At 73.7% G+C, this 51004-nt stretch carries 38 protein-coding genes; 31 read left to right on the top strand and 7 right to left on the bottom strand.

Annotated features, from left to right (window positions below):
* Window positions 1–49: 49 nt before the first annotated feature.
* Complete coding sequence (locus ACFUK0_RS20905; RefSeq protein WP_380252302.1) at window positions 50–1477, bottom strand: MFS transporter; 1428 nt, start codon at window positions 1475–1477, stop codon at window positions 50–52.
* A 217-nt stretch (window positions 1478–1694) separates the two neighbouring features.
* On the opposite strand from ACFUK0_RS20905, the gene ACFUK0_RS20900 reads away from it, so the two are divergent.
* The 10 genes from ACFUK0_RS20900 (at window position 1695) to ACFUK0_RS20855 (ending at window position 16320) form a co-directional block, all read left to right on the top strand.
* The gene (locus tag ACFUK0_RS20900; RefSeq protein WP_380252300.1) at window positions 1695–2273 is read left to right on the top strand and encodes a TetR/AcrR family transcriptional regulator; all 579 of its coding nucleotides are present in this window, start codon (window positions 1695–1697) and stop codon (window positions 2271–2273) included.
* A gap of 331 nt (window positions 2274–2604) precedes the next feature.
* The gene (locus ACFUK0_RS20895; RefSeq protein WP_380252298.1) at window positions 2605–3015 is read left to right on the top strand and encodes a hypothetical protein; all 411 of its coding nucleotides are present in this window, start codon (window positions 2605–2607) and stop codon (window positions 3013–3015) included.
* A complete protein-coding gene (gene pstC / locus ACFUK0_RS20890) occupies window positions 3012–4016 on the top strand; it encodes a phosphate ABC transporter permease subunit PstC (protein ID WP_380252296.1) in 1005 nt (334 codons plus the stop codon). The genes ACFUK0_RS20895 and pstC overlap by 4 nt, the downstream gene beginning before the upstream one ends.
* Window positions 4013–7000 (top strand): phosphate ABC transporter permease PstA, encoded by a 2988-nt coding sequence (gene pstA / locus ACFUK0_RS20885; RefSeq protein ID WP_380252294.1) that lies wholly within the window; start codon window positions 4013–4015, stop codon window positions 6998–7000. Before pstC ends, pstA begins: the two co-directional genes overlap by 4 nt.
* On the top strand, window positions 6997–9831 hold the full coding sequence (locus tag ACFUK0_RS20880) for a hypothetical protein (protein ID WP_380252293.1): 2835 nt from the start codon (window positions 6997–6999) through the stop codon (window positions 9829–9831). The genes pstA and ACFUK0_RS20880 overlap by 4 nt, the downstream gene beginning before the upstream one ends.
* Window positions 9832–10016: 185 nt before the next feature.
* Window positions 10017–11018 carry a hypothetical protein gene (locus tag ACFUK0_RS20875; RefSeq protein ID WP_380252292.1) on the top strand — a complete coding sequence of 334 codons (1002 nt, stop codon included), beginning with the start codon at window positions 10017–10019 and terminating at the stop codon, window positions 11016–11018.
* A gap of 53 nt (window positions 11019–11071) precedes the next feature.
* Window positions 11072–12673, top strand: a complete 1602-nt coding sequence (locus ACFUK0_RS20870) for an Ig-like domain repeat protein (RefSeq protein WP_380252291.1) — start codon at window positions 11072–11074, stop codon at window positions 12671–12673.
* 131 nt (window positions 12674–12804) lie between these two features.
* Window positions 12805–14514 (top strand): hypothetical protein, encoded by a 1710-nt coding sequence (locus tag ACFUK0_RS20865; RefSeq protein ID WP_380252290.1) that lies wholly within the window; start codon window positions 12805–12807, stop codon window positions 14512–14514.
* Window positions 14511–15455: a sortase gene (locus ACFUK0_RS20860; RefSeq protein WP_380252289.1), complete on the top strand. Its 945-nt coding sequence runs from the start codon at window positions 14511–14513 to the stop codon at window positions 15453–15455. The genes ACFUK0_RS20865 and ACFUK0_RS20860 overlap by 4 nt, the downstream gene beginning before the upstream one ends.
* A 79-nt stretch (window positions 15456–15534) precedes the next feature.
* Window positions 15535–16320 (top strand): phosphate ABC transporter ATP-binding protein, encoded by a 786-nt coding sequence (locus ACFUK0_RS20855; RefSeq protein WP_380252304.1) that lies wholly within the window; start codon window positions 15535–15537, stop codon window positions 16318–16320.
* 88 nt (window positions 16321–16408) lie between these two features.
* Here the strand turns inward: ACFUK0_RS20855 and ACFUK0_RS20850 are convergent, their stop codons facing one another.
* Window positions 16409–18070: a glycoside hydrolase family 13 protein gene (locus tag ACFUK0_RS20850; protein WP_380252288.1), complete on the bottom strand. Its 1662-nt coding sequence runs from the start codon at window positions 18068–18070 to the stop codon at window positions 16409–16411.
* A gap of 370 nt (window positions 18071–18440) precedes the next feature.
* Here ACFUK0_RS20850 and ACFUK0_RS20845 point away from each other — a divergent pair, with 370 nt between their 5' ends.
* From ACFUK0_RS20845 to ACFUK0_RS20755, 19 genes are all read left to right on the top strand, one after another.
* Window positions 18441–19655 carry a sedoheptulose 7-phosphate cyclase gene (locus ACFUK0_RS20845; protein WP_380252287.1) on the top strand — a complete coding sequence of 405 codons (1215 nt, stop codon included), beginning with the start codon at window positions 18441–18443 and terminating at the stop codon, window positions 19653–19655.
* 58 nt (window positions 19656–19713) lie between these two features.
* Window positions 19714–20121: a cupin domain-containing protein gene (locus ACFUK0_RS20840; protein WP_380252286.1), complete on the top strand. Its 408-nt coding sequence runs from the start codon at window positions 19714–19716 to the stop codon at window positions 20119–20121.
* A complete protein-coding gene (locus tag ACFUK0_RS20835) occupies window positions 20118–21419 on the top strand; it encodes an aspartate aminotransferase family protein (protein WP_380252285.1) in 1302 nt (433 codons plus the stop codon). The genes ACFUK0_RS20840 and ACFUK0_RS20835 overlap by 4 nt, the downstream gene beginning before the upstream one ends.
* Window positions 21416–22432, top strand: a complete 1017-nt coding sequence (locus ACFUK0_RS20830) for an ATP-binding cassette domain-containing protein (protein WP_380252284.1) — start codon at window positions 21416–21418, stop codon at window positions 22430–22432. Before ACFUK0_RS20835 ends, ACFUK0_RS20830 begins: the two co-directional genes overlap by 4 nt.
* Window positions 22429–23271, top strand: coding sequence for an ABC transporter permease (locus ACFUK0_RS20825; protein ID WP_380252283.1), 843 nt, complete (start codon window positions 22429–22431; stop codon window positions 23269–23271). The genes ACFUK0_RS20830 and ACFUK0_RS20825 overlap by 4 nt, the downstream gene beginning before the upstream one ends.
* On the top strand, window positions 23268–24074 hold the full coding sequence (locus tag ACFUK0_RS20820; protein WP_380252282.1) for an ABC transporter permease: 807 nt from the start codon (window positions 23268–23270) through the stop codon (window positions 24072–24074). Before ACFUK0_RS20825 ends, ACFUK0_RS20820 begins: the two co-directional genes overlap by 4 nt.
* 2 nt (window positions 24075–24076) lie before the next feature.
* Complete coding sequence (locus tag ACFUK0_RS20815) at window positions 24077–25543, top strand: phosphotransferase (protein ID WP_380252281.1); 1467 nt, start codon at window positions 24077–24079, stop codon at window positions 25541–25543.
* A gap of 5 nt (window positions 25544–25548) precedes the next feature.
* Window positions 25549–27654, top strand: a complete 2106-nt coding sequence (locus ACFUK0_RS20810) for a glycosyltransferase (RefSeq protein ID WP_380252280.1) — start codon at window positions 25549–25551, stop codon at window positions 27652–27654.
* Window positions 27647–28747 carry a sugar phosphate nucleotidyltransferase gene (locus ACFUK0_RS20805; RefSeq protein ID WP_380252278.1) on the top strand — a complete coding sequence of 367 codons (1101 nt, stop codon included), beginning with the start codon at window positions 27647–27649 and terminating at the stop codon, window positions 28745–28747. Before ACFUK0_RS20810 ends, ACFUK0_RS20805 begins: the two co-directional genes overlap by 8 nt.
* A complete protein-coding gene (locus ACFUK0_RS20800) occupies window positions 28740–29768 on the top strand; it encodes an ROK family protein (protein WP_380252276.1) in 1029 nt (342 codons plus the stop codon). Before ACFUK0_RS20805 ends, ACFUK0_RS20800 begins: the two co-directional genes overlap by 8 nt.
* Complete coding sequence (locus ACFUK0_RS20795) at window positions 29765–30652, top strand: SDR family oxidoreductase (RefSeq protein ID WP_380252274.1); 888 nt, start codon at window positions 29765–29767, stop codon at window positions 30650–30652. The genes ACFUK0_RS20800 and ACFUK0_RS20795 overlap by 4 nt, the downstream gene beginning before the upstream one ends.
* The gene (locus ACFUK0_RS20790; RefSeq protein WP_380252272.1) at window positions 30649–31191 is read left to right on the top strand and encodes an NUDIX domain-containing protein; all 543 of its coding nucleotides are present in this window, start codon (window positions 30649–30651) and stop codon (window positions 31189–31191) included. Before ACFUK0_RS20795 ends, ACFUK0_RS20790 begins: the two co-directional genes overlap by 4 nt.
* Before the next feature lie 38 nt (window positions 31192–31229).
* Window positions 31230–33389, top strand: coding sequence for a glycogen/starch synthase (locus ACFUK0_RS20785; RefSeq protein ID WP_380252270.1), 2160 nt, complete (start codon window positions 31230–31232; stop codon window positions 33387–33389).
* Between the two features lie 3 nt (window positions 33390–33392).
* Window positions 33393–34316, top strand: coding sequence for an HAD family hydrolase (locus ACFUK0_RS20780; RefSeq protein ID WP_380252268.1), 924 nt, complete (start codon window positions 33393–33395; stop codon window positions 34314–34316).
* Window positions 34300–36372: a 4-alpha-glucanotransferase gene (gene malQ, locus ACFUK0_RS20775; protein WP_380252266.1), complete on the top strand. Its 2073-nt coding sequence runs from the start codon at window positions 34300–34302 to the stop codon at window positions 36370–36372. Before ACFUK0_RS20780 ends, malQ begins: the two co-directional genes overlap by 17 nt.
* A gap of 267 nt (window positions 36373–36639) precedes the next feature.
* Window positions 36640–37563: an adenosine kinase gene (locus ACFUK0_RS20770; protein ID WP_380252264.1), complete on the top strand. Its 924-nt coding sequence runs from the start codon at window positions 36640–36642 to the stop codon at window positions 37561–37563.
* Window positions 37560–39053 carry a GMC family oxidoreductase gene (locus tag ACFUK0_RS20765; protein WP_380252262.1) on the top strand — a complete coding sequence of 498 codons (1494 nt, stop codon included), beginning with the start codon at window positions 37560–37562 and terminating at the stop codon, window positions 39051–39053. Before ACFUK0_RS20770 ends, ACFUK0_RS20765 begins: the two co-directional genes overlap by 4 nt.
* Window positions 39050–39985 (top strand): aldo/keto reductase family oxidoreductase, encoded by a 936-nt coding sequence (locus ACFUK0_RS20760; protein WP_380252260.1) that lies wholly within the window; start codon window positions 39050–39052, stop codon window positions 39983–39985. The genes ACFUK0_RS20765 and ACFUK0_RS20760 overlap by 4 nt, the downstream gene beginning before the upstream one ends.
* A gap of 128 nt (window positions 39986–40113) precedes the next feature.
* Entirely contained in the window at window positions 40114–42186 is a 2073-nt protein-coding gene (locus ACFUK0_RS20755) for a radical SAM/SPASM domain-containing protein (protein WP_380252258.1), read from the top strand.
* A 75-nt stretch (window positions 42187–42261) separates the two neighbouring features.
* On the opposite strand, the gene fusA is transcribed toward ACFUK0_RS20755, so the two are convergent.
* The 5 genes from fusA to ACFUK0_RS20730 all read right to left on the bottom strand — a co-directional run bounded on the left by fusA (window position 42262) and on the right by ACFUK0_RS20730 (window position 47914).
* Window positions 42262–44325 carry an elongation factor G gene (fusA, locus tag ACFUK0_RS20750; RefSeq protein WP_380252256.1) on the bottom strand — a complete coding sequence of 688 codons (2064 nt, stop codon included), beginning with the start codon at window positions 44323–44325 and terminating at the stop codon, window positions 42262–42264.
* A 406-nt stretch (window positions 44326–44731) separates the two neighbouring features.
* Window positions 44732–45079, bottom strand: a complete 348-nt coding sequence (locus tag ACFUK0_RS20745; RefSeq protein ID WP_380252254.1) for a hypothetical protein — start codon at window positions 45077–45079, stop codon at window positions 44732–44734.
* 249 nt (window positions 45080–45328) lie between these two features.
* Window positions 45329–46012 carry a response regulator transcription factor gene (locus tag ACFUK0_RS20740; protein ID WP_380252252.1) on the bottom strand — a complete coding sequence of 228 codons (684 nt, stop codon included), beginning with the start codon at window positions 46010–46012 and terminating at the stop codon, window positions 45329–45331.
* A gap of 519 nt (window positions 46013–46531) precedes the next feature.
* Window positions 46532–47215, bottom strand: a complete 684-nt coding sequence (locus ACFUK0_RS20735) for an HAD family hydrolase (RefSeq protein WP_380252250.1) — start codon at window positions 47213–47215, stop codon at window positions 46532–46534.
* Between the two features lie 60 nt (window positions 47216–47275).
* Entirely contained in the window at window positions 47276–47914 is a 639-nt protein-coding gene (locus tag ACFUK0_RS20730; RefSeq protein ID WP_380252248.1) for a TetR family transcriptional regulator, read from the bottom strand.
* A 373-nt stretch (window positions 47915–48287) separates the two neighbouring features.
* Between ACFUK0_RS20730 and ACFUK0_RS20725 the strand changes: the two genes are divergently transcribed.
* Complete coding sequence (locus ACFUK0_RS20725) at window positions 48288–49940, top strand: vanadium-dependent haloperoxidase (RefSeq protein ID WP_380252246.1); 1653 nt, start codon at window positions 48288–48290, stop codon at window positions 49938–49940.
* Between the two features lie 56 nt (window positions 49941–49996).
* The gene (locus ACFUK0_RS20720) at window positions 49997–50980 is read left to right on the top strand and encodes an aldo/keto reductase (protein WP_380252244.1); all 984 of its coding nucleotides are present in this window, start codon (window positions 49997–49999) and stop codon (window positions 50978–50980) included.
* Window positions 50981–51004 lie beyond the last annotated feature (24 nt).

The following is a 51004-nucleotide window of genomic DNA, read 5'->3' as shown; positions in this document are numbered from 1 at the left end:
GACAGCCCGGGGGCCGGGCGGTGCGGGCGGGCCGTCAGGTGCCGGGGCGTCAGCCCCGGACGGTCTGCGGCAGGGGTGCCTGCGCGGCGGCCGCGGCCGCCGCCGGGGCGGACCGGCGGGACGGGACGAGGAGGGCGGCGAGGGCGGCCGCCAGGCAGAAGACGGCGAGCATGGCGAAGCCGTGCGTGTAGCCCGAGGCGTAGGGGCGGCCGGAGGGCTGCAGGTGGCCGGTGACCAGGCCGGACATCAGGGCGGCGCCGATCGAGCCGCCGATGGTGCGGATGTTGGCGTTCATCCCGGTGGCCGCGCCGGTCTGAGCCGCGGGCACGCTCTGCACGACGAGGTTGCTCATCGAGGCGAAGGCCAGCCCGATCCCGAGGCCGAAGACGCCCGCCGCCAGGGCGACCTGCCACTGCTGGCCGTGCCAGGCGGCGAGGATCGCACAGGCGGCCGCGCCGAGGAGGGCGCCGGTGACGAGCTGCGCCTTGGCGGAGAACCGGCCGGCCAGCCGTCCGCTGAGGATGCCGGCGACGAACATGGTGACCAGCATCGGCAGCATCAGGAGCCCGGCGCCGGTGACGCTCGCCCCGAAGCCGTAGCCCGCCGAGGCCGGGGTCTGGGCGAAGCCGGGGAGGAACGCCCAGACCGCGTACATGCCGCCGCCGAAGAGCAGCGCGGCGGTGTTGGTCGTCCGGATGGCCGGCAGGCGCATGATCCGCAGGTCGATCAGCGGGTTGCGGGTGCGGGCCTCGACCACGGCCCAGACGGCGAACAGGGCGACGGCCGCCACCAGCAGCAGGATCACCCGGGCGGAGCCCCAACCCCACTGGGAGGACTGGCTGATGGGCAGCAGCAGGGCCACCAGCCAGCCGGAGAGCAGAACGGAGGAGAGCCAGTTGACGCTGCCCTCGGTGCGGCTCGGGGATTCGGGGACGTAGCGGTGGGCGATCAGCGCGGTGACCGCGACGATGATCACCGGGAACCAGAACAGCCAGCGGTAGTCCAGGGCGCCGACGATCGGTCCGGCCAGCACCATGCCCAGGCCGCTGCCGACCGCGATGACGGCGGACAGGTTGCTGATGCCGGCGGGCACCCGGCCGGCGGGGAACTCGTCGCGGATGATGCCGAAGGAGAGCGGGAACAGTGCGCCGGCGATGCCCTGGATGACCCGGGCGATGATCAGCACGGTGATGTTCGGGGCGAGGGCGGCGACGAGGCAGCCGACCAGGAGGGCGACCAGCGCCCCGACGAGGGTGCGCTTCTTGCCGGCCATGTCCCCGACCCGGCCGAGGATCGGCGTGAAGATCGAGGCGGAGAGCAGGTAGGCGGTCATCACCCAGGTGACGGTGGCCTGCGAGGTGTGCATCGCGTGCTGGACGGTGGGCAGGGCGGGCGTGATCAGCGACTGCAGCAGCGCGTAGACGCCCGCGCCGGTCGCGAGGACGCCGAAGGTGAGGCGGTTGGACTGGCGGTTCATCGAACCTTCTCAGGACTCGGGACGGGACGGAGGCGGGTCGGCAGGCGGGCCGGCGGGCGTGGAGCGGGCAGGAGGCCGGTGCCGGGCACGTGAGGAGCTGGGGACGCTGCCGGACGGCGGCAGGGCGAAGAACGAGCCCCGCTGCTAAAGTCGAGGCATGCCTCCAGATTAGCGGAGGCAATCCTCCGGTTCAACCGGTATCCGGAATGAGGTCCCCGTGTCGGAGCAGATCGTCGTCGGCGAGTTCCTCGCCGCCCAGCGCCCGCGCCGCGCCGACGCCGCGCGCAACTTCGACGCGCTGCTCGCCGCCGCCCGCGAGGCCTTCGCCGAGCACGGCGCCGAGGCCTCGTTGGAGGACATCGCCCGCCGCGCCGGGGTCGGCATCGGCACGCTCTACCGGAACTTCCCCACCCGCAGGCACCTCTTCGAGACGGTCTACGCCAACGAGGTCAACGAACTGAACCTGGTGGCCGAGCAGTTGTCCGCCGAACCGCCGTGGGAGGCGCTGGCCGGCTGGCTGCGCCGGTTCGTCGCCTACACCCTGACCAAGCGCGCGATCCGCGAGGCGCTGGAGGGCGAGGAGACGGACGTCTTCCTGGCCTGCCGCCAGTCGATGTTCGAGGCGGGCACACCGCTGCTCGCGCGCGCGCAGGAGTCCGGCGCGGTGCGGCCGGACATGGGCATCGACGACCTGCTGCGCCTGGTCTCCGGCGTCAGCTCGGTCGCGTTCCCGGACGAGCGGCAGCGCGACCGGGTGCTGGGCATCGCCCTGGACGGTATCCGCGCCAAGCGGTGAGCCCTCCCGCCGACGCGGGCTCCCCACCGTTCCCTGCCGCTGCGACCCCGAGGGTGCCCCGCGCCCGCGGGGTCTCCGCGTTTCCGCCAACAGTGCCTTCCCGATGTCCCGCTGACGACTGATCAGCCGACTCAGGCGCACACGAACCGCCGTCCGTTTCTATTGATGGTTCGTCAGAATCACACAGTTCGTGTGGAACCGGTGAAAGCGACCGGCGCCGTTCGTTCAGCCGGTCCGTGTCCGGCGTTCATCCAGTCACACCTGAGAGGTACCGCGGAGCCGACACCGTCCTCTTTCAGCCAGGTCGTGCGGTGGAAGGACGAGTACCGGCATGAAACATCCCAGATTCCTGATCGTCAGCAGACCGCCCCGCCTCGGCCGCCAGGCCGGGGGGACGGTCTGGCGACTGCTCGGTGCCAACAACCGGCACCTCGGGCAGAGCGGGGAGACCTTCCGGGACGCCGTCGCCTGCCGCGCCGCGATCGAGGAGTACCAGCACCGGCTGGACGAGGGCCGGGCCACCATGTGCTCGACCGGGCAGGGCGGACTCTGGCTCTGGAAGCTGGAACTGGACGGCCGCACCGTGGCCGGCTCGGCGCGCGGCTACCGCCGCCAGCGGGAGTGCCAGTACAACCTGGCCCGCTTCCTGGCCAGCGCCCGCGCCGCGTCCGAGCTGACGCGCACGGGCGCCGTGGCGGCCGCCGCGCAGCCGGGGCCGGTGCCCGCCGGCGGTGCCGGGTGAGCACCGACCAGCTGCGGCTCGGCCCCGACCTGCCGCGCACCCCCGCCGCCAACCCCGGCCTGCCGGACCGCGTCTTCCTGGTCTGGGCCCGTTGCAGCGGCGCGTTCGTGCTGGTGGTGATGCTCGGCGTGGGCGGCTACCTGGCGGTCCGCGCCACCGCCGCGCTGAAGGTCGCCGGGCTGTCCTTCCTGACCACCGAGGGCTGGAACCCGGACGGCGGGCACGGCCAGTTCGGCATCAAGGCGGTGCTCGTCGGCACGGTCATCATCGGCGGCATTGCGGTGGTGCTCGCGGTGCCGCTCGCGCTCGGCAGCGCGCTCTACATCAGCGAGTACGCCCCCCGGAAGCTGCGCCGGACGCTGATCGGCATGGTCGACCTGATGGCCGCGGTGCCCAGCGTGGTCTACGGGGTCTGGGGCTTCGTCCTGCTCCAGTACCAGCTGACCGGCGTGGCCCGCTGGCTCTCCACCTACTTCGGCTGGATCCCGGTCTTCCGGGTCAACAACGTGGACGTGGACGACCCGCTGACGCCGCCGCTGGTCTACACCGCGTCGAGCCTGATGGCGGGCACCGTGGTGGCGTTCATGATCACACCGATCATGTGCTCGATCATGCGCGAGGTGTTCGACCAGGCGCCGGCCGGCGAGCGCGAAGGGGCCTACGCCCTGGGCAGCACCCGCTGGGGCATGATCCGCTCGGTGGTGATCCCGTTCGGCCGCGGCGGCATCATCGGCGGCACCATGCTCGGCCTCGGCCGGGCGCTCGGCGAGACCATCTCGGTCTACCTGATCCTCTCGATGACCTTCGAGGTCCAGCCGCACATCCTGCAGACCGGCGGCAGCGCCGTCGCACCGATGATCGCGCTGCGCTACGGGGACTCCACGCCGTTCTCCATCTCCGCGCTGATGGCCGCCGGGCTGGCGCTCTTCCTGCTGACCCTGGTGGTCAACTTCGCCGCGGCCGCCGTCGTCGCCCGCAGCCGCTCGGGAGCCAGCACATGACGACGACCACTCCCCGCACCACCGTGGTGCGGCGCCCGGCCGTGCCGGTGCTCCAGCACCGCCGCCGCCCGGGCGGCCGCCGGGCCTCCGACCACTACGCCTTCTGGGGCAGCCTGGCCGCCGCGGTGGCGCTCTCCGCCCTGGTCTTCCAGCGGCTCGCCCCGTTCAGCGGCGGCATCGGCTTCGTGGTCTGCACCTGGCTCGCCTTCCTCGGCCTGTACGCCCTGCTGGTCTCCCGCGACGAGGGCCGGCTGGCGGTCCGCGACCGGCTCGCCTCGGCCGTGGTGCACAGCATCGCGGTGCTGCTGCTCAGCGTCCTGCTGTGGACCGTCGGCTACGTGTTCATGCACGGCTTCGACGCACTGCGGCACACCAACTTTTACACCCAGGACCTCTCCGAGGCCGGCCCCTCCGACCCGCTCGGCAAGGGCGGCGCGCTGCACGCGCTGATCGGCACGCTCACCCAGATCACCATCTCGCTGGCCATCACCATCCCGCTGGGGGTGAGCTGCGCCGTCTTCCTCAGCGAGGTGCCGGGCCGGTTCAGCCGGCTGGTGCGCACGCTGGTCGAGGCGATGACCGCGCTGCCCTCCATCCTGGCGGGCCTGTTCATCTACGCGCTGGTGCTCGCCCTCGACAAGCCCCGCTCGGGTCTCGCGGCCGGGGTGGCGCTCTCGGTGATGATGCTGCCGATCCTGATCCGGGCGTCCGACGTGGTGCTGCGCCTCGTCCCCGCCTCGCTGAAGGAGGCCTCGTACGCGCTGGGTTCGAGCCGCTGGCGCACGGTCTGGACGGTCACCCTGCCGAGCGCGCGCTCCGGGCTGGCCACGGCGGTGATCCTCGGGGCGGCCCGCGGGATCGGCGAGACCTCGCCGGTGCTGCTCTGCTCCGGCTACACCAAGAACCTCAACCTCAACCCGCTGGACGGGCCGCAGGCCAGCCTGCCGCTGATGGCCTTCACCCTGGTCAAGTTCCCCTCGCAGTTCCAGGTCACCCGCGCGTTCGGCGCGGCGGCGATGCTGCTCGGCCTGGTGCTGCTGCTGTTCCTGGCCGCCCGCACCCTCGGCGGGCGCGGTCCCGGCGAACTGACCGGGCGCCAGCAGCGGCGCCGCGCCCGGCAGTCCGTCGAGGACCTGCGGCGGATGACCTCGATACCCTCACCCCGGAAGGCGCCCGTGCTCACCCGTACCGTCACCCTGCTGGCCGCGCTCGCGGTGTTCAGCACCTCCCTGCTGCTCGGTGCGGCGCCCCCGGCGGCGGCGGCCGACTACCGGCGGATCAGCGGCGCCGGCTCCACCTGGAGCAGCAACGCCGTCGACTCCTGGGTCAGCAACGTCCGCCAGTACGGCATGACGATCGACTTCGACGCGCAGGGCTCCAGCTACGGACGCAACCAGTTCAAGAACGGCGCGACCGACTTCGCGGTCTCCGAGATCCCCTACGGACTCACCGACGGAGGCCAGTTCGACGCTCCGCCGCCGTGGCCGACGGCCTACCTGCCGATCGTCGCGGGCGGCACGGCCTTCATGTACAACCTGAAGATCAACGGCAAGCGGGTCACCAACCTGCGGCTCTCCGGCGACGTGATAGCCAAGATCTTCACCGGGCAGATCACCCGCTGGAACGACCCCGTCGTGCAGGCCGACAACCCCGGGCTCAAGATGCCGGACGTCGCCGTGCGGCCGGTGGTCCGCTCGGACGGCTCCGGCACCACCGCCCAGCTCACCACCTGGATGAGCAAGCGCCAGCAGTCCACCTGGGACGCGTACTGCGTGAAGTCCCCGCGCCGGACGCCCTGCGGGATGACCTCCTTCTACCCGCTGCTCGCCGGCTCCACCTGGCAGGCACTCGGCACCTCGGTGGCGGTGGCCAACGCGGTCGCCACCGACTCCAACGTGGGCGCGATCACCTACGTCGAGTACTCCTACGCGCTGAACAGCGGCTTCCCGGTCGTCAAGATGCTCAACCAGGCGGGCTACTACACCGAGCCCAACGGCCGCAACGTCTCGGTGGCGCTGGAGAAGGCCCAGATCAACGCGGACCTCACCCAGAACCTCGACGCCGTCTACGACAACAGCCTGCCGAACGCGTACCCGCTCTCCAGCTACAGCTACATGGCCGTGCACACCTCCGAGGTCGGCACCTTCACGGCGGAGAAGGGCCGGACGCTGGCCGCGTTCGGCTACTACTTCCTCTGCGAGGGCCAGAAGCAGGCCGACCAGCTCGGCTACTCGCCGCTGACCAGACAACTGGTGCAGTCCGCCTTCGAGCAGTTCGCCAAGGTGCCCGGCAGTGAGGCCCGCGCCTTCGACGCCGCCCAGTGCAGCAACCCGACCTTCGGTGCCGGGAACACCAACCCGTACGCGGCCGGCGCACCGGCGCCGCAGGACTGCGACAAGAAGGGCGGCGCCGCCCAGTGCGGCACCGGCACCGGCGGTGCGCAGACCCCCACCCAGACCAGCGGCGGCACCACCACCGGTGGCACCACCGGCGGTTCGGGCGGCACCACCGGCGCCGCGACGGGCGGCGCGAGCGGCGGTTCGGGTGGCACCGGCAGCAAGAGCTCCACCGGTGGCACCACCACGGGCGGCTCCACCGGTGCCAAGGGCACGGCCGCGGCGGGCGGCACGGCAGCCGCAGCGGCGGCCGCCGGCGGCGGCGGGAGCACCGCGGCCGGCACCACCGGCGGCGCGGCGGGCGCGGACCCGGCGCTCGGCGGCGGCGCCTCGACCGGGGCGGCCGACGGCGGCGACCCGGCCCTGGGCGGCGGCGACGCGGCCGCCACCGGCGGATCGGGCGGATCAGCCGCCTCGGGCGGCGGCGCACAGCAGGTGAGCGCCGACCCGATGGCCATCGCTGCCGACGCGGGCAGCGGCCTGCGGTACTCGCTGATGGCCGTCGCAGGCGTCCTGCTCGGCGCGGTCATCGTGCTGCCGCCGCTGCTGGCCGGTCGCCCGGCACGGGGATCGAGGGGCCGGGAATGAGACGGAACACCAGCCTGCGGCGGGCGCTGCGCACCGCCGGCGTGCTCACCCTCCTGTTGGCCACGGCGGCGGGTGCGGCGATCTCGACCGGCCCCGCCGGCCCGCCCGCCAGGTTCGCCCCGGTGGCCTCCGCGGCCCCGGAGATCCCGGTCGACCCGATGACCGCGCCCGTCCCGATCGATCTTCCGGCGGCGGTCGGCGGGGCAGCCGGCGGCTCGCCCGCGCCCGCGCCCACCGTGGCCGGGCAGGCGAAGGCCGGGTCCGCGACGACGCCCGCTGCCGCTGCCGCTGCCGCCGTCGCGTCCGCGGCGACCGCGGCGACGGCCTCCGCGCCGCTCGCGGCCCGCGCCCTCACCGCGGAGGCCGCCCCCGGGAGCGACCCGGTGCCGGTCACCGTCCGGGGCACCGACGAGTTCGCCGGCCTGGAGGTGACGGTCACCCAGACCAGCCACCTGGTCAACCAGGTGATCGGCGTCAGCTGGACGGGCGGCCGGCCCACCTCGCCGAGCCCGATGTCCTTCGGCCAGAACTACCTGGAGGTCATGCAGTGCTGGGGTGACCAGGCGGCCGGGCCGGACCGCGAGCAGTGCCAGTACGGCGCGTCCAAGGGCGACAGCCGGGGCGGCGCGTACGTCCCGAGCCGGCAGCTCAACTACGGCCGCACGCTGACCGACCCGGCCGAGACGATCCGGCCTGCGGGCGAGAACCAGAACGTCTACGCGCCGTTCCGGCCGGTGGGCGGCGGCCCGGCGGAGACCGACGGCACCAGCCAGTACTACGACTCCCAGTCGACCAACGAGGTGCCCTACGCGCCGACCCGCGCCGACGGCACCGGACAGCTCTACTTCGAGATCCAGACCGGCATGGAGGCCCCCGGGCTCGGCTGCGGCCAGACCCCGGCAGGCCAGCCGGGGCCGTTCACCGAGGGCCGCTCCTGCTGGCTGGTGATCGTGCCGCGCGGGGACCGCGAGGTGGACGGGCAGGCGCCGACGGGCGACTCCGCCAAGCTCCAGTCCTCACCGCTGAGCGCCACCAACTGGGCCAGGCGCCTGGTCGTCCCGCTGCACTTCGAGCCGGTCGGCCTGTCCTGCCCGATCGGCAGCACGGAGCGGCCCACCAGCGGCAGCGAGCTGGCGGCCGAGACCGTCTGGCGCTGGCAGCCGGTGCTCTGCCGGCAGGCGGGCGGCATCTTCAGCTACACCAGGACCACCGACTCGCTGGCCCGCGGCCGGCTGCGCCAGGGCGACCCGGGGCTGGTCTACGTCGGCTTCCCGCTGGCCAAGGACGACCAGGCGCCCGGCCGCACCCCGGTCTACGCGCCGCTCGCCCTCTCCGGACTCGCCATCTCCTTCGTGGTGGAGAGCCAGTCCTACTCGCTGACGCCGGCCGACATCCGGCAGAAGGACGGCCAGCGCATCCGGGAGATGAACCTGACGCCCCGGCTGGTGGCCAAACTGCTCACCCAGAGCTACCGGTACGCCGTCAACCCGGGTGACCCGGACGTCCCCGCGGGCAACCCGCTGGACCTCACCTCCGACCCGGAGTTCCTCGACCTGAACCCGCAGTTCAAGAACCTGTACTTCCCGTCCCGGATCCCGGACCTGCTGCTGCCGACCGGTGACAGCGACGCCGCGACGCTGGTCTGGCTCTGGCTGCAGAAGGACCCGGAGGCCGCCGCCTTCCTGCGGGGCGAGGCCAGCACGAAGTGGCCGGACGTCGTCAACCCGGCGTTCCTGCGCGACCAGCTGACCCTGCCGATGTCCAACTACCCGAAGCCGGACAGCTACTGCCAGGCCTTCCCGGACGATCCGACCGGCCGGCCCGCCTGGTGCAACCTCGACTCGCACCCGTACGCCAACTCCATGCTGGAGGCCGGCCGTTCGGCAGCCCGTGGCGACACCCTGTCGAAGTCGGTCTGGGACGCCACCACCACCCCCGGCTCGCTCAAGAAGGGGGCCGCGCAGGCCCAGGGCCTGCGCGGCGTGCTGGCACTGACCACCACCGCCCAGGCGGCCAGGTACGGCCTGAGCACCGCCCGGCTGCGCAACGGCAAGGGGGAGTTCGTCGCACCCGACAACGCCTCGATGCTCGCCATGGCGACGTCCGGCACGGCCGTCGCCAGCAGCGGCGTGCCGGTGGTGCTGCCCGAGGCCCAGGTCGCCGGCGGCTACCCGCTCACCAGCATCACCTACGCGGCGACGGTGCCGTCCGCGCTCGACCCGGACAGCGGCAACTCGTACGCCTCGCTGCTGCGTTACGCGATGGGCGACGGCCAGTCCCCGGGCGTCGCGGCAGGCCAGCTGGCCGACGGGTACGTGCCGCTGCCCGAGTCGATGCGGACCGCGGCCCTCACCGCCGCCACCGCGATCGAGAGCGGGGCCGGCAAGCCGGAGCCGACCGCCCCGCCGACTCCGGACGCCTCACCGGCGAGTACACCGACCGCCCCCGACCGGTCGGCCGTCCCGCAGCAGACCACGGCGGCCCAGGCCCCGCCGGCCGGTCCTCCGACCCAGTCGAGCCCCGCGGCGACCGCCGGGCCGGCCACGGCCACCCCCAGGGGCGGTTCGGGTACGGGCACCGGGAGCCGGCCGCAGGAGCCGGCCGCACCGGTCGTACCGGCCGACCCGGCCCCCGCCCCCGCCGCGCCGAGCCCGTCGCCCGCGCACACCCCGGTCACGCTGGTCCCCGCCGCGCCGGCCGCCGCGGTGGCCAGGACGGTGAAGACCGACGTCGGCGCCGCCCGGTACCTGCTGTTCGGCGCGCTGATCGCCGGTGTGCTGGCGGGCGCGGCCGGGCTGCTCGTCCCGCGTCTGGTGCGCAGGCGGCCCTGACCGGCCCCGGCCGCCCGACCCCGCAGACCACCTGACCGACAGACCACCTGCCCGACGGACCACCTGACCGACAGACCACTGCGCAGTACCGATTCACCAGACCAGCACCCACGCATGTGCGCCACACGGCCGGAGACCACCTCCGGCCGTGCTCCGAGAGCTGTCCTCACCCAGGGAAGATCACCATGAAGAGTCTCGCCAAGAGCAACCTCGCGAAGTGCGCGACCGTCGCCGCCGGTCTCGGCCTGATGGTGGCCGGCACCGGTACCGCGCAGGCGGACCCGTCCGGCGCGCCGGTCTACCGTCCGCTCGCGGGCGTCGGCTCGGACACCACCCAGGGCGTCATGAACGCGCTGGCCAACGACATCACCGTCGGCGGCCAGAAGGTGGTCGGCTCCTACAACGCGCTCGGCTCGGCCACCATCGCCACCAAGGACTCGGCCGACTGCCAGGCCGTGGCCCGCCCCAACGGCTCCGGCGCCGGCCGCTCCGCCCTGCTCAGCGAGCTCGGCAAGGGCAAGGGCTGCCTGGACTTCGCCCGCTCCTCCAGCCTGAACCTGGCGGCCAGCACCCCCGGCCTGACCTACGTCCCGTTCGCGGTGGACGGCGTCACCTACGCCGTCAGCGCCGGCAGCTCGCTGCCGCTCGACCTCAGCACCGCCGACCTGCACGCGATCTACAGCTGCGACCCCGGCTACGTCGGCACCGCGCCGAACTACTCCGTCCACCCGCTGCTCCCGCAGGCCGGCTCCGGCACCCGCTCGTTCTGGCTCTCCGTGGTCGGCATCACCGAGGCCGACGTGGTCGCGAACAAGTACCCCTGCGTGAGCGACACCAAGGGCGGCAAGAAGATCGAGGAGCACGACGGCCGCGTGCTGGACACCACCTCGCTGGTGCCGTTCTCGATCGCCCAGTACATCGCGCAGAGCTCCAGCACGATCGCCGACATCCGCGGCACCGCCCAGCTCGGCAACATCAACGGCGTGCCGTCCGTGCTGCTGAACACCGGCGCCCCGGCCACCCGCGACGTCTACAACGTCATCCCGACCAGCAAGGTCGCCACCTCCCCGTGGAGCGACGTCTTCGTCGGCGGCACCTCGCAGATCTGCCAGCGCAGCTCGCTGATCAAGCAGTACGGCTTCGGCGTCAACACGAACTGCGGCGACACCTCGCGCACCACCGGCTGACCTCCGTCCCTCCGTCCGGCTCTCTCCCTTTCTCCCTGAAAGCGAGCACCACCGTGAGCATTCGCATCGCGCGCTCCGTAGCACTCGGCGCGGCCACCCTGCTGGCCGCGGGCAGCATCACCATGATCGGCTCGGTCGCCCAGGCCGCCGACGTGAGCCCTGCCATCGGCACCCTGACGCTCAACCCGGCGACCGGCGCCGACGACGAGCTGATCTCCGTGGTCAGCTCGGGCTCCTGCCCCGGCGGCACCAACCTGCAGACGCTGGTCTTCGGCCAGGGCTTCCCGGCCGACGGCTACGGCGTGACGCCCAACCAGGCGCAGAGCGTCTTCCCGCCCGACGCGCAGGGCCGGCTGACCCTGCCGCTCAGCGACACCATGCGCAGCTTCGCGCAGAAGAACGGCTTCTCCACCCTCGCGGGCAAGTACGAGTTCCGGCTGCGCTGCCGCGCCAAGATCGGCACCACGTACTTCGGTGACTTCGTCGGCGCGGTCTGGTTCACCAGCCCGACCAGCTACACCTCCACCGACCCGAACACGCCGGTCGCGGTGGCCACCAGCACCGCGCTGAGCGTCACCCCGAGCGGCTCGGCCACCGTCGGCGGCGACGTCACGCTGACCGCCAACGTGACCCCGGCCGCGTCCGGCACCGTGCAGTTCCTGGACGGCGCCACCCCGATCGGCGCGCCGGTCGCCGTGACGGCCGGCCTGGCCACCGCCACCACCTCGGGCCTCGCCGAGGGTGCGCACAGCCTGTCGGCCGTGTTCACCTCGACGAACGCGGGCTTCCTCGGCTCGACCTCGTCGGCGGTCGCCTACACCGTCAGCCCGCGCGGCGCCGCCGCGACCACCACCGCACTGGCCGTCACCCCGGCCGGCTCGGCCGTCAAGGGCAGCCCGGTGCAGCTCAGCGCGACCGTCACGGCGGGCGCGGCGGGCACGGTGGAGTTCAAGGACAACGGCGCCGGGATCGGCAGCAAGGCGGTCGCCGCCGGCGCCGCCCAGCTGACGATCGCCGACCTGCCCGAGGGCGACCACTCCTTCACCGCCGCCTTCACCCCGGCCGACCCGGCCGCGTTCGCCGCCTCGGCCTCGGCCGCGGTCGCGTTCACCGTCACCCCCGTGGTGACCCCGCCGAACCCGGGCGGCCCGGGCACGCCCGTCCCGCCGTCCCCGGTCGGCGAGACCATCACCACCACGGTCGCCCCGGGCGCCCTGGTGATCAGCGTGGCCGGCGCCGGCGTCACGCTGCCGCCGCTCACCCTGAACAGCAGCAGCACCCTGTTCAGCACGAACGGCCCGATCCAGACCGTCACCGTCACGGACACCCGCGCGGGTGCGCCGGGCTGGTCGGTCAGCGGCCAGGTCGCGCAGTTCGCCTCGGGCGGCAACGCGATCAACGCGCAGAACCTCGGCTGGGCCCCGAACCTGGTCTCCAAGGGCGACGGCCTCAAGGTCACCCTCGGCGGGCAGGTCAGCCCGGCCAACGCGGTCGAGGCGAACGACAACGGTGCGCTCGGCCTGAAGTCCGCCCGGACGCTGGCCGTCGCGACCGGCCTCGGCACCGCCAAGGTCGGCGCCGACCTGACCCTGCTCGCCCCGACCTCGACGCAGGCCGGGACGTACCAGGGCGTGCTGACCCTCACCGCGATCTGACGCCTGTTCTTCACCGGGATCCCGTCAGTCCGTAACCCGGCGGCCGGACCGTCCAGGCCCAATGTACCCAGCCTGGACGGTCCGGCGGCCGTGCCCCAACTCTCCGTCCCGTAACCGAGGATGACTTCGCGATGCACCGATGGCTCCTGGTACCCGCCCTGCTGGCCCTGCTGCTGCTCGGTGGGCCCGCGTTCGCCGACGACCCGCCGGCCGCCCCGGCGCCCGCGGCCCCGGCCGCCGCGCAGACCTTCGGCATCCAGCCTGCGAGCGAGACCGAGCCGGACACCCGCGGCGCCTTCTCGTACGGGGTCACCCCCGGTGCGATCCTCAAGGACCACGTCGCGGTCCTGAACTACAGCGAGCAGCCGCTCACCCTGCGGGTCTACCCCGCTGACGCCTTCAACACCGACACCGGCGGCTACGACGTGCTGCCGCAGGGCACCGCCTCGACCCTGGCGGGCAGTTGGCTGCGGGCGGCCGCCACCGAACTCACCCTGCCCGCGCGCAGCCGCCAGATCGTCCCGTTCACGCTCGCGGTGCCCGCCGACGCCTCGCCGGGTGACCACCCCGCCGGGATCGTCGCCGCGCTGCGCACGCAGAGCAAGGACGCCAAGGGCAACGCCGTGACGGTCGACCAGCGGGTCGGCGCCCGGGTCAACATCCGGGTCTCCGGCGAGCTGAGGGCCGAGCTGAAGGTGGAGGACGCGCACGCGGTCTACCACCCGAGCCTGAGCCCGCTCTCCAGCGGGCACACCACCATCAGCTACGCCGTCCGCAACACCGGCAACGTCCGGCTGGGCGGCAGGCAGGCCGTCCGGGTCGCCAACGTGTTCGGCACCATCGCGACCGGCGACGCGCCCGCCGACCTGCAGGAACTGCTCCCCGGCAACGTCGTGACCTACAAGCTGGACGTGGCCGGCGCGTACCCGACCCTGTGGTCCACCGCCGGGGTCACCATCGACCCGCTGCCGATCGGCTCCGACAAGGACCCGGCGCTCTCCAGCAGCGTCTCCAAGCACCGGTTCGCCAGCATCCCCTGGGCACTGCTGGCCGTCCTGCTGCCGCTCGCCGCGCTCGGCGGCTGGTGGTGGACGGCCCGCCGCCGGCGGGGCCTGCCCGCCGCCCCGGGCCCCGCGGACGCCGCCGTGCCCGGCCCGCTGCCGGTGGCCGCCGGGGCGCTGCTGCTCGCGGTGCTGGTGCTGTGCCAACTCCCCGCGGCGCCGCAGGCGTACGCCGCCGAGCCGGTCGGCACGCTCTCCTTCGACTACCCGGCCGGCCGGGACGACGACGCGCTCGACCTGCTCAGCTCGGGCCAGTGCCCCGATCCGGCGGCCGACTACCTGGCCGTCCGGATCACCGGCGCGGGGTTCCCGGCCGAGGGCGCGCCGCTGACCGGCACGGTGGCCGCCTCCGTGTACCGGACGGCCGCCAACGGCGGGTACGTGCTGCCGCTGAGCAACACGCTGCGGGTGATCGCCACCCGCAGCGGCTCGGGGCAGCTGAACGGTGCCTACACCATCACCGCGAGCTGCCGCGGCAAGATCAACCCGGCGTCCCGGCGGGACTTCACCGGGGTGCTGACCTTCACCACCCCGACGACCTGGCAGGCCGCCGCGGTCGCTCCCGAGGGCCTGATCCACGCCGCCACGGCGGCCGAACCGGCCTTCGACCCCTCGCCGCCCCCCGTCCGGCCGGCGCCGGTCGCCGCACCCCGGCCGGCCGGCCCCCCGTGGTACTCCCTGCTCGCCATCGGCGCCGGCGCCCTGCTGCTGGGCTGGATCGCCCTGCCGTACGCCCGCCGCCGGCGCGCCCGCCGCCCGGCCCCGGAGGCCGCCGCATGACCGTCACCGAGACTCCCCCCGCCCCGGCCGCCCCTACCCGGGGAACGGCCCCGGCGGCGCCGCCTGCCCCGCCGTCCGGCCGGTCGCGGCTGCTGCCGGACCGCCCGCAGGCGATCGGCGCCGGGCTGGCCATCGTCGCGGCGCTGGTGCTCGGCCTGCTGCTCGACCTCGGCCCCCTCGGCGGCCTGCGGCACCTGCGCGACCACGAGACCGGGTACGCCGAACTCCGGCTGACCCTGGCGATGGGCACGACCCCGGTCGGGCAGCTCGACAAGGACGGCAGGGCCGTGCGGCTCGGCACCCCCGTCGCGCTGCTGGAGATCCCGCAGCTCGGGCTGCGCGAGGTGATCCGGGAGGGCACCACCGGGGGAGTGCTGGCGCGGGGCCCCGGCCACCGCCGGGACACCCCGATGCCGGGCCAGGCCGGGACGAGCGTGCTGCTCGGCCGGCAGGCCGGGTTCGGCGGCCCGTTCGGCGCGCTCGGCAACCTGCGCAACGGCGAGACCTTCACCGTCTCGACCGGCCAGGGCGTCCAGACCTTCCGGGTGATCGGCCTGCGGCGGGCGGGCGACCCGGTGCCGCCCGCGCTCAAGGCCGGGGCGGGGCGCCTCGTCCTGGTCACCGGCCAGGGCCCGAGGTACGCCCCGTCCGGGCTGCTGCTGGTCGACGCCGACCTGGTCGGCGAGGCCGTGCCCGCGGGCGCCCGCCCGCTGAGGACCGGCGCGCTGCCCGCCGCCGAGAAGGCGATGGGCATCGAGGACGCGGCCTGGGTGCCGCTGGTGCTCTGGGGCGAGGGGCTGCTGCTCGCCGCGCTCGCCCTGGCCCTGGCCTGGTCGCGCTGGGGCCGCCGGCAGGCCTGGATCGTCGGGGTGCCGGTGCTGACCGCGCTCGCCCTGGCGGTGGCCGACCAGGTGGCCCGCCTGCTGCCCAACCTGATCTGACCCGAGCCCGACCGACCGTCATCACGAAAGGGGCCGTCCCGTGACCAGTCTCGACACCACGGCCGTACTGCCGCCCGTCCTGCCCACCCCGGCGGGCAGCCTCGATGCCCAGGCCGTCTCCGCCTGGTTCGGCGAGCGCAAGGTGCTCGAACAGGTCTCGCTGGTGATGCCCGCCGGGCAGGTCACCGCGCTGATCGGCCCCTCCGGCTGCGGCAAGTCGACCTTCCTGCGGATCCTCAACCGGATGCACGAGCTGATCCCGGGGGCCACGCTGGCGGGCGAGGTGCTGCTCGACGGTTCCGACATCTACGCCCCCGAGCGCCGGCTCACCGCCGCCCGCCGTGACATCGGCATGGTCTTCCAGAAGCCCAACCCCTTTCCGGCGATGAGCATCTACGACAACGTGGTGGCGGGCCTGAAGCTCACCGGCGTCCGTGCCAGCCGGACGGAGAAGGACCACCTGGTCGAGGAGTGCCTCAGCAAGGCGGGCCTGTGGCGCGAGGTCCAGGACCGGCTCCGCCAGCCGGGCGGCGCGCTCTCCGGCGGCCAGCAGCAGCGTCTGTGCATCGCGCGCTCGCTCGCCGTCCGGCCGAAGGTCCTGCTGATGGACGAGCCGTGTTCGGCCCTCGACCCGACCTCCACCCGCCGGATCGAGCAGACCATCCGCGAACTGGTGCACGAGGTCACCATCGTGATCGTCACCCACAACATGCAGCAGGCCCAGCGGGTCTCCGACCAGTGCGCCTTCTTCCTGGCCGAGCAGGGCACCCCCGGCGGCATCGTCGAACACGGTCCGACCGAGGCGATGTTCACCGCCCCGGTCGACCCGCGGACCTCCGACTACGTCAACGGCCGCTTCGGCTGAGCGCAGTGGCAAGTAGCAAGCGGACGCAGGCGCCGGGCTCCTGGCCCGGCGCCTGCGCCTGCGTTTCCGGTGGGGCCGGTGGGTCCGGTCAGCCGGCCTGCCACCAGCTGGTGCTGTCGGCGGCCAGCAGGACCTGGCCGGAGGACTGCGCGGGCTGCGGTTCGGCCGAGGACAGCAGCAGGGCGCCGAGCCCGCCGCCGGCGATCCGGACCGGCTCACCGGTGGTGTTGACGGTGCAGACCAGCGCGCCCGCCTCGCTGTCGCGGCGGAAGGCGAGCACCCCGGGGGCCAGGTCCAGCCACTCGACCGAACGGCCCGCGCCGAGTGCGGGGTTGCTCCGGCGCACGTGCAGCGCGCTGCGGTACAGCTCCAGCACGGAGCGCGGATCACCGGTCTGCGCCTCGACGCTGAGCTCGGCCCACTCGGCCGGCTGCGGCAGCCAGGCGGGCCCGCCGGGGACGGGGCCGAAACCGTACGGGGCTCCGGTGCCGGACCACGGGAGCGGCACCCGGCAGCCGTCGCGCAGGCCGTGGCCGCCGTCGGAGCGGTGGAACGCCGGGTCCTGGCGGACCTCGTCGGGGATGTCGGTGACCTCGGGGAGGCCGAGCTCCTCGCCCTGGTAGAGGTACGCGGAGCCGGGGAGCGCGAGCATCAGCAGCGCGGCGGCCCGGGCCCGGCGCAGGCCGCGGGCCGGGTCGCCCTCGGCGTAGCGGCTGGCGTGCCGGATGACGTCGTGGTTGGAGAGCGTCCAGGTGGTGGGCGCGTCCACCGCGTGCATGGACGCCAGCGACAGCGCGATCAGCTCGCGCAGCCCGTCGGCGTCCCAGGGGGCGTTCAGGAACTTGAAGTTGAAGGCCTGGTGGAGCTCGCCGGGCCGGACGTAGCGGGCGGTGCGGTCCAGTGTCTTCGTCCAGGCCTCCGCCACCGCGATCCGCTGGCCCGGGTACTCCTCCAGCAGGGTGCGCCACGAGCGGTAGATCTCGTGGACGCCGTCCTGGTCGAAGTACGGGACCAACTGCTCGCCCAGAAGACCGAGTTGCTCGTGGCGGCCGAGGTCGGGCAGGCCCGGTGCCTTGACCAGGCCGTGGGCGACGTCGATCCGGAAGCCGTCCACGCCGAGGTCCAGCCAGAACCGCAGGATCGAGCGGAACTCGTCGCGGACGGCGGTGGAGTCCCAGTTGAGGTCGGGCTGCTGGGGGGCGAACAGGTGCAGGTACCACTCGCCGGGGGTGCCGTCGGGGTCGGTCGTCCTCGTCCAGGCCGGGCCGCCGAACAGCGAGATCCAGTCGTTCGGCGGCTCCTCGCCACCCGGGCCGCGGCCGGGACGGAAGTGGAACCGGGCCCGCAGCGGTGAGCCGGAGCCTTCGCGCAGCGCCTGCAGGAACCACGGGTGCTGGTCCGAGCAGTGGTTGGGGACGACGTCGACGATGACCCGCAGGCCCAGCGCGTGCGCGTCGGTGATCAGCGCGTCCGCGTCGCCGACCGTGCCGTACACCGGGTCGACGGCGCGGTAGTCCGCCACGTCGTAGCCGCCGTCGGCCTGCGGCGAGGTGTAGAACGGCGAGATCCAGAGCGCGTCGACGCCCAGCTCCCGCAGGTAGCCCAGCCGGCTGCGGATGCCGGCCAGGTCGCCGCAGCCGTCGCCGTCGCTGTCCGCGAAGCTCCGCGGGTAGACCTGGTAGATGACGGCGTCCTGCCACCAGTCCGGATGTGTGCGCGCGCGGGCCGGTGCCGTGGTGGGTGCGGTCATCGGAGGGCTCCTCGGGTGGGCGGTGGATGGGTTGACGATCGGTCAGGTTGTCGGCCGGGGCGGCAGCGTCCGCAGGTCCGGCCCCGCCGGCCGGGTGGCGGCCCACTGCTCGTCGCCCCCGCCGTGCGGCCCCGGTTCGGACGTGTACGGCCGAGGGGTCCAGGTGCCGGGCGGGGCCGTCGCGCCCTCGCCCGGGGCGCGCGGGTGAGGCGTGGGACTCGATGCTTCCATCGGGTCCATGACACTGCAAGGCTTTGCTGCAAGTTTCTGAAGATCCTTGCCAATTCGGCCTATTAACTGTTTGACTCTGCACTCGTTACCGCAGTTGACGGTCAGTCCGGCGGATAGACCGGCCGATCCGAGGAGTGTTGTGGCGGAGCAGACAGCAATGGCCGGGCCCGGCGTACAGGGCGACGACGGGGGCTTCTCGCTCCTCGCACCGGAGGGGACCTCGTACCGCGTCGACATCACCGACGGCGTGTTCGCGCCGGACAACCCGCTGCTGGCCGGGTACTGCGAGGGCCGCCGGGTGGTCGCCTTCCTCGGCCCGACCGTGGACCGGCTCTACGGCGAGCAGCTGCGCCGCTACCTGGCGGACCGTCTCGCACCGGGCAGCTGGAGCGTGGTGGCGATCGGCGGCGGCGAGGCACAGAAGACCATGGCGTCGGTCGAGCGGATCTGCGCCGAGGCCAAGGCCGCCGGGCTGGACCGGCGCGGCGTGATGATCGCCGTCGGCGGCGGCGTCACCTGCGACATGGTGGGCTTCGCGGCGGCCGTCTACTGCCGGGGCGTGCGCTACATCAAGGTCAACACCACCCTGGTGGGCCAGGTGGACGTCGGCGTCGGCGTCAAGACCGGTGTGAACGCCCTCGGCACCAAGAACATGCTCGGGTCGTACCACCCGGCGCACGCGTCGATCAACGATCCGGCCTTCCTGCGGTCGCTGCCCGCCCGCCAGATCCGCTGCGGCCTGGGCGAGATCGCCAAGATGGCGATCATCAAGGACGCCCAGCTGTTCCGTGCGCTGGAGGAGTGCCCCGAGGTCTTCCAGCAGCCCTGTCCCGACCCCTCCTGGCTGGCCGCCGCCGACGGCGGCGGACGCGGCGTCGAGGACTACGTGCTGCGCACGTCCATGGAACTGATGATGGCGGAGCTCTGCCCGAACCTCCGCGAGCACGACCTGGCCCGGCTGGTCGACTTCGGGCACACCTTCGGGCCGGTGATCGAGACGGCCAGCGACTACCGGATCGCCCACGGCGAGTCGGTGGCCGTCGACATGGCGATCTCCAGCGAACTCGCCCGGGTGCTCGGCCTGATCAGCGCCGAGGACTGCGAGCGGACCGTCCGCCTGATCTCCCGCCTCGGCCTCCCCGTCCACGACCCGCTGACCTGCACGCCCGAGCTGATGGAGCGGGCCCTGCGGGCCTCCTGGGAGCGGCGCGGGCGCCGGCTGCACCTGGTGGTGCCGGACGGGATCGGCTCGGCGGTCTTCATCGACGACCTGGAGGACATCCCGGCCGCCGCGCTGGAGGAGGCGCTGGACGCCCTGGCCGTCCGCCCCGGTCCGCTCGCCGTCGCCCACTGACCGTCGCCCCGCCGCCGGACGACCCACCCGCCCCGCCCCTGACAGGAGCCGCACCGAGATGAGTCTCGCCGAACCGCCGCCGGCCCGTGGTGTGACCCGCAGCAGGGTGTCCAACCTGCACGAAGGACTGCTCCGAGGGGTGACCGCCGACCACGGCGGAACCGGAACGATCCTCGCCCACCGGGCCTTCCACGGCGAGAGCGCCCCGGCCCCCGTGGCGTTCATCGACCTGGTGGTGCTGCCCCCGCACACCTCGATCGGCCTGCACCGCCACGCCGACGACGAGGAGACCTACGTGATCCTCTCCGGCCGGGGCCGGATGACCCTGGACGGCGAGGAGTTCGCGGTCCGGGCCGGGGACGTCGTCCGCAACCGCGCGTACGGCGAGCACGGCCTCGCCAACGACTCGGACGACGACCTGCAGCTGCTGGTCTTCGAGGTCGGCCCGCTGGGCGGCGCACGGTGACCGGCCCCCGCCAGCTCGAACTGCTGGCCCAGGAGAGCGCCCACCTCGCGCCCGGCGCCTCGGAGGAGTCCGCCCTCGGCCGCCGGGTGTTCGTGGAGGGCAGCGGCGCCGTCCTCACCGACCTCGACGGCAACCAGTACATCGACCTCGCCGCCGGCACCCTCACCCAGTCGCTCGGCCACTGCCACCCCGAGGTGGTCGCGGCGCTCACCGAGCAGGCCGCCCGGCTGTGGAACGTGCACGACTTCGCCACCGCCGACCGCGCCGAGCTGTGCGAGCTGCTCGCCCGCCTGCTGCCCGAACAGCTCGACACCTACGGCTTCTTCTCCACCGGCGCCGAGGTCGTCGAGGCCGCGCTGCGCGCCGTCCAGGCCGTCGCCGAGCCGGGCCGCAACCGGATCGGCGCGCTGCGCCACGGCTTCCACGGCAAGACCCAGGGCGCCCGGATGCTGGTGCACTGGGACATCGGCAACCAGGCCCACGCGGGCAACAGCATCCTCGGCTACTCGCCGTACTGCTACCGCTGCCCGCTCGAACTGGAGTACCCGTCCTGCGGGGTGCGCTGCGCCTCGCTGGTCCGGCGGCACATCACGGAGAAGGCCAACGTGTCGGCGCTGGTCTTCGAGCCGGTGCTCGGCGCGGCCGGGGTCATCGTGCCGCCGCCCGGCTACTGGGAGCAGATCTCCGAGAGCGCGCAGCAGAACGGCGTCATGCTGGTCGCCGACGAGGTGCTCACCGGCGGCGGGCGCACCGGCAGCTTCCTGGCGAGCGAGCAGTTCGGCATCGAACCCGACCTGGTGACCCTCTCCAAGGGCATGGCCTCCGGCTTCCCGTTCGCCGTGCTGGCCGGACGCGAGGAGGTGCTGCGCCACCCGCGCGCGGCCCAGGCCGGCTCCACCGCCTCCACCTACGCCAACAACCCGCTGGGCATCGCCGCGGCGAAGGCCACCCTCCAGGTGGTGGCCCGCGACACCCTGATCGAGAACGTCCGCACCCTCGGCGCACTGCTCGACGACCGGCTGGCCGAGCTCAAGTCCCGCTTCGAGGTGCTCGGCGACGTCCGGGGCATCGGGCTGCTGCACGGGCTGGAGTTCGTCCGCAGCCGCGAGACCCGCGAGCCCGCGCCCGAGATCGCCCGCGCCGTCTACCTCGCCGCCCTCGACCTCGGACTGCGCACCTCGCTCGGCGGCCACATCATCCGCCTCGCCCCGCCGTTCACCATCGACCGGGCCCTCCTGGAGGAGGGCGTCACCCTGCTCGGGCGGGCCCTGGAGCAGGTCACGGAGGCCGGCCGGTGATCGTCGCGGAGAACCTGGTCAAGGAGTTCAAGGTCTACGAGCGCAGGCCCGGCCTGCTCGGCAGCCTCAGTACCCTGTTCAGCCGGGAGCACCGGCTGGTGCGCGCCGTCTCCGGGGTCTCCTTCACGATCCCGGCCGGTGCCAAGGCCGCCTACATCGGCGCCAACGGCGCCGGCAAGTCCACCACCGTCAAGATGCTGACCGGCGTCATGAACCCGACCTCGGGCCGCTGCCTGGTGGCGGGCCTCGAACCCTACCGGGAGCGGCGGCGCAACGCCGCCAACATCGGCGTGGTGTTCGGCCAGCGCAGCCAGCTCTGGTGGGACCTGCCGGTGCCGGACTCCTTCCGGATCCTGCGCCGCATCCATGAGATCCCCGACCCGGTCTACCGGCGCAACATGGCGCTCTACCGCGACCTGCTCGACCTCGACGCCCTCGGCAGCACCCCCGTACGGCAGTTGAGCCTCGGCCAGCGGATGCGCGCCGAGGTGGCCGCCAGCCTGCTGCACGACCCCTCGGTGGTGTTCCTGGACGAGCCGACCGTCGGCCTCGACCTGGTGCTGAAGGAGGCCGTCCGCGAACTCGTCAACCACGTCAACGCGGAACTCGGCACCACCGTCATGCTCACCAGCCACGACATCGGCGACATCACCGCGATCTGCGACCAGGTCCTGGTGGTCAACCGGGGCGAGGTCGTGCACCAGGGCACCATGCACGAGCTGCTGCGCACCGCCGACACCCGGGCGGTCGTCTTCGAGCACCAGGGCGAGCCCGCCCCGGCGCAGGCGATCGCACTCATCGAGGCCCGGCTGCCCGGTGTGAGCGCCCGGCCGGCCGAGGGCGGCCGGATCAGGGTCGAGTACCCGGCCCGCGAGTGGTCCGCCCGGCAGGTGATGGGCTTCCTGCTGGAGCACTTCGACCTGACCGACTGCGTCGCCCCGGAACCCGACCTGGAGACGGTGCTGCGCCGGATCTACACCGGCCGCACCGAACCCCGGGAGGCGCTGGTATGACGGCCGTCGCCGCGCAGCGCCGCCACACTCCGCTCACCGCGCTCCGCCGCTACACCCCGTTCGCCTCCGCCAGCCTGCAGAGCCTGCTGCAGTACCGCTCGACCTTCCTGATCAACGCCGTCACCGCGACCACCGCCGTCGGCCTGCAGGTCTTCCTGTGGCGCGCCGTGTACGCGGGCCGCAGCGGCGGCCTGCCCGGCGGGTACGACCTGCCCGGGCTGACCACGTACGTGCTGCTGGCCCAGATGCTGGCGCTGCTCCAGGCCAGCCGGGTGGACGAGGAGGTGGCCGGGGAGGTCCAGCGCGGGGACATCGCGGTCTCGCTGCTGCGCCCGGTCAACTACCCGCTGTCCCGGTTCGCCGCCGGCCTGCCGGTCTCGCTGGCCAACGCCGGCATGGTCGCCGTCCCGGTGGTGCTGCTGTACGCGCTGCTGCTGCCGCTGACCGCGCCGACCTGGGCGGGCGCGGCGCTGTTCGTGCTCTCCGCCGGGTTCTCGCTGGTGATCGGGTTCGGGGTGAACCTGCTGGTCGGCCTGGCCGGGTTCCTCACCACCAACATCTGGGGCATCCGGATCGTCAAGGACAGCGTGGTCGCGTTCTTCGCCGGCCAGGTCGTGCCGCTCGCGCTGATGCCCGGGCCGCTGGCCGCCGTCGCGCACGCGCTGCCGTTCCAGGGGCTGGTCGACGGACCGCTGCGGCTGCTGCTCGGCCACTACCGGGGCCCCGCCGAGGCCGTCGGGATCCTGGCCGGCCAGGCCGCCTGGGCCGTGATCCTGATCGCGCTGGCGGCCGTCGCCTGGCGCGGCGCCGTCCGCCGGGTGGAGGTGCTGGGCGGATGAGCCTGTTCACCACCACGGCCCGCTACACCCGGCTGACCTGGCACCTGAGCGCCGTCAGCCTGCACCGGCTGACCGAGTACCGGATGGACTTCGTGCTCGGCGCGGGCGGCCTGCTGCTCCGCGTCGGCGGCCAGCTCGCCGTCGTCGGGATGGTGTTCCGGCAGGTCCCGGTGATCGCGGGGTGGAACTTCCACCAGGTGCTGTTCCTGCTGGGGTTCTCCCTGCTCCCGCGCGGCCTGGACCGGCTGTTCACCGACCAGCTGTGGATCCTGGCCCGGCGGCTGGTGCAGTCCGGCGAGTTCTACCGGTACCTGATCCGGCCGGTCCACCCGCTGTTCGCCCTGCTGTCCGAGCGCTTCCTCTACCCGGACGGCTTCGGGGAGCTCGTCACCGGCGTGGCCATCGTCTGCTACGCCGCCGACCAGCTGGACCTCGGCCTGAGCATCGGCCAACTGCTGCTCCTCCCGCTGCTGGTGCTGTGCGGCGCGCTGATCCTCGCCTCGATCAAGACCGCGTTCGCCGCCCTGTCCTTCTGGACCACCAACAGCTTCCCGGCCCTGTACGCGGCCAACCAGCTGGGCGACTTCTCCGGCTACCCCCTCGACCTGTACCACCCGTCCCTCCGGTGGCTGCTCACCTGGCTGCTGCCCTACGCCTTCACCGCCTACGCCCCCGCGTCCTACCTGCTCTTCGGGCGGACGGACCTGCTGATCTGGCTGCCGGTGGTGACCGCCGCCCTGGCGGCACTCGCCCTGCTGGTGTGGCACCGGGGCGTCGACCGCTACGAGATGACCGGGAGCTGAACATGGACACCCTGCTGCTCGGCAGCCTTCCGCAGGCCACGGTCGAACTCCTGCGCCGGTCCTCCTGGATCGACGAGACCGGCCGCCGTGCCGGACAGTTCGAACTCCTCGACCAGGCCACGCTGGAGAGCGTCCGCCTGCTGATCGTCGCCCCCGCCGGCGAGAGCACGGGCCGCTGGTTCGTGCCCGTCATGGACGACGACCCCGGCCGGGGCGCCGACCGCACCCCCGAGTACGACCGGCTGGTCGTCCGGGCCCTGCGGGACGGGCTGCGCCTGCCCACCCTGCGCGGCAACCTGATCGAGTTCCGCGGCGACCCCGCCGAGTACCGCGGGCAACTGCCGTTCGACCCGGGCTGGTCCTCCAACGCGCTCTCCCTGCTCGACCTCGGCGGCGCAGCGCACGCCCACAAGACGTACCGGCGGATCGGCGTCGGCACCCGCGAGCCCGAACTGCTGCGCCTGATGGCGGCCGGCGGCCGGACCCAGCAGCCGGCCGGCGACTACGCCTACGTGGAGGCGGCCACCGGCCGGCGGGAGCCGCTCGGCGTGCTCTACCGCTACGCCGACGGGGACGGCCTCAACGTGCCGCTCAGCACCGGGATCCGGGCGATGTGGCCGCTGCTGCACGCCGGGGCCGGCCCGGAGAGCGCCGTCGCCGACTCGCAGCGGGCGCTGGCCGCACCGCTGCGCGAGGCCGGCCGGTTCCTGCGCGAGTTCCACCGCGAACTGGCCGAACGGCTCGGCCCGCACCCGGAGTTCCCGGCGAACGACTTCCTGGCCGAGACCGCCGGTCGGACGGCCGCGCTGCGCCCGCTCATCCTCGACGACGACCGCTACCCCGGAGCCGTCCGGCAGGCCGCCGTCGCCGGCCTCGACCGCGAGCTGGCGCAGATCGCCGCCCTGCCGGCGCAGCCCTGGCCGGCCGGCCCCTGCCACGGCGACCTGCACCTGTCCCACCTGCTGCGCCGCGAGCGTCCGGACGGCAGCTGGGAGCTGTGCGTCATCGACCTCTCCACCCCGGACACCGACCCGGCCGACCCGTCCACCGCGCAGTCGCCGTGGCAGGACCTCGCCGCCCTGCAGCGCGGCCTGGAGATCTTCACCGCCGACGAGTTCGCCGACCACGCGGCGCAGGCGCTCGGCACGGACGCCGACGACACCTGCCGCACGGCGCTGCTGCTCGCCGCCGGCGCGGACCCGGACACCCCCGGCTGGACCTCCGGGAAGATCGCCGAGCTGGCCCGGCTCGGGGCCGCCGCCCGGCTCTGGGCGGCCCGCACCGGCGAGCTGCTGATCACCGAGGGCCGGCCGCTGGCCGGCCACCCCGCCTGGCGGCTGCTGCGGCTGCGCCGGCTCATCCACGAACTCGACTACGCGTATGCCCACGACCGCGCCTACCACGCGGCGATCAACCTGCGGCACGCCGTGGAGGCTGCCGGCCTGCCGGCCACCAGGGCGAAGGACTGACACCCGTGCACATCATCGAGACCTACTTCGAGTGCGGTGGCTTCGACCACCGCCTCATCCAGGGCGGCACCTCCGTCTACCTCTGGAACCTCTCCAAGGCACTGGCCGACCAGGGCCACCGCGTCTCCATCGTCACCCCGGCCCACGGGCGGCTGGACGACCTGCGGCGCTTCCACGACCTGGAGACGCTCGACTACCGCGACGAGTACGAGCTGCCCCTCGTGCTCGACCCGCAGACCTGGGGCGAGCGCTTCCCCGCCGAGGTGCGGATCCCGCTGACCACCACCGCGCACCTGCTGCGCCTGGACGGCGTCGACCTGTACTTCCTCTCCAACCAGCTGCTCGACGAACTGCCCGACCGGTTCTACCCGCCCTACCAGAGCAAGGGCCACGACCTGGTCTTCTTCAAGCCACTGGCCTACCAGGTGGACAGCATCCGCTTCGTGCGCGAGCGGTTCGCCGAGGAGAAGGCCGTCCTGCACGCCCACGAGCCGTACTACCACTACCTGATGCCCGCCGCGTTCCGCCACGACCCGAGCAAGCTGGTGGTCGGCACCGTGCAGAGCAACATGCCGATCACCAAGAAGGTCTACCGGCCGAAGGTGGAACGGCTGCTGGAGTTCCTCGGCGCCGGGGTCGAGCTGCCCGCGGAGGACGCCGGCCACCCGCTCACCGAGCACGAGGAGGTGATGAGCAGCTACCAGCAACTCACCCACCTGCACTACGAGTACGGGCCGGGGCACGTCCGGGTGTACGACCTGATGGCCGACCACGCCGACCTGGTCGACTTCCTCTCGCCCGGCCACCAGGACTTCTACACCGACTTCGCCGACACCCCGTTCGAGCAGATCTTCACCCGGCTGCCGATCCACCGGACGGTGCGCCGCAACGCCCACAAGAGCTTCGTCGGCGGCTGCGCGGTCGGCGACACCTGGACCACCGGTGAACTGCCCGCCGTCGACCGGGCCGCCGTGCTCGGCGGCCTCGGCCTCGACCCCGCGCTGCCGACCTTCTTCCACAACGCGCGCTACGCGGTGAACCACAAGGGGCAGGTCGAACTGTTCCGCGCCGTCGACCGGGTGCTGAACGAGGGCCTGGCCGCCAACTTCGTGCTGCGCTGCATCAGCGACGCGGGGATCGACGACCCGTACGTCCACGAGGTGGTCGAGCGGCACAAGGGCCGCGTCCACCTGGAGTGGCAGCGCGTCGACGAGCAGCGGATCGTCGAGTACGCGGCCTCCTCGGACTTCTGCCTCTTCCCGTCCAAGTTCGAGATGGACACCTTCCTGATCGCCCAGGGCGAGGCGATGGCCGCGGGCGCCGTGCCGATCGCCACCGCCCAGCGGGGCATGGCGCACTTCGGCCACGTCGCCGACCCGCTGACCGGACCCGACGCCGGGCGGGCCACCGGCTTCGCCGTCAACCGCTCGTTCGCCGAGGACGACCCGCTGCTCGCCGACGCCCTCGCCCGGCGCATCCACACGGCCGCCGCGCTGCTGCGCGAGCAGCCCGAGGAGTACCGCCGGCTGCGCGCCAACGCAGTCGCCAACGCCCGCCAGTTCACCTGGGAGCACGCCGCCGACCTGCACGTGGCGGCCTTCACGCCGGTCTGGGAGGGCCGCCGGCCGGAGCTCGGCGTCGAACTGATGCTCCGGCACGGCTGGTTCGACCTGCTGCCGGACGAGGCCTACGAGAGCCACCGCACCGCCGTCGCCGAGGCCGCCGCCCGGCTGGGCGACGCCGAGGCCCACCGGCGCTGCCAGCAGCCCGACCCCGCGACCGACCGCGCGCTGTTCGAAGCCGCCTGGGAGCGCGCCGACTTCGCCCGCTGCGAGCAGACCGCCGACAGCGACCCGGCGCTGCGCGCCAGGCTCGACGGGCGCTGCACCGTCGAGGACGGCCGGATCGTCTACCGGCTGCCGCACGCCGAGCGGGTCGAGCTCGTCCGGCTCGCCCCGGCCGGCCCCGGCCGCCGGCAGGTGGTCGTCCGGCAACTCGACCGCAGTGGCGACGAGTTCACCGGCCCGTCGGTGGAGCCCGGCGAGGAGCTGCACCTGCTGCTCACCCTCACCACCGGCCGCGCGACCTGGGACGTGGTCCGTCATGGCTGACTCCGTACGCGCCGTCCTGCTGGCCGGCGGCGAGGGCCGCCGGATGGGCAGGCTCGGCCACGGCCGGCTCAAGCCGCTGGTGCCCTTCGGCGGCTCCTGCCGCCTGATCGACTTCTCGCTCGCCAACGCCGCCGCCTCCGGCCTCGACGAGGTGCTGCTGCTCTCCCAGTACGAGGAGAAGCAGTTGATGGACGACCTGCACCGGACGTGGTGGCGCCCCGGCTTCCGGGTCAACTTCGGCCCGTACGACCGGGCGTACCGCGAGGGTGACGTGCGCGAGCTGGTCCGCCCCGCCGGGCCGCCCGAGCGGGGCACCGCGGACGCGCTGATCCGCAAGGCCCGCCACGTCTTCGGTCCCGGCACCTCCGAGGTGCTGGTGCTGCACGCGGACCACGTCTACCGGTTCGACTACCGCCCGCTGATCGAGCAGCACCGCCGCTCCGGCGCCGCGCTCACCGTCGCGTACCAGCGGATCGAACGCCGCTTCGTGCACCTCTTCGGCATGGTCGAGTTCGACCCGGCCGGGCAGCTGACCACCTTCGTCGAGAAGCCCGCCGAGCCGACCAGCGACCTGGTGTTCGCCGCCTTCTGCGTCTTCGACGCGGCCGTGCTGCACCGCTACCTGGAGCAGCTCGACGGCACCGGCTGGCAGCACGACATCAGCCGCGACGTCATCCCCGCCATGCTGGCGGGCGGCGAGCGGATCCTCGGCCACGAAGTCCCCGGCCACTGGGAGGACATCGGCACCGTCGAGCGCTACCACCTGGCGCACCTGGCCATGGTGGGGGAGCACCCGGCGCTGACCCCCGACCGGCTGCCGCTCACGGTCGAACCCGCGACGGCCCGCGCCCTGGTCGCCGACGCACCGGGCATCGAGCGCAGCGTGGTGCCCGCCGACCTGGTCAACCACGGCCGGATCGAGCAGAGCGTCGCCTTCCCGGGCGTCCGGATCGGTGCCGGAGCGGTGGTCCGCCGCAGCGTCCTGCTGCCCGGCGCGCACGTGCCCGCCGGGGCCGAGATCGACTCGGCGATCGTCCTGGAGGACGGCTTCGTGCAGCAACTGGAGTACGCCCGGGGAGGGGCCAGTGTCTGAATCCGCCTTCACCGTCGCCGACCTCGGCGGCACCACGCTGCGGATCGCCCGCTACGGCACCGACACCGACGCCGTCACCGACGTCCGCCGCACCCCCACCGAGGGCATGGACCGCCACCCCGGCGCGCCGGTGCCCGAACTGCAGGCCCGGGTCGTCGAGCAGCTGGCCGAACTGGCCGGCCAGGCCGTCGAGCGCCACCGCAGCAGCGCCCTGGCACTGGCCTTCGCGGGCCCGGTCACGGCCGACGGCCGCGTCATGGCCGCACCCACCGTCTGGGGCGGCCGGGGCGAGCCGCTGCCGCTGCGGCTGCTGCTGGAGGAGCGCCTCGGCGTCCCGGTGGTCGTGGTCAACGACCTGACGGCCGCCGTCTGGCGGTACGTCGCCACCGAGGGCGAGCAGCCGTTCTGCCTCATCACGGTGAGCTCCGGGATCGGCAGCAAGGTCTACCGCGCCGGGGAGGTGCTGCTCGACCCCGAGGGCCACGGCGGCGAACTCGGCCACTGGACCTGTGACCCCTCCCCGCAGGCCCCGCCCTGCGACTGCGGCGGCCGCGGCCACCTCGGCGGCATCGCCTCGGGCCGCGGCATGCAGGCCGCCGCCCGTCGCGCGGCCCTCGCCGACCCGGCCGGCTACGCCCGCTCCCGCCTCGCCCAGGGCGCGCCCGACCCCGAGCGGCTCGACAACCGCACCCTGGTCGCCGCCGTCCGCGCGGGGGACGACTTCGCGACCGCCGTGCTGCGCGGCGGCCTCGCCCACCTCGCCTCCGCGATCACCTCGGTGTTCACCTCGATCGGCGTGCGCCGCTACGTGCTGATGGGCGGCTTCGCGCTGGCCATCGGCCCGCGCTACGCCGAACTGCTCACCGAGGAGCTGCGACGGCTCGGCTGCTTCGGCCTGAGCGACGCCGAGATCCGCCGGATGGTCGTCCTGGGCGAGCCGGACGACGACCACGGGCTGATCGGCGCCGGCCGGCTGCTCACCGCCCGCAGCACGGCCCGGCAGGCGGTGGCCGTCCAGTGACCCGCACCCTGATCGTCGGCAGCGGCTTCGTCGGACGGACCCTCGCCACCCGGCTGGCCGCCGCCGGCGAGAGCCCCGTCCTCGCCTCCCGCCACCCGCTCACCGACCCGCCCGCCCCCTGGACGGCCCTGGACGCGGCCGACGCCGAAGCCTGCGCCCGGGTCGTCGGCGAGGTCCGCCCCGACCGGCTGGTGCTCGTCCACGGCCCCTCCGACGTGACCTGGTGCGAGGCCAACCCCGAGCGCGCCGCCGAGCTGCACATGGCGGCCGCCGCCAACCTGACGGCCGCCGCACCCGGCTGCCGGACGGTGCTGATCTCCACCGACAACGTCTTCGACGGCAGCTCGCCGCACAACGACGAGAACACGCCCACCGCCCCCGCCAACGCCTACGGCCGGGCCAAGCTGCGGGCCGAGCAGATCATCGGGCAGACGCCCGGCGCCACCGTGCTGCGGGTCAGCCTGATCTACGGCTGGGAGCCGGCCGAGACCGAGAAGTGGCTCAACTTCTTCTCCGCCTGCGCCCACAGCCTGCGCCGGGGCGAGCCGGTGGAGGCCCCGGACGACCAGTGGACGACACCCGTCCTGGTCGAGGACGTCGCCGCCGTCACCGCCGCCGTGCTGGCCGGCGGAGCACCCCCGCTGCTGCACCTCGGCGGCCCCGACCGGATCTCCCGGGCGGCCTGGGCCGAGGCCGTCGCCGACCGCCTCGGCGTGCCCCGCTCACTGGTGGTCCGGGTCCCGAAGGCCGCCGGCCGGTACGCCAGCCGTCCCATCAACACCTGCCTCACCAGCGACCGGCTGGACGGCTTCCTGGCCGCGCACGGCCTGCGGGTGCGCTCGGTCGCCGAGGGCGCCCGCGTCCTGCTGGAGGCCGCCCCGTGATCCGCACCGTCCGCTCCCGCGAGGTCTACCGCAACCCGTGGATGACCGTCCGCGAGGACGACATCGAGCGGGCCGACGGCAGCGCCGGCCTCTACGGGGTGGTCGACAAGCCCGACTACGCCCTGGTGATCCCCCGCCAGGCCGGCCGGGTGCACCTGGTCGAGCAGTACCGCTACCCGGCCGGCGGCCGGTACTGGGAGTTCCCGCAGGGCTCCTGGCCCGAGGGGCACCACGGCGAGGCCCCGCTCGACCTGGCCCGCGCCGAACTGCGCGAGGAGACCGGCCTGCGGGCCGGCCGGATGACCTACCTGGGCCGGCTGCACGTCGCCTACGGCTACTCCAGCCAGGGCTGCCACGTCTTCCTGGCCGAGGAGCTGACGGCGGGGGAGCCGGAGCGGGAGGCCGCCGAGGCGGACATGCTCCAGCGCTGGGCCGACCCGGACGAATGGCGCGCCCTCGTCCTCGCCGGACGGATCACCGACGCCGCCACCCTGGCCGCACACGCCCTGCTCACGCTGCGCGCCCCCGGCGCGGCCTGAGACATCACGACAGACGCGACGACAGAGAGGACCCGACGGTGCACATCGTCAAATTCGCCTTCGAGAGTGTGGGCTTCGACGTCCGCCTCATGCGCGGCGGCCTCGCCTCACTGGTGTGGAACCTGGCCCGCGAGTTCGCCGACCAGGGCCACCGCGTCTCCGTGATCACCCCGGCGCACGGCTGCCTCGACCACCTCAGGGCCCACTACGAGCTGGAGGAGCTGGACCACGCCGACCGGCACACCGTGCCGCTGGTCCTGGACCGCGACGTCTGGCCCGGACACCCCGCCGAGCTCGAACTCCAGCTCACCACCCGGGCCCACCGGCTCCGGTACGAGGGCGTCGACATCTACTTCCTGTCCGACGAGTACCTCGACCTGCTGCCCGAGCGGATCTACCCGGCCCGCGCGAGCGAGGGCCGCGACCTGGCCTTCTTCAAGCCGCTCGTGTTCCAGGTCTCCGGCCTGCGGTTCCTGCGCAGCCACCTCGACCTGGGCACCGAGCCCGCCGTGGTGCAGGCCTACGAGCCCTACTACCACTACCTGCTGCCGCCGGTGCTGCGCGACGACCCGCGCTTCCTGGTGGTCAGTACGCTGGCCAGCAACATGCCGATCAACCAGCAGATCCACCGGCCGCAACTGGAGCGGCTGCTCGGGCTGTTCGACACCGACGCCGACCTGGACGCGCTGGCCGACCCGCCGGCCACCGGCGCACTCGCCGCGGCGATGACCGCCCAGCTGCCGAGCACCCACCTGGCCGACCGCCCGACCGCCGACGGCATCAGCTACTTCGCCCTGGTCGCGGCCAACTGCGACCTGCTGGACTTCCTCACCCCCGGCCAGCTGGACTTCTACTCCACCTTCCGGGACACCCCCTTCGAACGCGCCTTCCAGGACCTCACCGTCGCGCGGATCGTCCGGGAGACGGCGGCCCGCCAGTTCGTCGGCGGCTGCGCCGTGCCCGACGGCTGGCTGGCCCGCGACCCGGCCGGAGCCGACCGCGCGCAGCTGCTCACCGCCCTCGGGCTCGACCCGGCGCTGCCGACCTTCTACCACGTGGCCCGCTTCTCGGTGCACCACAAGGGCCAGGTCGAACTGTTCCGGGCGATCGACGCGGTGCTCGCCGCCGACCCGGACGTCAACTTCGTCGTCCGCTGCGCCGTCGCGGCCGGCGGGGACGGCGTGCTCAGCGCGGTCGGCGACCCGTACTTCCAGGAGATCGCGGACCGCCACCCCCGGCGGGTCCGGCTGGACTGGGCGATGGCCGGCGAGGACGTGCTCCACCGGGAGGCGGTGGCGGCCGACTTCTGCCTCTTCCCGTCCAAGTTCGAGCTGGACTCCTTCCTGATCGCCCAGGGCCAGCTGATGGCCTGCGGCGCGGTGCCGGTCGGCACCGCGCAGGAGGTCACCACCCACTACCGCCACCAGCTGCCGCGCGAACACCCGGACGCCACCGGCTTCGCCGTCCCCCGCTCGTTCACCGAGGACGACCCGCTGCTCGCCGCCGCCCTGGCGGACCGGATCCTGGAGGCCGCCCGGATCCACCGCGAGGAGCCCGCCGAGTACCGTCGGCTGTCCGACAACTCCCGTGCGCTGGCCCGCCGTTTCACCTGGCGCAAGGCCGCCACCACCCGGCTGGCGACGTTCGCGGCCGCCGCCGCGGGCGTGCTGCCCGGGCTGACGCCGGAACGGGCCGCCGGGTACGGCTGGTTCGGGAGCCTGGCCGACACCGACTGGGTCACCCACCGGCGCGAGATCGCCGAGGCCGCCCTGCACCGGGGCGATCTGGCGAACTACCAGAAGTGCGCGCCCGCGGTCGACCGGACCGCGCTGGAGCGGCTGTTCGCCGCCGCGTACGCCAGGGCCGACTTCGCCCGCTGCGCCGAACTCGCCGCCCTCCTGGACGACCCGGGCCTGACCGCGCTGCTCGGCGGCCGCTGCCGGGCCGAGCGGGTGGACGGGGGCCTGCGGGTCGAGTACCGGCTGCCGCACGCCGAGAGCGTGCTGCTCGTGCTGCCGTCCGGCGAGCACCGGCTGACCGGGGCCGACGGGCACTTCGCGACCGTGCTGGCGGAGGAGCCGCCGGGGCCGCTGGTGTTCCTGCTGCGGCTGCGCGGCGGCCGCTCCGCCTGGGACGAGCTCCCGGTTGACGCCTGCCGGCCCGCCGCACCCGTCGGCGCCGGCCTGGAGAGGGACTGACCGATGACCGCACCCACCCGTGACCGTCCGCCCCCCTTCGCGGTCGTCGCCACCGACCTGGACGGCACCCTGCTGCGCGGCGACCTCAGCGTCTCCGCCCGCACCCGGGCCGCGCTCGCGCGGGCCGGGGCGGCCGGCGCGCGGCACCTGGTGGTGACCGGCCGGCCGGCCTCCGGCTGCCGCAGCCTGCTGGAACGACTGGACTACCGGGGCCTGGCGGTGTGCGGCCAGGGCGCCCAGCTCTACGACGTCGGCGCCGACCGGCTGCTGTCCTCGGCGACCCTGCACGGCCCGACCGTCCGGGCCCTGGTCGCGCGGATCGCCGAGCAGGCCGGGCCGTTGAAGCTCGCGGTGGTGACCGCGGGCCTGAGCGGCGAGTTCATGGTCACGCCGGGCTTCGAGAGCCGGCTGCGGCACGGCTGGCGGCTCGCCGAACGGCCGGCCGACCTGTGGGCGCAGCCCGTGGACAAGGTGCTGATCCGGCACGAGGGCCTGGACGACGACGAGCTCGCCGCGCTGGCCCTGGAGGTCTGCGCCGGCGAGGTCACCGTCACCCACTCCGGCGAGGGCCTGGTCGAGCTGCTCCCGGCCGGGGTCAGCAAGGCGAGCGGACTGGCCGCCGCGGCCGCCCTGCTGGGCTTCAAGTCCGCCGACACCATCGCGTTCGGCGACATGCCCAACGACATCCCGATGCTCGAATGGGCCGGCCACGGCGTCGCGATGGGCAACGCCCACGCCGAACTGCGGCGGCGCGCCGACGAGACCGCCCCCAGCAACGAGGAGGACGGCGTCGCGGTGGTACTCGAACGCCTCTTCCCGCCCGCCGCCGGCCCGCCCGCCACCGCCGGACCCGCCGGCGACGGACCCGCGCCCGCCCGACCCACCGCCGACCGACCGGAGAGCCGGACCGATGCCGCCCACCCGTGACCTGGCCGAACTGGCCGAACTGCACCGCATCGCCACCCACTGGAGCACCGACCTCGGCCAACGGATCGAGACCTCCCCCGACACCCTGCGCGCCGTGCTCGCCGCCCTGGGCGTCGACGCCGCCACCGACGGCGCCGTCCGGGCGGCCCTGGCCGAGCGCCGGCACGTCCTCGCCGAGCGCCTGCTGCCGCCCAGCGTCGTGCTCCGCTCCGGCCGCCCGCGCGGCGACCTGCGGACGGCGCCCGGCACCGAGCTGCGGGTCGAGACCGAGGACGGCCTGATCCGGCCCGTCCGCAGCCTCGGGAAGGAACTGGCCGAGCTCCCGGTCGGGCGCCACGTCCTGCACGCCGAGCTGGCCGGCCGCAGCGAGGCCGTCCCGCTGCTGGTCGCGCCCACCCGGCTGGCCGGGCCCGCCCGGCGCGGCTGGGGCTTCCTCGTCCAGCTGTACTCGGTGCTCTCCGCCCGCTCCTGGGGCATGGGCGACCTCGGTGACCTGGCCGACCTGGGCCGTTGGGCCGGCGGCCTCGGCGCCGACTTCCTCCAGCTCAACCCGCTGCACGCGTACGTGCCCGGACCGCTGCCCGACCCGTCCCCGTACCGGCCCAGCAGCCGGCGCTACCCCGATCCGATGAACCTGCGGATCGAGGCGGTGCCCGAGTACGCGGCACTGGCACCGGCCGACCGGGCCGCCGTCGCCGGGCCGGCCGAGGGTGCGGGCCGGCTGCGCGAGGACGTGCTCACCGGCGGACTGATCGACCGGGTCGCCGTCCGCGACCTCAAGTTCCGGGCCCTGGAAATCCTGCACCGGGTACCGCTCGACGCGGGCCGGCAGGCCGCCTACCGGCGGTACACCGACGCCGAGGGGCCGGGGCTGACCGACTTCGCGACCTGGTGCGCCCTCGCCGAGGTGCACGGCACCCGGTGGCGGTCCTGGCCGGCCGGGCTGCGCCGCCCCGACGGGCCGGGCGTGGCCGCCGCCCGGCGCGAGCTGGCCGGCCGGATCGAGTTCCACCGCCGGGTCGCCTGGCTGGTCGACGAGCAGCTCGGCGAGGCGCAGCGGGCCGCGACCGGGGCCGGCATGGCCATCGGCCTGATGCACGACCTGGCGGTCGGCGTGGACCCCGAGGGTGCGGACGCCTGGAGCCTGCAGCACTACCTCGCGGAGGGCATGACGGTCGGCTGCCCGGCCGACGACTTCAACCCGCACGGCCAGGACTGGGGCCTGCCGCCCTGGCGGCCCGACACGCTCGCCGAGGCCGGGTACGCGCCGTTCGCCGAGGTGCTGCGCGGCACGCTGCGCCGCTCCGGCGCGCTGCGGCTGGACCACATCATGGGGCTGTTCCGGCTCTGGTGGGTGCCCGCCGGGGCGCGGGCCTCCGAGGGCGCCTACGTGCGGTACGACCACGAGGCGATGCTCGGGGTGCTCGCGCTGGAGGCGCACCGGGCCGGCAGCATGGTGATCGGCGAGGACCTGGGCACCGTCGAGCAGGGCGTGCGCGAGGAGCTGGCGGACCGGGGGATCCTCGGGACGTCCGTGCTGCGCTTCGAGTACCTCGGCGGCTCCGAACAGCGCTCCGGGCCGCTCCCGCCCGAGGAGTGGCGCAGCGACTGCCTGGCCACCCTCACCACGCACGACCTGCCCAGCACCGCCGCCTGGCTGGACGGCGAGCACGTCGGTCTGCACGAGAGGCTGGGCCTGCTCGCCGAGCCGGCGGAGCAGGCCGCGGCGTCGGCCGCGTCGGAACGTGCCGGCTGGCTGGCCGAGTTGGAGCGGGCCGGCGCACTCGGCCCGCAGACCGCGGGCGTGCCGGGGCGGGAGGCGCTGGGCCTGCACCGCTTCCTCGCGCTCACTCCGGCGAAGCTGCTCGGGGTCTGGCTGCCCGACACGGTCGGGGACCGCCGCCCGCAGAACCTGCCCGGCACGGTCGACGAGTACCCCAACTGGCGGCTGCCGGTCGCCGACCCGGCCGGCAGTCCGCTCACCCTGGAGGAGCTGGCCGCCCGGCCGGGCCCCGGTGTCGTCGCCGAGCTCTACCGGGACCTGCCGGCCCCGTGACGCCCCGGGGCGTCAGGGCGTTCTACCGCACGGCGGTACCGCGCCGGAGCAATCCGCAAAGAATTGCGGGAACAATCTGCAAGATCTTGCCATCACCTGTGCCGCCTGCTTGACTCACCTGTCGGCGGCGGCAGTTGACGGCCCGGCCGCCCGCCGGGGGCGGGCCGGCCGGAGCCGGATCGGCCGCCCCCCGGCCGGCCGCCCCCGGCCGTCGCGCAGGTGGCCCGCGGCCGCCGCCACCAGACCGCAGCCCCGAGAGGAACACCAATGAGCACCGAGACAGACGTCCTCGTCCTGGGAGGCGCCGGCGTCGACACGATCGTGTACGTCCCCGAGCTGCCGCTCCCGTTCGCCGACAGCTACATGGTGCCCAGGATCGAGATGCGGGCCGGCCAGACCGGCGACTTCGTCGCGCTCGGACTGAGCGCCCTGGGCCTGCGCACCCACCACCTCGACATGATCGGCGCCGACCACCCCGGCGACCTGATCCGGGCCCTGCACCACGACCGGGGCATCCCGTTCACCGAGGTCCCGCTGCCCGGCGGCACCAAGCGCGCCGTCAACCTGGTCGGCCCCGACGGGCGCCGCCTGTCGCTCTACGACGACAGCCGCTCGCACGAGGCGGACCGGCTGCCCGAGGAGACCGTCCGGGCGCTGGCCGCGGTGAGCCGGCACGCCCACGTGTCGATCACCTACCCCTGCGCCTTCGCCCTGCCGCTGCTGCGCGAGGCCGGTCTGACCATCTCCACCGACCTGCACAACTGGGACGGCAGCAACGCCTACCACGAGCCGTTCGCCTACGAGGCCGACGTCGTCTTCGTCTCCACCACCGCGCTGGCGAAGCCGGAGCAGACCATGCGGCAGATCGTGGAGCGCGGCCGGGCCCGGGTGGTCGTCGCCACGGCCGGCGCCGAGGGCGCGTACCTGCTCGCCGACGGCGAGATCACGCACGTCCCCGTCGTCACGCCGCCCGCCCCGGTGATCGACTCCAACGGCGCCGGCGACGCCTTCGCCTCGGGCTTCCTGCTCGGCTGGCTGGCCGGCGAGCCGGTCGCGCGCTGCGCCCGCTACGGTGCGATCGCCGGAGCCTACGCCTGTACCGTCCCGGCGACGGGCACCGACTCCATCGGCCGGGACGAACTCCTCGCCCGCGTCGCCGAACTGGACGCGGCGGCGGAGGCCGGCGCATGACGGGCACACCGGCCGGCTATGACGTGGTCGTCCTCGGCGGGGGAGTGGCCGGCTGCGTGCTGGCGGCCCGCCTGAGCGAGGACCCCGGCCGCACCGTCTGCCTGGTCGAGGCCGGCCCGGACTTCGGCCCGGACCGGCAGGCCTGGCCGGCGAAGGTGCTGAACGCCCGCGCCCTGCCCCGCGAGGAGGTGTGGGAGCGCCACGCCCCCGCCCACCGCATCCGCGCGCGCGTCCTCGGCGGCTCCTCCAGCATCAACGGCTGCTGGAACACCTGGGGATCCGAGGCCGACCACGCCGAGTGGGCCCGGCGCGGCGGTCCGCGCTGGACGGCCTCGGCGCTGGAGCCCTACCGCCTCGCGGCGGTCGAGCAGATGGGCCTGAGCGGGGTACCGGAGCGCGAGTTCTCGCCCTGGAGCCGGTCCGCCCTGGCGGCGGCCGCTGAACTCGGCTTCCGGGAGGTGGACATGGGCACCCCGGGCGGGCCCGGCTACGGCACCCCCCTGCTCAACGCCTTCGACGGCGTCCGCCACAACGCCGCCTTCGGCTACCTGGACGCGGCGCGCGCCCGGCCCAACCTGACCGTCGTCGCCGACGCCGCGGTGGACCGCCTCGACGTCCGCGACGGCCGGGTCCGCGGCGTCCTCGTCGAGGTGGACGGCCGGCGCGAGACCCTCGTCGCCGACAGCTACCTGCTGGCCTGCGGCACCTTCGGCTCGCCCGCCCTGCTGATGCGCAGCGGCATCGGCCCGGCGGCCCACCTGCAGGGCGTCGGCATCCGCACCGAGATCGACCTCCCCGGAGTCGGGTCGAACCTCAGCGACCAGCCCGGCGTCTTCGTGCCGCTGGCCCCGACCGACGAGCTGAACGCGGCGCTCGCCGCCAAGGAGGCCGACGGCGACCTGTACGTCAGCCGGATGCTGGTCCGGGCGGCCAGCGAGCTGTGCCCGGACGACTCCTGGGACCTGCACATCCTGCCCGTCGCCGGCCCGCCGCTGTTCGGCAAGCTCCCGCCGGGCCAGTACGAGGCGGGCATCTCGGCCTTCGTGATGAACCCGGCCTCGCGCGGCACCGTGCGGCTGGTCTCCGCCGACCCGGCGGCGGCCCCCGAGATCGATCCCGGCTTCCTCACCGACGAGGGCGGCCGCGACCTCGCCGTCCTCCGCTCCGGCCTGGAGATCGTCGAGCGGATGGCCGCGACGGCGGCGCTGAAGCCGCTGGCCGGCCCCGTCCAGGGCCACCCCGCACGAGACCTGTCCGACCAGGACCTGCGGGGCCGCCTCGGCACCTACTGGCACCCCGTGGGCACCTGCGCCATGGGCGCACCGGACGACCCCCTCGCGGTGGTCGACGGCGAGGCCCGGGTGCGGGGCGTGTCGAACCTGCGGATCGTCGACGCCTCCGTGCTGCCGACCGTCCCGGCGGCGAACACCCAACTGCCGGTCCTCGCCGTCGCGGAGATGCTGGCGGACCTGATCGGGGGAGAGGCATGACCGGGGCAGCCGCCGACCGGCTGCTGTACGGATGCATGGGTCTCGGCGGCAGCTGGGACGACAGCCCGTACACCGCCGCGGACATCGACCACGCCGAGGCGGCGGTCGGGGCCGCGCTGGACGCCGGGATCACCGCGTTCGACCACGCCGACATCTACCGGTACGGCAAGTCCGAGGCGGTCTTCGGCGAAGTGCTCGCCCGGACGCCCGGACTGCGCGAGCGCATCACCCTGCAGGGCAAGTGCGGGATCCGGCTCCCCGAGGGCGGGCGGCCCGGCCACTACGACCTGCGGGGGCCGAGCATCCTCCGGCGGGTGGAGGAGAGCCTCGCCCGGCTGCGCACCGACTCGCTCGACGTGCTGCTGCTGCACCGGCCCGACCCGCTGGCCCGCCCGGAGGAGATCGCCGAAGCCCTCGGCTCGCTCCACCGGCAGGGCCTGGTACGGCAGTTCGGCGTGTCCAACATGAGCGCCGCGCAGATCGCCCACCTGCAGGCCCGGCTCGACGTCCCGCTGGTCGTCAACCAGCTGGAGATGAGCCTGGGCCGCCGGGACTGGGTCGAGGCCGGCGTGCTCGTCAACACGGCGGCCGCCGCCTCGAACGGCTTCCCGCACGGGACGGTGGAGTACTGCTCCGCCAACGGGATCCGCCTGCAGGCCTGGGGCGCCCTGGCCCAGGGCCGCTTCACCGGCAGCAAGCCGACGCCGGCCGGCGACCTCGTGAGCCGGCTCGCCGCGGACAGGGGGACGACGCCGGAGACGATCCTGCTGTGGTGGCTCCAGCGCCACCCGGCGGGCATCGCACCGGTCATCGGCACCGCGCGGCCCGAGCGCATCGCGGCCTGCCGCGACGCCGCTCTGCGCGAGCCGGAGCTCACCCACGAGGAGTGGTACGGGCTGTGGATCGCCGCCCGCGGCGCCCCGCTGCCCTGATCCGGCTCCCGTCCTCCCGCACTCCCGCACTCCTGATTCCGCGTCGCCCGCCCGGCCCCCCGCCCCACCGGCGGGGCCGGGCCGATTCGCCATGCCCCCAGCCCCGCACCGCCGTAGGAGAGACCGTCGTGACCGCAACACCGGCATCAGCGACCGCAGCCGCCCCGGGCTCCCTGCAGTCGGCCCGCTTCTACATCACCTTCCGCTGCAACTCGCTCTGCGGCTACTGCAACGTCTGGCAGGACGACAAGTTCAAGGGCTACCACGAACTCTCCCTGGAGCAGGCCTGCCAGGTCCTGGACCAGCTGCACGCGCTCGGCGTGCGCTACGTGGACTTCACCGGCGGCGAGCCCGTCCTGCACCCGCACATCGACGGGATCGTGCAGTACGCCAAGTCCCTGGGCATGGCCGTGGAGATCACCAGCAACGGGATCCGCTTCGCGAAGCACATCGACGCGATCGTGCCGTACGTCGACACCATGAACGTCTCGCTGGACACCCTGAAGCCCGAGCGCTACCGGGAGATCCGCGGCGTCCCCACGCTGGACCGGGCCCTGGACGTGATCAGCCGGATCGGCGCCACCGGCTCGGGCAACCTCAAGCTCATCTGCGTGGTGACCCGGGAGAACGTGGACGAGGTGGCCGACCTGCTGGCCTTCGCGCAGGACAACCGGGTCGCCATGTACTTCTCCACCATGTTCGAGTACTTCGAGGAGCAGGACACCGTCCGCGACGTCAACCGGACGGCCCGCAAGCTCAAGCTGATCGAACAGAACGGCAAGCCGGTCACCGACCGCCCCGCCCCGCGGGCCGTCGCACCGGTGGACGACGTCATCGCGGACGAGCTGATGGCGCTGCTCTACCAGCCGTTCGCGGTGCTCAACCTGCACTTCCGCAAGTACGTCGAGGCGCTGGACCCGTTCGCCCCGACCGACTGTTACGCCAACAAGCGCATCCTCACCGTCGGCCCGGACGGGCGCCTCGTCCTCCCCTGCTACCACGCCTTCGACAACTCCCTGGAGTGGGACCGCGATCTCGCCGAACTCGTCCAGGACGAGGAGTTCGTCCGGGTCCGGGACGAGGAGGTCGGCCACCGCAAGGAGTGCCAGGGCTGCACCGTCTTCCCGTACATCGGGCTCTCGTTCAGCTACCGCTTCGACAAGATCTTCCTGTACCAGGCCCTGTCGGAGGAGACCGCCAAGCTCAAGACCCGCTTCGCCAACCCGCTGCACCCACGGCTCACCCTGCCCTTCGACGAACTGCACACCCGGTACGCGGAGTTGGAACAGTTCATCGACCACGGCCTGCCCGTGCCCAGACCGCCCGCCGCCGCCGACCTCTTCTACCGCTTCGACGTGACGCCGTCCGGCATCCGCTCCGGACTCGTCGCCGGAGAGCTGAGCCTGGCCGAACTGCTCAGCGACCACGTGCACGAGTACTGCTGGGGCATCCAGCGCTCCCCGCACGTGTGGATACGGCTGGTCTACCGCGACCTGATGCCCCTGCTCCACGAACTCGCGGAGCAGGGCCGGCTCGCCGAGGGGGCGTACGAGAGCACGGTGGCAAGCCTGTACGAGACCCAACTCGCCTGGTGGCAGGCCTACCTGGGCCGGTACTTCACCGGCGGTGAGGCGATCGGCACGGCCGGCCCGGACGAGCTGGTCACCCGGTTCCTGCTCCGGACGAACGCCCTGCTGCCGGACGCGCCCCAGTCCGCCCGCATCCGGCAGGTGCTCCTGCACGCGGGCTGCGTGCTCGGCCTCGCTCCGCAGACCCTTGCCCCGCTGGCCGTCCACGAGCCCTTCCCGGAGGCCGCGTTGAGCGTCAAGCACCTCCTGCTGATCGCCGCCGACGCCGACCTGCCGGGCTACGCGGCCCTGCTCCCGGCCGAGGCCGCGGAGCCCCTGCGCCTGGTCGCCCGCGAGCCCGGCGCCCGGGCCGGTGCCCCGGCCGACGGGGAGCCGGCCGACGCCGAGGTGGCGCGGCTCCTCCAGCACGAGGACGGCCTCGACCAGGCCACCGCCGAGCGGCTCGCCACCTCCCTGCGGGCCCCCACCACCGAGGAGCGGCGCGCCGACCTCGCCGCCCGCCTGCTGGCCCACGAACTGCGCACCCCGCACCTGGTCCGCAGCCGCGGGGAGGTGCTCCGCCTGCGCGCGGCCGCCGGCACCGGCCTGCCCCTCGCGGCGGCCGCCGGCTGACGGACACGCACCACGGCTGCGCAGGCCTGCGGACGGCCCCGCCCCGGTCAGGGGGCGGTGCCGTCCGCAGGTGCGTCAGGCACCCGGGGCGGGCGCCGGGGCGTAGCCGGTGGGCCGGGCCGTGAAGGTGCCCCGGCCCTGGGTTCGGCTGCGCAACCGGGTCGCGTAGCCGAACAGTTCGGCCAGCGGCACGGTCGCCGTGACCACCGCCGTACCGGCCCGCGCGGTCGAGCCCGAGACCCGGCCGCGGCGGGCCGCCAGGTCGCCGAGCACCCCGCCGACGGCGTCGTCCGGCACGGTCACCGTGACCTCGACCACCGGCTCCAGCAGCACCATCGTGCCCGCCCGCAGCGCCTCCCGGAGCGCGAGGCGCCCGGCCGTCCGGAACGCCATCTCGGAGGAGTCCTTGGGATGGGTGGCCCCGTCGGTCAGGGTGACCCGCAGCCCGGTCACCGGATGGCCGCCGATCGGCCCCTCGGCGAGGGCGTCCCGGCAGCCGGCCTCCACCGCCCGGACGTACTCCTGCGGCACCCGGCCGCCGGTGACGGTGGACCGGAACACGAAGCCGTCGTCGGCGTCTGCCGCCAGCGGCTCGGTGTCGAGGACGACATGGGCGAACTGCCCGGCGCCGCCGTCCTGTTTGACATGACGGTAGAGCAGGCCGCTGACCCCGCGCCCGACCGTCTCCCGGTGGGCCACCTGCGGCCGGCCGACGCCGATCTCCAGCCCGTGGGCGCGGCGGACCTTCTCCACCGCGACCTCCAGGTGCAGTTCGCCCATCCCCGACAGCACGGTCTGGCCGGTCTCGGGGTCGGTGCGGACCGCCAGCGACGGATCCTCCTCGACCAGCCGGGCCAGCGCCACCGTCAGCCGGTCGCCGTCGGTGCCCCGGCGGGCCTCGACGGCCACCGACACGACCGGCTCGGCGACCGTGGGCGGCTCCAGGACGAGCGGCGCCCCCGGTGCGCACAGGGTCGCCCCCGCGCGGGCCGCCTTGAGCCCGACGACGGCGACGATGTCGCCGGCCACCGCCCGGTCCACGTCCGCGTGCCGGTCGGCCCGGACCCGCAGGATGCGGCCGATCCGCTCGGTGCGCCGCGTGCCCGCGTCCAGCACGGTGTCCCCCTTCCCGATCGTGCCCGAGTACACCCGCAGGTAGGTCAGCCGGCCGGTGGCGGCCGAGTTCACCTTGAACACCAGGGCGGCGAACGGCGCGGCCGGGTCGGCCGCCCGCTCCTGCACCGCACCGTCCAGCGTGCCGCGCACCGGCGGCACGTCCAGCGGCGACGGCAGGTAGGCCAGCACGGCCTCCAGCAGCGGCTCGATGCCCCGGTTGCGGTAGGCCGAGCCGCACAGCACGACCACGCCGTCACCGGTGCGGGTCAGGTCGCGCAGGGCGGCCGTCAGGGTCGCCGCGCCGATCTCGGACCGTGAGCAGAACTCCTCCAGCGCGCCCTGGTGGAGCTCCGCCACCGCCTCCTCCAGCAGCCGGCGCCGCCGCAGCGCCTCCGCCAGCAGGGCGTCCGGCACCGGCCCCTCCTCGAAGGTGCCGCCGCCGTCGGCCCACACCAGCGACCGCATCCGCAGCAGGTCCACCACACCGGTGAAGCCGTCCTCCCGCCCGATCGGCAACTGCACCACCAGCGGGGCCGGATGCAGCCGCTCCCGGATCGAGGCGACCGCCGTGTCGAGGTCGGCCCCGGCCCGGTCCAGCTTGTTGACGAACGCGATCCGCGGCACGCCGTGCCGGTCGGCCTGGCGCCACACCGACTCGCTCTGCGGTTCGACGCCCGCGACGGCGTCGAACACCGCGACCGCCCCGTCGAGCACCCGCAGCGAGCGCTCCACCTCGTCCGAGAAGTCGATGTGGCCCGGAGTGTCGATCAGGTTGATCCGGTGGCCGTCCCAGGAGCAGCTGACGGCCGCGGCGAAGATGGTGATCCCGCGGTCGCGCTCCTGGGGGTCGAAGTCCGTGACGGTCGTGCCGTCGTGGACCTCACCCCGCTTGTGGATGCTGCCGGTCAGGTACAGGATCCGCTCGGTGACGGTGGTCTTGCCCGCGTCCACGTGGGCGAGGATGCCCAGGTTCCGGACGGTGGTCAGCGGGCTGGTGGGGCGCAGGTGCAGGTCGGTACGCACGGCCGACGGCCTTTCGGAGGTGATGGCGTCACAGGTCGGCGCGATTCCCCGACGAACCGGGCCCGGGACCGGGCCGCACCGGGCCCCCGACGCGGCACACCGGCGGTTCGCCGCCGGCGGGCACAGGGGTCGGGGGTCGGGCGTTCGTCAGGACGTCCGGGGCAGGCCGCGCAGCCGGCCCCGGGCGCACGAGGACACCAGGATCACCTCGTACCGCGACGGGGGGACGACGACAGCGGTGCGGTAGCGCACGGCCGGTCTCCCCCCACTCGTCACGGTGCGCGCCGCCATGTGGCGGCGCTCGGTTGCCGGTGAGTCTAGGAAGGACAGCGCCCTTCGGGGAAACGGTTTTTGACCGTGCGTCCGGGACGTTCGTGCCGGGCCGGCGTCCTCCGGTCGGCGCCGGTCATCCGGTCGCGCGGGACCGCCGGACCAGTACGGCCGTCCCCGCCGCGACCGCTGCCCCGGCGGCCAGCACACCACCGGCGGACCGCCAGGACAGCACCGACCAGCGCGACCGCGCGGACAGCAGCGACCCCGTGCTCAGCCAGGATCCGACCGAGAGCAGCGAGGCCGCGGATCCGACCGAGCCGACCGACAGGGCGCTGCCGACCGACCCGATGGAGAGCACCGATCCGACGGATCCGATCGACAGCACGGAGTCCCTCGACCAGAGCGACAGGCGGGAGCCGCCCGGGCACGCACGGCGCCCGGCGGATGACGGTGCGGACTTCTTGAGCGGACTGTTCGGCATGGGGCGATCGTAGGCCGTGCCGCCGGGGGCGTGCGGCGCCGTGCCGGGGCGGGCGGTGGCAAGGCGCATCGAAGCGGCATCAAGGCGGTGATCCCGGGGTCCGCCGTCGGGACGTACGTCGGGGAGCGGGGCTCGTCCGTACGGCGGTCGGTCGAGCGCGCGGTCGCTCGGCGCTGAGGCGCTCCGCGCGTCGATCGGGGTGGTGCGTGCGGTGGGCTGCCCGGTGGCGTGCCGGGCGGGTCGGGCAGGCTAGGCGGGCTGGTCGTAGAGGCCCTGGCGCAGGGCCTTCACCACGGCCCCCGTCCGGTTGGTGCAGTCGAGTTTGGCCATGATGTTGGCGACCAGCCGCTTGGCGCCGTGCTCGGATATCCGGAGCCCGCGGGCGATCTGCTTGTTGCTCATCCCTTCCACCATGAGGGCGAGGGCCTCCTGCTCCCGTGGTGTGATGCGCGGGCCGATCCTCGGCGGGTCGGGCCGGTGGGCCGCCAGGGTGAGCAGGCGCCGGGCGAGGTCGGGCGGCATGGGCACCTCTCCGCTCGCCGTCCGGGTCAGCGTCTCGAACAGCGTCGCCTCGCTGAGGCCGCTGACGGCGAGGAAGCCGGAGCCGTGGATCCCGTGGGCGCTGCCGATCCTGGAGAAGTCCTCCAGGCCGCCGTCGCCCAGCAGGAGGAGGATTCTGACACCGGATCTCTCCAGGTCGCGGAGGTCGGCGGCGGCGGTGTCGTCGATCTCGTCGACCGCGACGACCAGCATCTGGCCTCCCGAGGCGCTCACCTCGCGGACGTGGCGCAGCCCGGGTATGGCCCGGACGCCGGCCACGGCCCGGGACTGGAGCATCCGCTCGATGCCGTACCGCAGCAGGTCGTTGCGGACTGCCACCACGACCTGCGTGTCGATCATCCCTCCGGTGGCCGGAGTATCCAGCAGGCTCAAGATCTCTCCCCTTGTCTCGGTCGAATCCCTGTCGTCTGCGTACAATGCATCTGCGCAACCGCAGGCGTCGATACACAATGCATCATGCTGGTCCGACATCGCTCCGGTTCGCCCCGTCGGGGGTTCGGAGTGAAATCCGACTGAAGAGTTGGAATTTACTGGGGTCGCCGCGGCTCGGGGCCGGCCGGGGTGAATGGGTGTGCTCGCTCCATCACCGACTCTTCACGCGCTGACGATACATCACGTCAAGTGGTGGCGTCGTGCTTTGTGACCTGAATTACATGGGCGGAGATCGCCATTGAATTCTCTGTCGGGTGCACGTCAAATATACCCGGAACAATATATCCGAGAGAATATGAAGCGGGCTCCTGTCGTAGTCCGGCCCGCTCCCGACGGCGCGTGACCGGCTAATTCGACGGGATTATTTCCGGTGTATTGCCAAGGCCCGGTGACCCGGCGGTTCCGGGTCGGGCCGGCGGTGCCGGGGGTGCGCGGCCGACTGTCGGCGGTGACTCTGTGTCACGGTCGGGAGGTCCGGAGCGGCCCGGGCCGGGCGCTCAGCACCGGCCAGCCGCGGGCCCGGGCGTGCGCCAGGAGCGGTGCGTCCGAGCCGATCGCGTACGCGTGCCCGACGGCGGTGAGCATGCCCAGATCGCTGGAGTGGTCGCCGTACGCGTGGCACTGCGAGCGGTCCAGGCCGTGGCCGGCGAGTACCTCCTCGACGGCCCGCCGCTTCGCCTCCCCGATCATCGGCACGACCACCTCGCCGGTCAGTCTGCCGTCCGCCCCGACCACCGGTTCGGTGCAGATCACCAGGTCGGCGCCCAGGTCGCGGGCCAGTGGCGCCAGGCAGGCGGCGGCCGAGCCGGACACCAGGACGACGGTGTGGCCGGCCGACCGGTGGCGGGCCAGCGCGTCGAGCCCGGACCGGACGAAGCCGGCGGGCCGGCTCCGGATGCTCCGGTACCAGTCCTCGCCGGCTGCGGCCAGCTCGTCCGGCGAGGCGCCGCGGTAGGGCCGGAAGAGAACGCGGTTGATCACCGCCCGGTCGGTCCCGACCGCTGCCAGGTCTCTGACCTGGGTCATCACCCGGTCGTGGGCGCGGCCGTCGTCGCCCTGCCGGGTCTGCCAGAAGCGCAGGAACTCGAACAGGCTCTTGGCGTTGAGCAGGGTCTCGTCGACATCGAAGAAGGCGGCCGGCACGGCCGCACCGTCTCAGGGGCGCCGCGATGCCGACAAGACCCGTCCGGGGTGGCCGTCCGGTCAGGCCGGCTCGGCCCGGTCCGCCGTGCCGACTGCTTCGGCGCTGGTCAGGGGTAGTGCGAGCCGGCGGGCGGCGATCACCACGGCCCGTCGCTGCAGGGCCCGGTCCTGCGGGCCGTCGGCGCTGTTGCCGGTCAGCATCCGGACCACCTGCGGCACCGCGAACCACCACGCGGCCAGCGCGATGATGAGGAAGACCTGGTGGGCGGCGTCCAGGTCGTCGGCGAGCTCGCCGTCGCGCTGGCCTTCGGTGAAGGTGTCGACCATGGTGCGGTAGTGGCCGGTGCGCCGCTCGTCGTCCGGGAGCGGGCGCCCGGTGGACAGGCCCTCCCAGTGCAGCAGGCGGGCCAGGTGGGGGTGGGTCGCGTGGTAGTCGAAGACGAGGCCGGCGAACTCCCCGACGTCCAGCTCGCGTACGGACGCGATCGGCACCGCCGCTGCCACGCGGGCCAGTTCGTCCGCCACGACGGCGTTGAACAGCCTCTCCTTGTCGCCGAAGTAGTGGTAGATGCGCTCCTTGTTCACGGAGGCCCGCCGGGCGATGCTGTCCATCGTCGTGCCCGCGAGACCGCGGGCCGCGAACTCCTCCACTGCCGCGGCTTTGAGCCTGCGGCGGGTCTCCTCGATATCCCATGCCATCCCGGAACTGTAGCCCCGGAACCGCGTTGACGGTCCATCACGGCGTGTGTATGCTCAACTCCAACGTTGGAGTTGGAGACTGTGAGATGCCTGCCCGCTGGGGAGCGGAGGCGGCCTTCAGAACAGTCACCCGTTTTCGCCCGTCCGGTGTGCCCGACTGTTGTTCCCGTCGGGATTTCCGGCCGATGCGGCCGCGGAATCCGGCTCGGCTTTCCATGATTCGCTTTCCGTAACCGGCTTCTGCAGCCCGACTCGACGTGACTCATTCTTCCTGATTTCCCGGACCGCCGCCGACGGGGCCTGACCGCCGCCGTGCCGGCCGGGGCAGATTTTCCATCCCTTTCCATATCGACGTCGTCAATGGAGGAATTCCGTGCGTCGTAGAGATGTGCTGAGATCGGCCGCGCTGGGCACCGGGGTACTGGCCACCGGGGCATTGACATCCACGGCGGGGGCCGCCGCGGCCGAGCCGGATCCGGCCGGGCGTCCCATCGCGGCCGCGGCCCGCAGCAAGCGCTCACGGGCCGGGCGCGACCTGCGCGTGCAGGCCGCCTACCAGGCCTACCCGGACAGGACACCCGACCACCCCACCAACGGCGACGAGCGGGACCACCCCTACCTCGCGACCTACACCAAGGGCCTGCCGCACAACGACCTGGGCGAGGTGGATCCGGCCGCCTACCGGACGCTGCTCAAGGCGCTGGACACCGGCCTGGCGAGCGACTTCGACAGGATTCCGCTCGGCGTCGCCGGCGCCCGCAAGCAGCTCGGCCCGCAGGGCGGCCTCGCCTTCGAGCTGCTCGGGCCGGACTCGCACTCGCTGGTCGTGCCCCCGGCCCCCCGGATCGACAGCGCGCACACGGCGGCCGAGATGGCCGAGCTCTACTGGATGGCGCTGCTGCGCGACGTGCCCTTCGAGACCTTCGAGGACTCCGCGCTCGCGGCGGCCGCCGCTGCCGACCTGTCGAGGTACTCCGACTACCGGGGCCCGCGGGAGAACGGCCGGGTCACCCCGCGCACCCTCTTCCGCGACCCGTTCCCCGGCGCGCTGGCGGGCCCGTACATCTCGCAGTTCTTCCTGACGGACGTGCAGCTCGGCACCTCGCGCATCGCGCAGCTGCGCGACACCGTGCAGCCGGGCCTCGACCACGTGACCTCCTTCGACGAGTGGCTGGCCGTCCAGCGCGGCGCCGCCCGGGCCACCGTCCGCGACTTCACCCACACCCGGTACATCCAGACCGGCCGCGACATGGCCCACTTCACGCACTTCGACGTGCTGTACCAGGCCTACCTCTTCGCCGGCGTGATCCTGCTCAACACGCCCGGCTACCCGGCGCAGCTCCAGGACGAGGGCAACGCCTACCTGAACTCCGCCAACCAGATGGGGTTCCCCACCTTCGGCACGCCGCACCTCGTCACGCTGCTGGCCGAGGTCGCCAGGCGGGCGATCACGCACACCGAGTTCCAGCAGTTCTACGTCCACCGCCGGCTGCGCCCCGAGGAGTTCGCCGGCCGCCTCGACGTCCAGCTGGACAAGTCCCGCGGCCGCTACGACGGCCTGCTCCACCCCGAGATCCTCGGCTCCGAGGCGGTCGAGCGCGTCCGGACCAGGTACGGCAGCCGCCTCCTGCCGCAGAGCTTCCCCGAGGGCTCGCCGATGAGCCCCTCGTACCAGAGCGGCCACTCGACGGTGGCCGGTGCCTGCGTGACCGTCCTGAAGGCCTGGTTCAACGAGTCGTTCGTGCTGCCCTCCCCGGTGCAGCCGAGCCCGGACGGCACCACGCTGGTGCCCTACACCGGCGCCGACAAGGACCGGATCACGGTGGGCGGCGAACTGGACAAGCTGGCCGCCAACATCGGCGTCGGCCGGGCGATGGCCGGCGTGCACTACCGCTCGGACAACTCCGAGGCCTTCGCCCTGGGCGAGGAGATCGCCCTCGCGATGCTGCGCGAGCAGAAGCCGACGTACACCGAGAACGGCACGTTCCACGTCACCCGCTTCGACGGCACGACCGTCACCATTTGAGCCCCGCGGCGCCGGCCGGGAGAGGCCGGCGCCGGAACATACGCAAGGAGAGAAAGATGCAACAGCGTGCTCTGGGCAGCCAGGGACTCCAGGTCTCGGCCGTCGGCCTCGGCTGCATGGGGATGTCCTTCGGCTACGGCACGGTCGAGGAGAAGCAGTCGATCGCGACCGTCCACCGGGCCCTGGACCTCGGGGTGACCTTCCTCGACTCCTCCGACCACTACGGACCGCTGACCAACGAGACCCTGCTGGGCAAGGCGCTGGCCGGCCGGCGCGAGGGCGTCCAGCTGGCCACCAAGTTCGGGACGTACTCGCCGGACTCCCCGCCGCGGGTGCCGGACGGCCGGCCCGAGCACGTGCGCCGGGCGGTCGACGCCTCGCTCCAGCGGCTCGGCGTCGACCACATCGACCTGTACTACCAGCACCGGGTCGACCCGCAGGTCCCGATCGAGGAGACCGTCGGGGCGATGGCGGAGCTGGTCACGGCGGGCAAGGTCGGCTACCTCGGCCTCAGCGAGGCCTCGGCGCAGACCATCCGCCGCGCCCACGCCGTCCACCCGATCACGGCGGTGCAGACCGAGTACTCGCTGTGGAGCCGGGACGTCGAGGACGAGGTCATCCCCACCCTGCGCGAGCTCGGCATCGGCCTGGTGCCCTACAGCCCGCTCGGCCGCGGCTTCCTGACCGGGGCGATCGCCTCGCCGGACGACCTCGCCGAGGGCGACTTCCGGCGGATCGCCCCGCGCTTCCAGGGCGACAACTTCGAGCGCAACCGCGCCCTCGTCGACCAGGTCCGGGCGATCGCCGGGCAGCACAACGCCACCGCCGCGCAGGTCGCGCTGGCCTGGGTGCTGAAGTCCGCGGAGATCGCCGTGCCGATCCCCGGCACCACCAAGCCCGAGCGGGTCGAGGAGAACATCGCGGCCCTGGGCGTCGAGCTGACCGCGGAGGACGTCAAGAGCCTCGACGAGGCGTTCCCGCCCGGCGCGGCCTCGGGCGACCGCTACCCCACCCCGATGATGGCCCTGCTCAACGGCTGAACCCCGGGTCGGGCACCCGCCGGC

Source organism: Kitasatospora sp. NPDC057223 (genome assembly GCF_042669755.1).
Taxonomy (GTDB): domain Bacteria; phylum Actinomycetota; class Actinomycetes; order Streptomycetales; family Streptomycetaceae; genus Kitasatospora.
Note: the sequence above shows the minus strand (reverse complement) of the source record. Positions and strands in the feature narration are given on the sequence as shown.

Excerpts from the sequence above, each read along its gene's own strand:
- ACFUK0_RS20905 (WP_380252302.1), bottom strand. The coding sequence starts at position 1,477 with ATGAACCGCCAGTCCAACCGCCTCACCTTCGGCGTCCTCGCGACCGGC.
- ACFUK0_RS20895 (WP_380252298.1), top strand. The coding sequence starts at position 2,605 with ATGAAACATCCCAGATTCCTGATCGTCAGCAGACCGCCCCGCCTCGGC.
- pstA (WP_380252294.1), top strand. The coding sequence starts at position 4,013 with ATGACGACGACCACTCCCCGCACCACCGTGGTGCGGCGCCCGGCCGTG.
- ACFUK0_RS20880 (WP_380252293.1), top strand. The coding sequence starts at position 6,997 with ATGAGACGGAACACCAGCCTGCGGCGGGCGCTGCGCACCGCCGGCGTG.
- ACFUK0_RS20875 (WP_380252292.1), top strand. The coding sequence starts at position 10,017 with ATGAAGAGTCTCGCCAAGAGCAACCTCGCGAAGTGCGCGACCGTCGCC.
- ACFUK0_RS20865 (WP_380252290.1), top strand. The coding sequence starts at position 12,805 with ATGCACCGATGGCTCCTGGTACCCGCCCTGCTGGCCCTGCTGCTGCTC.
- ACFUK0_RS20860 (WP_380252289.1), top strand. The coding sequence starts at position 14,511 with ATGACCGTCACCGAGACTCCCCCCGCCCCGGCCGCCCCTACCCGGGGA.
- ACFUK0_RS20850 (WP_380252288.1), bottom strand. The coding sequence starts at position 18,070 with ATGACCGCACCCACCACGGCACCGGCCCGCGCGCGCACACATCCGGAC.
- ACFUK0_RS20840 (WP_380252286.1), top strand. The coding sequence starts at position 19,714 with ATGAGTCTCGCCGAACCGCCGCCGGCCCGTGGTGTGACCCGCAGCAGG.
- ACFUK0_RS20825 (WP_380252283.1), top strand. The coding sequence starts at position 22,429 with ATGACGGCCGTCGCCGCGCAGCGCCGCCACACTCCGCTCACCGCGCTC.
- ACFUK0_RS20820 (WP_380252282.1), top strand. The coding sequence starts at position 23,268 with ATGAGCCTGTTCACCACCACGGCCCGCTACACCCGGCTGACCTGGCAC.
- ACFUK0_RS20815 (WP_380252281.1), top strand. The coding sequence starts at position 24,077 with ATGGACACCCTGCTGCTCGGCAGCCTTCCGCAGGCCACGGTCGAACTC.
- ACFUK0_RS20805 (WP_380252278.1), top strand. The coding sequence starts at position 27,647 with ATGGCTGACTCCGTACGCGCCGTCCTGCTGGCCGGCGGCGAGGGCCGC.
- ACFUK0_RS20780 (WP_380252268.1), top strand. The coding sequence starts at position 33,393 with ATGACCGCACCCACCCGTGACCGTCCGCCCCCCTTCGCGGTCGTCGCC.
- malQ (WP_380252266.1), top strand. The coding sequence starts at position 34,300 with ATGCCGCCCACCCGTGACCTGGCCGAACTGGCCGAACTGCACCGCATC.
- ACFUK0_RS20770 (WP_380252264.1), top strand. The coding sequence starts at position 36,640 with ATGAGCACCGAGACAGACGTCCTCGTCCTGGGAGGCGCCGGCGTCGAC.
- ACFUK0_RS20765 (WP_380252262.1), top strand. The coding sequence starts at position 37,560 with ATGACGGGCACACCGGCCGGCTATGACGTGGTCGTCCTCGGCGGGGGA.
- ACFUK0_RS20760 (WP_380252260.1), top strand. The coding sequence starts at position 39,050 with ATGACCGGGGCAGCCGCCGACCGGCTGCTGTACGGATGCATGGGTCTC.
- ACFUK0_RS20745 (WP_380252254.1), bottom strand. The coding sequence starts at position 45,079 with ATGCCGAACAGTCCGCTCAAGAAGTCCGCACCGTCATCCGCCGGGCGC.
- ACFUK0_RS20730 (WP_380252248.1), bottom strand. The coding sequence starts at position 47,914 with ATGGCATGGGATATCGAGGAGACCCGCCGCAGGCTCAAAGCCGCGGCA.
- ACFUK0_RS20720 (WP_380252244.1), top strand. The coding sequence starts at position 49,997 with ATGCAACAGCGTGCTCTGGGCAGCCAGGGACTCCAGGTCTCGGCCGTC.